The sequence below is a fragment of the Mesorhizobium sp. M8A.F.Ca.ET.207.01.1.1 genome, from assembly GCF_004794715.1.
GTDB lineage: Bacteria > Pseudomonadota > Alphaproteobacteria > Rhizobiales > Rhizobiaceae > Mesorhizobium.
Window position 1 is genome coordinate 279,610 of sequence record NZ_SRUS01000008.1, and the last position, 47,278, is coordinate 326,887.

General features: G+C 62.7%; 47 protein-coding genes (1 of these 47 cut by a window edge). 27 read left to right on the forward strand and 20 right to left on the reverse strand.

Annotated features, from left to right (window positions below; all coding sequences use genetic code 11):
* Positions 1–792, forward strand: partial view of a mechanosensitive ion channel family protein gene (locus EN850_RS24160; protein WP_135928414.1) — the 3' end only. Its footprint begins 1,695 nt before the window's first position; 792 of the gene's 2,487 nt are visible here — the last part of the coding sequence; its start codon lies beyond the left edge, outside the window; the stop codon is at positions 790–792.
* On the opposite strand, the gene EN850_RS36450 is transcribed toward EN850_RS24160, so the two are convergent.
* Positions 789–932, reverse strand: a complete 144-nt coding sequence (locus EN850_RS36450; RefSeq protein WP_189343742.1) for a hypothetical protein — start codon at positions 930–932, stop codon at positions 789–791. The two genes, EN850_RS24160 and EN850_RS36450, sit on opposite strands and share 4 nt — an antisense overlap.
* A 76-nt stretch (positions 933–1,008) precedes the next feature.
* Here EN850_RS36450 and EN850_RS24165 point away from each other — a divergent pair, with 76 nt between their 5' ends.
* From EN850_RS24165 to EN850_RS24225, 13 genes are all read left to right on the forward strand, one after another.
* Entirely contained in the window at positions 1,009–1,272 is a 264-nt protein-coding gene (locus EN850_RS24165) for a hypothetical protein (RefSeq protein WP_127277681.1), read from the forward strand.
* Positions 1,273–1,497: 225 nt separating this feature from the next.
* Positions 1,498–2,931, forward strand: coding sequence for a UbiA family prenyltransferase (locus EN850_RS24170; protein WP_136092415.1), 1,434 nt, complete (start codon positions 1,498–1,500; stop codon positions 2,929–2,931).
* A gap of 2 nt (positions 2,932–2,933) precedes the next feature.
* Positions 2,934–4,283, forward strand: coding sequence for an FAD-binding oxidoreductase (locus EN850_RS24175; protein ID WP_136092416.1), 1,350 nt, complete (start codon positions 2,934–2,936; stop codon positions 4,281–4,283).
* A 124-nt stretch (positions 4,284–4,407) separates the two neighbouring features.
* Entirely contained in the window at positions 4,408–4,842 is a 435-nt protein-coding gene (locus tag EN850_RS24180) for an EamA family transporter (RefSeq protein WP_136092417.1), read from the forward strand.
* Positions 4,839–5,846, forward strand: coding sequence for an NAD(P)-dependent oxidoreductase (locus EN850_RS24185; RefSeq protein ID WP_136092418.1), 1,008 nt, complete (start codon positions 4,839–4,841; stop codon positions 5,844–5,846). The genes EN850_RS24180 and EN850_RS24185 overlap by 4 nt, the downstream gene beginning before the upstream one ends.
* 69 nt (positions 5,847–5,915) lie before the next feature.
* Entirely contained in the window at positions 5,916–7,379 is a 1,464-nt protein-coding gene (locus EN850_RS24190; RefSeq protein ID WP_189343754.1) for an aspartate aminotransferase family protein, read from the forward strand.
* A 21-nt stretch (positions 7,380–7,400) separates the two neighbouring features.
* Entirely contained in the window at positions 7,401–8,633 is a 1,233-nt protein-coding gene (locus EN850_RS24195; RefSeq protein ID WP_136092419.1) for a hypothetical protein, read from the forward strand.
* Positions 8,630–9,388, forward strand: coding sequence for an FkbM family methyltransferase (locus tag EN850_RS24200; RefSeq protein ID WP_136092420.1), 759 nt, complete (start codon positions 8,630–8,632; stop codon positions 9,386–9,388). The genes EN850_RS24195 and EN850_RS24200 overlap by 4 nt, the downstream gene beginning before the upstream one ends.
* A 149-nt stretch (positions 9,389–9,537) precedes the next feature.
* Positions 9,538–12,099: an FAD-dependent oxidoreductase gene (locus tag EN850_RS24205; protein ID WP_136092421.1), complete on the forward strand. Its 2,562-nt coding sequence runs from the start codon at positions 9,538–9,540 to the stop codon at positions 12,097–12,099.
* A gap of 94 nt (positions 12,100–12,193) precedes the next feature.
* Entirely contained in the window at positions 12,194–13,042 is an 849-nt protein-coding gene (locus EN850_RS24210; protein ID WP_189591221.1) for a DUF1194 domain-containing protein, read from the forward strand.
* A 113-nt stretch (positions 13,043–13,155) separates the two neighbouring features.
* A complete protein-coding gene (locus EN850_RS24215; protein WP_127279860.1) occupies positions 13,156–14,106 on the forward strand; it encodes an ABC transporter substrate-binding protein in 951 nt (316 codons plus the stop codon).
* Between the two features lie 68 nt (positions 14,107–14,174).
* Complete coding sequence (locus EN850_RS24220; RefSeq protein ID WP_136092423.1) at positions 14,175–14,948, forward strand: ABC transporter permease; 774 nt, start codon at positions 14,175–14,177, stop codon at positions 14,946–14,948.
* A complete protein-coding gene (locus EN850_RS24225) occupies positions 14,945–15,730 on the forward strand; it encodes an ABC transporter ATP-binding protein (protein WP_136092424.1) in 786 nt (261 codons plus the stop codon). Before EN850_RS24220 ends, EN850_RS24225 begins: the two co-directional genes overlap by 4 nt.
* A 38-nt stretch (positions 15,731–15,768) precedes the next feature.
* Here EN850_RS24225 and EN850_RS24230 read toward each other — a convergent pair whose 3' ends face one another.
* The 3 genes from EN850_RS24230 to EN850_RS24240 all read right to left on the reverse strand — a co-directional run bounded on the left by EN850_RS24230 (position 15,769) and on the right by EN850_RS24240 (position 17,782).
* Positions 15,769–16,707, reverse strand: coding sequence for a GlxA family transcriptional regulator (locus tag EN850_RS24230; protein WP_348630721.1), 939 nt, complete (start codon positions 16,705–16,707; stop codon positions 15,769–15,771).
* Positions 16,708–17,111: 404 nt separating this feature from the next.
* Entirely contained in the window at positions 17,112–17,246 is a 135-nt protein-coding gene (locus EN850_RS37770) for a hypothetical protein (RefSeq protein WP_127281166.1), read from the reverse strand.
* Between the two features lie 350 nt (positions 17,247–17,596).
* Positions 17,597–17,782, reverse strand: coding sequence for a hypothetical protein (locus EN850_RS24240; protein ID WP_127280941.1), 186 nt, complete (start codon positions 17,780–17,782; stop codon positions 17,597–17,599).
* Positions 17,783–18,001: 219 nt separating this feature from the next.
* Here EN850_RS24240 and EN850_RS24245 point away from each other — a divergent pair, with 219 nt between their 5' ends.
* On the forward strand, positions 18,002–18,901 hold the full coding sequence (locus EN850_RS24245) for a LysR substrate-binding domain-containing protein (RefSeq protein ID WP_015317416.1): 900 nt from the start codon (positions 18,002–18,004) through the stop codon (positions 18,899–18,901).
* Here the strand turns inward: EN850_RS24245 and EN850_RS24250 are convergent, their stop codons facing one another.
* The 9 genes from EN850_RS24250 to EN850_RS24290 form a co-directional block, all read right to left on the reverse strand.
* Positions 18,902–19,882 (reverse strand): alpha/beta hydrolase, encoded by a 981-nt coding sequence (locus EN850_RS24250; RefSeq protein ID WP_136092425.1) that lies wholly within the window; start codon positions 19,880–19,882, stop codon positions 18,902–18,904. It lies immediately after the preceding gene.
* A 232-nt stretch (positions 19,883–20,114) separates the two neighbouring features.
* Positions 20,115–20,300: a hypothetical protein gene (locus tag EN850_RS36455; RefSeq protein ID WP_167531375.1), complete on the reverse strand. Its 186-nt coding sequence runs from the start codon at positions 20,298–20,300 to the stop codon at positions 20,115–20,117.
* A gap of 178 nt (positions 20,301–20,478) precedes the next feature.
* Positions 20,479–22,608: an ASKHA domain-containing protein gene (locus EN850_RS24260; protein WP_135866668.1), complete on the reverse strand. Its 2,130-nt coding sequence runs from the start codon at positions 22,606–22,608 to the stop codon at positions 20,479–20,481.
* Entirely contained in the window at positions 22,559–23,533 is a 975-nt protein-coding gene (locus tag EN850_RS24265; protein WP_135866672.1) for a methyltetrahydrofolate cobalamin methyltransferase, read from the reverse strand. The genes EN850_RS24260 and EN850_RS24265 overlap by 50 nt, the downstream gene beginning before the upstream one ends.
* A gap of 80 nt (positions 23,534–23,613) precedes the next feature.
* Complete coding sequence (locus EN850_RS24270) at positions 23,614–24,705, reverse strand: methylenetetrahydrofolate reductase (protein WP_127278052.1); 1,092 nt, start codon at positions 24,703–24,705, stop codon at positions 23,614–23,616.
* A complete protein-coding gene (locus EN850_RS24275; RefSeq protein WP_136092426.1) occupies positions 24,702–25,298 on the reverse strand; it encodes a methylenetetrahydrofolate reductase C-terminal domain-containing protein in 597 nt (198 codons plus the stop codon). The genes EN850_RS24270 and EN850_RS24275 overlap by 4 nt, the downstream gene beginning before the upstream one ends.
* Positions 25,291–25,593 (reverse strand): virulence factor, encoded by a 303-nt coding sequence (locus EN850_RS24280; protein WP_127278054.1) that lies wholly within the window; start codon positions 25,591–25,593, stop codon positions 25,291–25,293. Before EN850_RS24280 ends, EN850_RS24275 begins: the two co-directional genes overlap by 8 nt.
* A gap of 202 nt (positions 25,594–25,795) precedes the next feature.
* Positions 25,796–26,578 (reverse strand): formyl transferase, encoded by a 783-nt coding sequence (locus EN850_RS24285; protein WP_127278055.1) that lies wholly within the window; start codon positions 26,576–26,578, stop codon positions 25,796–25,798.
* 101 nt (positions 26,579–26,679) lie between these two features.
* Positions 26,680–27,255, reverse strand: a complete 576-nt coding sequence (locus EN850_RS24290) for a DUF4893 domain-containing protein (protein ID WP_136092427.1) — start codon at positions 27,253–27,255, stop codon at positions 26,680–26,682.
* A 120-nt stretch (positions 27,256–27,375) separates the two neighbouring features.
* Here EN850_RS24290 and EN850_RS24295 point away from each other — a divergent pair, with 120 nt between their 5' ends.
* Positions 27,376–28,296: an NAD(P)-dependent oxidoreductase gene (locus tag EN850_RS24295; RefSeq protein ID WP_136092428.1), complete on the forward strand. Its 921-nt coding sequence runs from the start codon at positions 27,376–27,378 to the stop codon at positions 28,294–28,296.
* Positions 28,297–28,301: 5 nt separating this feature from the next.
* Here EN850_RS24295 and EN850_RS24300 read toward each other — a convergent pair whose 3' ends face one another.
* Positions 28,302–28,931, reverse strand: coding sequence for a DUF1638 domain-containing protein (locus EN850_RS24300; RefSeq protein WP_136092429.1), 630 nt, complete (start codon positions 28,929–28,931; stop codon positions 28,302–28,304).
* Positions 28,932–28,985: 54 nt separating this feature from the next.
* Between EN850_RS24300 and EN850_RS24305 the strand changes: the two genes are divergently transcribed.
* Positions 28,986–29,123: an entericidin A/B family lipoprotein gene (locus EN850_RS24305; RefSeq protein WP_136092430.1), complete on the forward strand. Its 138-nt coding sequence runs from the start codon at positions 28,986–28,988 to the stop codon at positions 29,121–29,123.
* A gap of 82 nt (positions 29,124–29,205) precedes the next feature.
* Here EN850_RS24305 and EN850_RS24310 read toward each other — a convergent pair whose 3' ends face one another.
* The gene (locus EN850_RS24310; protein ID WP_032930649.1) at positions 29,206–29,904 is read right to left on the reverse strand and encodes a B12-binding domain-containing protein; all 699 of its coding nucleotides are present in this window, start codon (positions 29,902–29,904) and stop codon (positions 29,206–29,208) included.
* 289 nt (positions 29,905–30,193) lie between these two features.
* Here EN850_RS24310 and EN850_RS24315 point away from each other — a divergent pair, with 289 nt between their 5' ends.
* The 8 genes from EN850_RS24315 (at position 30,194) to EN850_RS36460 (ending at position 38,619) form a co-directional block, all read left to right on the forward strand.
* A complete protein-coding gene (locus tag EN850_RS24315; protein ID WP_127278059.1) occupies positions 30,194–31,768 on the forward strand; it encodes a trimethylamine methyltransferase family protein in 1,575 nt (524 codons plus the stop codon).
* A 142-nt stretch (positions 31,769–31,910) separates the two neighbouring features.
* A complete protein-coding gene (locus EN850_RS24320) occupies positions 31,911–32,360 on the forward strand; it encodes a hypothetical protein (RefSeq protein ID WP_136092431.1) in 450 nt (149 codons plus the stop codon).
* Positions 32,357–33,037 carry a 4Fe-4S dicluster domain-containing protein gene (locus EN850_RS24325; protein WP_136092432.1) on the forward strand — a complete coding sequence of 227 codons (681 nt, stop codon included), beginning with the start codon at positions 32,357–32,359 and terminating at the stop codon, positions 33,035–33,037. The genes EN850_RS24320 and EN850_RS24325 overlap by 4 nt, the downstream gene beginning before the upstream one ends.
* A 102-nt stretch (positions 33,038–33,139) precedes the next feature.
* Positions 33,140–33,871, forward strand: a complete 732-nt coding sequence (locus EN850_RS24330; protein WP_135880608.1) for a dienelactone hydrolase family protein — start codon at positions 33,140–33,142, stop codon at positions 33,869–33,871.
* A 101-nt stretch (positions 33,872–33,972) separates the two neighbouring features.
* The gene (locus EN850_RS24335; RefSeq protein WP_135922127.1) at positions 33,973–35,151 is read left to right on the forward strand and encodes an NAD(P)/FAD-dependent oxidoreductase; all 1,179 of its coding nucleotides are present in this window, start codon (positions 33,973–33,975) and stop codon (positions 35,149–35,151) included.
* 123 nt (positions 35,152–35,274) lie between these two features.
* Positions 35,275–35,835: an RNA polymerase sigma factor gene (locus EN850_RS24340; RefSeq protein ID WP_136092433.1), complete on the forward strand. Its 561-nt coding sequence runs from the start codon at positions 35,275–35,277 to the stop codon at positions 35,833–35,835.
* A gap of 2 nt (positions 35,836–35,837) precedes the next feature.
* Entirely contained in the window at positions 35,838–37,997 is a 2,160-nt protein-coding gene (locus tag EN850_RS24345) for a VWA domain-containing protein (protein ID WP_136092434.1), read from the forward strand.
* 352 nt (positions 37,998–38,349) lie between these two features.
* Positions 38,350–38,619 (forward strand): hypothetical protein, encoded by a 270-nt coding sequence (locus EN850_RS36460; protein ID WP_167531374.1) that lies wholly within the window; start codon positions 38,350–38,352, stop codon positions 38,617–38,619.
* Positions 38,620–38,636: 17 nt separating this feature from the next.
* Here the strand turns inward: EN850_RS36460 and bmt are convergent, their stop codons facing one another.
* Both bmt and EN850_RS24360 read right to left on the reverse strand, forming a co-directional pair.
* Positions 38,637–39,659 carry a betaine--homocysteine S-methyltransferase gene (gene bmt, locus EN850_RS24355; protein ID WP_189521746.1) on the reverse strand — a complete coding sequence of 341 codons (1,023 nt, stop codon included), beginning with the start codon at positions 39,657–39,659 and terminating at the stop codon, positions 38,637–38,639.
* Positions 39,660–39,745: 86 nt separating this feature from the next.
* Positions 39,746–40,603: a helix-turn-helix transcriptional regulator gene (locus EN850_RS24360; protein ID WP_127280234.1), complete on the reverse strand. Its 858-nt coding sequence runs from the start codon at positions 40,601–40,603 to the stop codon at positions 39,746–39,748.
* A gap of 230 nt (positions 40,604–40,833) precedes the next feature.
* Between EN850_RS24360 and EN850_RS24365 the strand changes: the two genes are divergently transcribed.
* Positions 40,834–41,853, forward strand: coding sequence for a fatty acid desaturase (locus tag EN850_RS24365; protein ID WP_189343746.1), 1,020 nt, complete (start codon positions 40,834–40,836; stop codon positions 41,851–41,853).
* A gap of 93 nt (positions 41,854–41,946) precedes the next feature.
* On the forward strand, positions 41,947–42,774 hold the full coding sequence (locus tag EN850_RS24370; protein WP_135866730.1) for a PhnD/SsuA/transferrin family substrate-binding protein: 828 nt from the start codon (positions 41,947–41,949) through the stop codon (positions 42,772–42,774).
* Here the strand turns inward: EN850_RS24370 and EN850_RS24375 are convergent.
* The 3 genes from EN850_RS24375 to EN850_RS24385 all read right to left on the reverse strand — a co-directional run.
* Entirely contained in the window at positions 42,739–44,094 is a 1,356-nt protein-coding gene (locus tag EN850_RS24375; RefSeq protein WP_136092435.1) for a Xaa-Pro peptidase family protein, read from the reverse strand. The genes EN850_RS24370 and EN850_RS24375 overlap by 36 nt on opposite strands.
* A gap of 9 nt (positions 44,095–44,103) precedes the next feature.
* Positions 44,104–46,674: an FAD-dependent oxidoreductase gene (locus EN850_RS24380; RefSeq protein WP_136092436.1), complete on the reverse strand. Its 2,571-nt coding sequence runs from the start codon at positions 46,672–46,674 to the stop codon at positions 44,104–44,106.
* Positions 46,671–47,278 (reverse strand): DUF559 domain-containing protein (locus EN850_RS24385; RefSeq protein WP_348642448.1); only part of this gene is annotated, 608 nt, incomplete at its 5' end. The genes EN850_RS24385 and EN850_RS24380, both read right to left, overlap by 4 nt.

The window sequence follows — 47,278 nt, forward strand, 5'->3', positions numbered from 1 at the left end:
GGGGTGCGCAACTCGATCCGGCTGGCGGTCGGCTATGCCGGCGTCGCCTTGGCGGCGCTGGTCGGCATCTCGGCCGCCGGTATCGACCTCTCCAGCCTGGCGCTGGTCGCCGGTGCTCTCTCCCTCGGTATCGGTTTCGGCCTGCAGAATGTGGTGTCTAATTTCGTCTCCGGCCTGATCCTTTTGGCCGAGCGCCCTTTCAAGGTCGGCGACTGGATCGTGGCCGGCGACGTCAGCGGCACGGTCAAGAAGATCAGCGTGCGCGCCACGGAGATCGAGACCTTCCAGCGGCAGTCGGTGATCCTGCCCAATTCCAACCTGATCAACAACGCCGTCGGCAACTGGACGCACCGCAACAAGCTCGGCCGCATCGACATCAAGGTCGGCGTCGCCTATGGCAGCGACGTCAAGCAGGTCCACGCCGTGCTGCTGGATATCGCGCGCAGCCATCCGCTGGTGTTGAAGAATCCCGAGCCTTTCGTGCTGTTTTCCAATTTCGGACCCGCCGCGCTCGAATTCGAGATTCGTGTGTTCCTGGCCGATGTGATGAACGGCAACATCGTGCAGAACGACGTCCGCTTCACCGTGCTGGAGAAGTTCGACGACCAGCACATCGAAATCCCTTCCACGCCGCGCGCGGTCGTCGAGGCCAAGAAGCACCAGGCTTGGCCAACCGATGACGACAAGATCGAGGCCGATTTCGCGGAGCAGGAAGAGGCCAAGGCGCAAGCCGAGGAGGAGTCGAAAAAGCTGCCGAAGCCGCGCAAGTCCAAGAAGCCCGATCCGGACTAGGCCCGGGATCCGGCCTGCCGGGCGGCGCCCGTCGCTGCCTTTCGGCTCATTTCGTGCCGGGCGGCCAGATTAACGGGGTAGGCAAAAGCCAAAGCCAATTGCGGCATGAATGCGGCATTCAGTTGCGGTTCAGCTTTCATCTCATATAAGCTCCCATGCTAAGGCGAAAATGCCTTGTGAAATGCAACAGAGGCGGTGGGAACACCGATACTGCAAATGTGGAAGTCTCTCGTCGCTGCCGTGGCTTTGCTCGCCGTGAGCGGCTCGGCCCATGCCGCCAGCGCGGTCAACAAGGACGCCGAGACCCGCACGCTGGTCGTGACCGAGGGCGGCAGCAAGACCGAGCTTGCCCTGGCCGGCGGTGAAACCGTCGAGTTCTGCCAGAACGGCTGCTTCGTCACCTTGCCGAACGGTGACCTCGAAGCCCTGACCGGTTCGGAAACCATCGAGATTTCCGGCGGCGTCGCCCGCATCAAGTAATCTCCGTGGCATGGTTGGAAAGGCCGGGCATTTGTCCGGCCTTTTATCGTTTCCGGTAGCTGTTGCTTAACAGTGACGCCTGAAATACCGCCGCGGCAGCCGTCTGCAACCGTACGTTTTAACGTTCGCTAGGCGATCCCCCGCTATACCACTGTCCAAGACGCCGAAATACGGCGCTCAACGGGTTCCGGTTTCCGGATCATATGCTGGCAGGGCAGGACGGGCATGGACGCGCGGTCGGACAGGAACGCAATACCGCTTGCGGTCGATCTCGACGGCACGCTGATCGCGACCGACCTGTTGTGGGAAGGACTGTTCATCCTCCTCAAGAAGAACCCGCTCTATCTTTTCCTGGTGCCTTTCTGGGCGGCCGGGGGACCGGCACGGCTGAAGCAGGCGATCGCCCAGCGCGTCGACATCGACCCCGCCATGCTGCCCTATCGGGCGCCGCTGCTCGACCGGCTCCGCACCGAGCACGCCGAAGGCCGCAAGCTCGTGCTGGCCACCGGCACGCCGCGCAAGTTCGCCGATGCCATTGCCGTCCATCTCGGCATCTTCGACCGGGTGCTGGCCACCGACGGCCTCGACAATCTCACTTCGGGCAAGAAGCGCGCCTCGCTCCTCGCAGCCTATGGCGATGCCGGTTTCGACTATGCCGGCAACAGCCGCCATGACCTCCAGGTCTTCGACGCGGCGCGCAGCGCGATCGTGGTGGCGCCGGACCGCCATGCCGCGCGCTGGCAGGCGGCGCATGGCGCCGAAACGATGCCGGCTCCGAAGCCGACATTGCGGACCATCATCAAGATGCTGCGCGTCCACCAATGGCTGAAGAATTCGCTGATCGCCGTGCCGATGATGCTGTCGCACGAATATTTCAACTCCAACATGATCTGGGAATGCCTGCTGGCGTTCGTCTCGTTCAGCGCCGTTGCCTCGGCGATCTATATCCTCAACGACTTCTTCGACCTTGCGCTCGACCGCAAGCACGTCACTAAGCGCAACAGGCCGTTCGCCAGCGGCGCGCTCTCGATCCCGTTCGGCCTTGGCGCGATCGCGGTGCTGCTGGCGATCGGCGTCGGCACCGGCTGCCTTCTGCCGATCGAATTCCTCGGAGTGCTCGGCAGCTATATGGTCGTCTCCACGGCCTATTCGCTGTCGTTCAAGCGGATGCTTCTGGTCGACGTACTGACGCTCGCCGGGCTGTATACGATCCGTGTGCTGGCGGGCGCGGCCGCCACAGGCGTCGACGTCTCGTTCTGGCTGCTCGCCTTCTCGATCTTCTTCTTCCTGTCGCTGGCGCTGGTGAAGCGCTTCGTCGAATTGCGCACCACCGCCATTCCGCCAGGAGAACGCATTGCCGGCCGCGGCTATCGCACCGAAGACCAGGAGATCGTCGCCCAGGCCGGCATGGCTTCGGCCTTCTCCTCGGCGCTGGTGCTGGCGCTCTACATGGACAGCGTCGCGGTGCGCGAACTCTATCCGCATCCCTGGCTGATCTGGCCGCTGGCGCCGATCGTACTCTACCTCACCATGCGTGTCTGGATCCTGGCGCGCCGCGACGAAATGCACGATGACCCGGTCGTCTTCATCATACGCGACTGGCGTAGCCAGATCGTGGTGGCGATCGGCGCCGTGTTGCTGGTCATCGGGGGCTGGTAGGCATGGCCGAACGCTTCCAGAGCTTTGGCCTTGCCACGCCGCCGGCGGCAAGGGCGATGCATGCCGATGACGCCATTGCACTGCTGAAAGGCGGCCAGGCCAGGCAAGCATCGTTGCTTGCCTATGGCAATGGCCGGTCCTATGGCGATTCCTGCCAGAACCAGGCGGGCACGGTCATCGACATGCGGTCCCTGAACCGCATTCGCGGCTTCAACGCCGAGAGCGGCCTGCTCGAAGCGGATGCCGGTGTGCTGCTCGCGGATGTCATTGCACATGCCGCGCCTCACGGTTTCTTTCCGGCGGTGGTCCCCGGCACACAATTCGTCACGCTCGGCGGCGCCATCGCCAACGATGTCCATGGCAAGAACCATCACCGGCGCGGCACGTTCGGTTGCCATGTGGAAAGCTTCACCCTGCTGCGGTCGGACGGGCGTAGCTATCGCTGCTCGGCGACCGAAAATCCGCGTCTGTTTCGGGCGACCATCGGGGGCATGGGCCTCACGGGCCTGATTCTGTCGGCCTCGATCCGGCTGATGCGGGTTCCGTCGCTCGACATCATCGAAAAGACGGCGCGGTTTCGCGATCTCGGCGAATATTTCGACCTTGCCGAGGCTGCGGACCAGGCCAATGAATATGCCGTCGCCTGGATCGACCAACTTGCCCGTGGCCGCGACAGCGGACGGGGCTTGCTGTTTACCGGCAACCACGCCGAGCATGGCTCGCACGCGGCCGCGCGTGCAAACGGGAAATTCTCGGTGCCGTTCCAGCCGCCTTTCAACGTGCTCAGCCGGCCGTTCCTGACCGCGTTCAACGCTGCCTACAGGTGGAAAAAACGCCCGGCTACCGTGCCGCGCCAGGTCGAATACCAGGGCTTTTTCTTCCCGCTCGACGGTTTGCACGACTGGAACAGGCTCTATGGCCCGAAGGGGCTGTTCCAGCATCAAAGCGTGGTCCCGGAAGAGGCGGCGCGCGCGATCGTGCCGGCATTGCTGACGGCTGCCCGCCAGGCCAGGCAGGGGTCCTTCCTCACCGTCCTGAAGCGCTTCGGCGGAGTCCGCTCGCCGGCACTGCTGTCGTTCCCGAGGCCGGGCTACACGCTGACGCTGGACTTCCCCAACAGGGGAGCGGCGACGCTTGCCCTGCTCGGCGAGCTCGACCGCATGACAATCGCGGCCGGGGGGGCGGTCAACCCATACAAGGATGCACGCATGTCGGCTGCGACCTTCAGCGCTTCGTTCCCGGACTGGCCGAGACTGGAAGCGTTGCGCGATCCCGCCTTCATGTCCGATTTCTGGGCGCGCACGGCCGGGAGCATCGACCACAGGCGCCGCGGCGCCGAGGCGGCCGAATAGATAAAATTGGAATGAATCACGGTTTCTGAGCGCTTAACGGCAAGGTTTGCTCAAAATAGTCTCGTGAGTTCACGAAATCTTTTCAGGTTTGTATTACCTGATATTGCGGGGGTGGCGGGTTGAAATGAAATATATCGTCTTCATTCTCTTTACGGTCATGACCAATGCCGCCGCGCAGCTTATGCTGAAGCAAGGCATGATTTCGCTCGGACCGATTTCGTTCGAGGGCACCAATCCGGTGATCAAGCTGTTGCAGATCGTCTTCAGCCCCTGGGTCTTCCTTGGCCTGTGCACCTTCGTCATTTCGATGGTTTCGCACCTCTATGTGCTTTCCAAAGTCGAACTCTCCTTTGCCTATCCGTTTCTCAGCCTGGCTTACGTCGCCGTCGCGATCTTCGCCTATTTCGTGTTCCGCGAGGATCTCAACGGCTGGCGCATCGCCGGCATCGCCTGCATCTGCGTCGGCACGGTGCTGATCGCGCAAAGTGGGCGAGGGCATGAGGAGCAGAGCGCGTCCATCACCTCCGACAAGATACAAGCAAACGAGATCGTTCGATGAGACATGTGATTTTCGGCGGTGACGGCTTCGTCGGCCGCCACCTTGCGCCGAAGCTTGTGGCTGATGGTGAGGAAGTCGTCGTCGTCGACATCGCCAAGAGCGACCTTGCGCATTACCGCAATGTCCGCTTCATCAAGTGCGACGTCACCGACACGGGCTCGGTTGCCGCGGTCGGGCTGAAAGCCGACGACATGGTCTACAATTTGTCGGCCAAGATGCTGTCGCCTATCCAGGTGCGTGCCAAGCGGCACGACTTCTTCTTTCCGGTCAACGTCCACGGCACCGAGCACATCATGCAGGCCATGGACAAGGCTGGCGCGCCGAAGCTTGTCCACTACACGACCGACATGATCTACGGCCACACGGTCACCCAGCCGATGACCGAGGAGCATCCGGTCGCGCCGCTCGGCGAATATGGCTGGTCGAAGCAGAAGACCGAGGAACTGGCCGCCGAATGGCGCAGGCGCGGCATGTCGATCTCGCTGTTTCGTCCGCGCCTGATCATCGGACCCGGCCGGCTCGGCATCCTGGAAAAGCTGTTCAAGCTGATCGACTGGAGTTTTCCGGTGCCGATGATCGGTTCGGGCCGCAACCCTTATCAATTCATCTCGGTGTTCGACTGCGCCGAGGCCGCACGCGCGGCCTGGAAGGCCGGTGTGCCCAACGAGGCCTATAATCTCGGCTCGCTCAACCCGCCGCCGGTGAGAAAATTGCTCGGCGACCTGATCCGGCATGCCGGCTCGAAGTCGATCCTGCTGCCTACGCCCGGCTGGGCGGTCAAGCGCACGCTCGACCTGCTCGATCTCATCAACCTGCCGATCATGAATCCCGAGCAATATCTGATCGCCGACGAGGAATGCGTGCTCGACGTATCCAAGGCCGAGCGCCAGCTCGGCTGGGTGCCGCAATACCGCGACGAGGACATGCTGATCGCCGCCTACAGCGAATACCGCGCCAAGAAGGCAGGTCCCGCTGTCGCCACCAAACATGTGCCCGGCGAATAGCGGCCTGCCAACACAGTTTATTGCGCACGACGCTGGTCGGAGCGCTGACAGGAGATTGAAATGACCGTCATGGCCAAGCCGGAGCAGACGAATACGCGCACCCTGGTCAGCGCGCCGACGCTGTCGCCCGCCACCATCGCCAAGCCCGACCTGATCAGCGTCGAGCAGGCCAAGGCGATGGATGTCGCAGGGATGACCGACCTGTTCAAGGCGCATCTCAACCCGGGCCAGCTGCATTTCATGAAGTTGCTCGGCTTCCACAAGATCAAGATCGAGCGTGCCGAGGGCATGTTCTACATCGACCAGAACGGCCGCAAGATCCTCGATTTCTTCGGCGGCTTCGGTTCGTTGGCCTTCGGCCACAACCATCCGCGCATTCTGGAAGTCCGCAAAAAATTCCAGGAGGAAAAGCGGCAGGAAATCGCCATCGCCTTCATGTCGCAATATGCGGCCGCGTTGGCGCACAACATCGCCAAATGCTCGCCTGGCGATCTCGATATGGTGTTCCTCGGCTCGTCCGGCTCGGAAGCGATGGAAGCGGCGGTGAAGCTCGCCGAGCGCGCCGCCGGTCCGAAGCGGCCGAAGATCGTCTATGCTGAGAATTCCTTCCACGGCAAGACCAAGGGTGTGCTGGGCATCACCGACGGCCAGCTCTATCGCGCCGACTTCAAGATGGCCGACAACACGGTGCGCATTCCCTTCGCCGACGTCGAAGCCGTGGAGCGCCTGTTCCGCTCCGATCCGGAAGTCGGCGTCATCGTGCTGGAAACCATCCAGGGCGGCGGCGGCATCATTCAGGCGCCGACTGAATACTGGCAAAAGCTGCGGGCGCTGTGCGACCAGTATGGCGTGCTGTGGGTCGCCGACGAAGTCCAGTGCGGCTATGGCCGCTCGGGCCGCTTCTATGCCTTCGAGCATTACGGCGTCGTGCCTGACGTGACGGCATTGGCCAAGTCGCTTGGCGCCGGCAAGGCAGCGGTCGGTGCGATGATTGCGCGCCGCGAAATCTACATGAAGGCCTACGGCACGCCGAAGACGGCGATGATCCATGCCATGGCCACCTTCGGTGGCATGGGCGAGGCGTGCGCCACCGCGATCGAGGGCATCAACGTGCTCTACGACGAGGGGCTGATCGACAACGCCGCCGTCACCGGCGATTACCTGCTGCAGCGCCTGCAGGCGCTCAGGGAAAAATACCCCAAGATCATCAAGGACGTGCGCGGCAAGGGTTTCATGATTGGCCTGGAGTTCCACGACTTCTCGCAGACCTTGCCTATGGTACTGCGCCCCATCGTCAGCGTGCTCGACGACAAGCTGAAGGGCTCGCTGTCCGGCTTCGTCGGCGCGCTGTTGTTGCGCGACTATGACGTGCTCGTCGCCTTCACCGAATACAACCGCAACGTCATCCGGCTGGAGCCGCCGCTGATCTGCCAGCGCGAGCATGTCGACCGCTTCGTCGACGCCTTCGACAGCCTTTTGTCGCGCGGCATCGTGGCGATCGTGAAGGATTTCGTCAAAAGCCAAGTCCGTTAACGAGGTTCGCTGAACACTGTCATGCTGACCAAGTCGCCCTCTGCAAAGAATCCACTCGACCGGCTCGTCGAGGCCGGTCTGGCGTGGGGTGAGGGAACTTATGCGCGGCTGGCGGCTCCGATCGGCGCCGCGGCTTTCGCGCTCTATATCCTTCTGACGGCGTTCACGGCCTGGGTGATGCCCGACGCCAACTGGGACATGCTGCCCTATCTCGCCATATCGGAGGAGAGCACCTACCCCGATGCGCAAGTGCTGCATGACTATACCTACGACACCGTCAAATCGGGTGTCTCGGCCGGCGACTACAAGGCGCTGACCGACGATGGCGGCGGCTTCCGCAGCCACATGGCGCAGAACGCCGCCGACTTCCATTCGCTGCTCGGCATGTACCGGATCAAGTTCCTCTATGCCGAAATCCTGTCGACGCTAAGCGGGGTGATGTCACCGGTCGAGGCGATGCGTCTGGTGCAGGTGTTTTCGGCACTGCTGTTCGGCGCGATCACGCTGCTCTGGCTGCGTTCGCAAAACGCATTGGCCCTGGCGCCGGTGGTCGGCGCGGTGCTGATCATGGCCGATTTCGGCGATGCGGCGCGCGCCTCGACGCCGGATCTGCTCACCTCGGCGCTGCTGCTCGGCGGGCTCTACGCCTACGTCAGAGGCCGCGAGGCGGCGACGGCGATCCTGCTCTTTCTCGCCTTCATGGTGCGACCGGACAATATTGTTTTCCTTGCTTTTTTCGCTGTGCTGCTGGTCGTCTTCCGGCAGCAGGCATTGGGCGCGCTGGCCGGCTTTGCCGCGTCCTTCATTGCCTATTTCGCCATTTCGCACTGGGCCCATCATCCCGGCTGGTGGCCGCATCTTTGGTTCTCCAGCATCGAACAGCACTACAATATGGACGGGTTCGAGCCGGCCTTCTCGGTCATCGCCTATCTCAGGGCGTTCGCCACGTCGCTGCTGCGCGCCGTCAACCTGAACAGTTGGATCGGCGTTTCGGTGCTGGCGCTGGCCGGCTGGTATGCGGCGAGCCGTGCCGGCTTCAAGCTCGATCGCCGCGCCGGTATCCTTTTCGCGGCGCTGGTGCTCGGCGCGCTAGCCAAATTCACCGTCTTTCCGATCCACGATACGCGCATTTATTTCCCGCATCTGATCCCGCCATTCCTGCTGCTGGCGCCGCTCTTCATGGAACTGTGGGCGGCGGTCGCCCGTGGCCAGCATCGCACCGCCTTGCACGTCATTCCCGGAGACAAATCATGAGTTCGGTTTCCAGCCTGGCGCGCATTGCCCTGTCGCTTGGCCTTCCCGCCGGCCTGCTCGATCGCGGGCCGTCACTGCGCGGCACCAAATTCCTGGTCAAAGCGGCGCTGAGGGCGCATTTCGGTGTTGGCGGCCGGCCATTCCAGATGGTCAATGTCGGCGCCTGCGATGGCGCGCTGTTCGATGACGTGACGCCCTGGCTGCACCGCATCCCAAGGGCCCGCGCCGTGCTGGTCGAGCCGATCCCGTACAATCAGAAGCGGCTACGCGCCAACTATCCAGATACGGAGCGCTTCATCATCGAGCCTGTGGCGGTGACCAAGACCAAGGGCACCATCACCGTCCACACTTTCGATGCCGCTGCCCTGGAGGCCGGCACGCTGCCGATCGAGTTCATCGGTTGCTCGTCGGTGACCGACACCAATTTGATGTCGGGCAAGAACGCCTGGGGCGAGGCCGATGCCAACTTCAACAAGTTCGCGCCGCATCTGAAAGACATCGAGGTGCCGTCGGAGACCTTGCAGACATTGCTCGACCGTAACGGCGTCAGCCATATCGACGCCTTCCTCGTCGATTGCGAAGGCGCCGACTGGATCGTCTTCGAACAGCTCGACCTCAAGCGCTACCGTCCCGGCATGATCAAGATCGAGGTCGGTGCGCTGCCCGCCCCGGAAATCGGCCAGGTCGTGGTCAAGCTGAAGACCGCCGGCTACCAGGTCGGCTTCCAGGCCGAGGACGTCTGGGCGTTTGCCTGACGGTAGCTGTTTTTCCTGAGCCACGACGGGTCGCGCCGCATCCGTGGCGTGTCGCAAACAGGCGGTAGCGCAGTGCCCGCCGCCTGCATATTGTGCGCCGATCAAACGGGCGCCGACGCCGCCCGCAACAGCACTTGGAGTCGCGGGCAATGGCAGAATTTCCGAAAAAGGCGAAGGTCGTCATCATTGGCCTCGGCGGCATTGTCGGTGCATCGATCGCTCATCATCTGATCGAACGCGGCTGGGACGACATTGTCGGCATCGACAAGTCGGGCATCCCGACCGATATCGGCTCGACCGCGCATGCGTCGGACTTCTGCTACACCACCAGCCACGATTTCCTGTCATGCTGGACGACGCTCTATTCCATCGATTTCTACGAGAAGATGGGCCATTACGCGCGTGTCGGCGGCCTCGAGGTCGCCCGCGTCGGCGACGACAGCCGCATGGACGAGATCAAGCGCAAGATCGCTTCGGCCAAGGCCTTCGGCACGCGCGCCCGGCTGATCGAACCAGCCGAGATCAAGGAAAAATTCCCGCTGATCGAAGAGGATCTGGTGCAGGGCGGCCTGTGGGATCCGGACGCCGGGCTGGTCATCCCGCGCTCCCAGACCGTTGCCGGCAAGCTGGTCGACCAGGCGGAAGCGTCCGGCAAGCTCAAATCCTTCGCCAACACGCCGGCGAAGTCGCTTGTCGTCAAGGACGGCCGCATCAGCGCCGTGGTGACCGACCGCGGCACGATCGAGGCCGACTATGTCATCGTCTGCGCCGGCATCTGGGGACGGCTGATCGCCGAGATGGTCGGCGAGGATCTGCCGGTCATGCCGATCGACCATCCGCTGACCTTCTTCGGGCCCTACACCGAGTTTGCCGGCACCGGCAAGGAGATCGGCTGGCCACTGCTGCGCGACCAGGGCAACTCGGCCTATATGCGCGACACCGGCGACCCCAGGACCGCCGAGGGCGGCCAGATCGAATGGGGCTATTACGAGGAGACCAATCCTCGCCTCTGCCACCCGCGCGATCTGCTTGAGAAGGACCAGGCACGGCTGTCGCCGTCACAGCGCGATCTCGATATGGAGCAGATCCTGGCGCCGCTGGAACGCGCCATGGAACTGACGCCGATCCTGGGCGAACTCGGCTACAACGAAGGCCATTCCTTCAACGGCCTGCTGCAGGTGACCGCCGATGGCGGGCCGTCGATGGGCGAGAGCCAGAAGGTGAGGGGTCTCTGGTACGCCGTCGCCATCTGGGTCAAGGACGGCCCCGGCATGGGCAAGCTGATCGCCGACTGGATGACCGACGGCCGCACCGCGATCGACCATCACGCCATCGATTATGCACGCTTCTACCCGCATCAGACCAAGGAGCAGTTCATCTGGGATCGCTGCACCGAGACGGCGATGAAGGTCTACAATCCGGCGGTGCATCCGCGCGAACCCTTCTCCAAGGGCCGCAACATCAGGCGCTCGCCGTTCTGGGAGCGCGAGAAGGAACTGGGCGGCTATTTCATGGAGCTCGGCGGCTGGGAGCGCGCGCATGGTTACGCCGCCAACGAGCATCTGCTCGAGAAGTATGGCAACCGGGTGCCCGTGCGCGAGAACGAGTGGGACAACCGCCACTTCTGGCGCGTCTCGAACGCAGAGCATTTGGCGATGAGCGAGGATTGCGGCATCGTCAACCTCTCGCATTTCTCGATGTATGACATCGAGGGACCCGACCATGTCGCACTGCTGGAATGGCTGTGCGCGGCCAAGATCGGCGGCGACAACAACATCGGCAAGGGCATCTACACCCACTTCCTCGATGAGGAAGGCATGGTGCGCGCCGACTTCACCGTGATCCGCATGGCCGACCGCTGCCGGCTGATCGACGGCGCCGATGCCGGGCCGCGCGACTTCCAGTACATGCGCCGCACGGCTCAGGACAAAGGGTTCGATGTCACCATCACCGATGTGACCGAGAAGTACGTCACCATCGGCATCTGGGGGCCGAACGCCCGCACCACCTTGCAAAAGGTGGTCGAGAACCCGGATGGGCTTTCACCGGAGAATTTTCCATTCGCGGCCATCAAGCCGGTCCGCATCGGTGGCAAGGATGTCACCGCGTTCCGCATATCCTATGTCGGCGAGCAAGGCTGGGAACTGCATATGCGCTACGAGGATGGCCTCGCCGTCTGGGACGCGCTGCGCTCGACCGGCGTCATGCCGTTCGGTGTCGAGACCTATGCCAACACCCGCCGCATGGAAAAGAGCCTGCGGTTGCAGAATGCCGACCTCTTGACCGAGTACAATCTGCTCGAGGCCGATCTCGCCCGTCCGAAGGTCAAGGAGAACGATTTCTGCGGCAAGGCCAAGCATGTCGAATACCGCGAACGCGCGCATCAGCCGGCCATGCTGTGCACGCTGGTGATGACCGAGAATACGGATTCCAGGGGTGTTGCCCGTTATCCCGTCGGCATCATGCCGGTAATTGACCCGGAGAGCGGAGAAACGCTGGTCGACGAACTCGGCCGTCGCTCCTTCACCACATCGGTCGCCTACGGCCCGACGATCGGCAAGAACATCGCGCTCGCCTATCTGCCCCGGGCCTATGCGCAGGAGGGCCGCAAGCTCATGGTCGAGTATTTCGGCGAGACCTATCCGGTCGAAGTCGCCGGCGTCGGTTACAGGCCGCTTTACGACCCGGAAAATCTGAAGCCGCGGAGCTGATCGCCCAGCGGTAGGGCTCGCATAGATTGGATCAGCCCGGCCACGGCCGGGCTTTTCTCTTTTTCGGTGGACGATTCTCGCTTACCCTTGCGCAATGTCTGGTTTGCCCTGCGCAAGACATCTGCTTTCCGCCTCTGCTGCACTGGCGTTGGTGCTCTGGCTGGCGCCAACGTCCCGCGCGGACGAGCCGGTCGATGTCGAGCTGGTGCTGGCGGTGGACGTTTCGCTGTCGATGTCGGCGGAGGAGCTGGAGATTCAGCGCCATGGTTACGCGGCGGCGCTGACGCATGACAATGTGCTGCAGGCGATCGCCGATGGCGCCTATGGCAAGATCGCCGTCACCTATGTCGAATGGGCCGGCACCAGCTGGCAACGCGTCATCGTGCCGTGGACGGTGATCGCGACCCGGGCCGACGCGGAGCGGGTGGTGGCGCAATTGTCGGCCCAGCCGCCCAACAGCGCGCGGCGCACCTCGATCTCCGGCGCGCTTGGGTTCGGCAGCGACCTTTTCGCCGAAAGCGGCTACCAGGGAACCAAGCGCGTCATCGACATTTCGGGCGACGGGCCAAACAACCAGGGCGCGCCGGTCAATCTCGTCCGCGACGGGGTGGTCAGGCAAGGCATCGTCATCAACGGCCTGCCGCTGATGACCCGAGGCGGCTTTTCCGGCGTCTATGACGTCAATGATCTCGACCGCTACTACAGTGATTGCGTCATTGGCGGCGCCGGCGCCTTCATGATCCCGGTCAACGACTGGACGCAATTTCCCGAAGCCATCCGCCGCAAGCTGGTGCTGGAGCTTGCCGGCCCGGCGTCACCGCAATGGGCGGCGGAGGAGGCGGATCACCCGCCAGTGGTGCTGGCGCAGGACAAGCCCGCCGCCGACTGCCAGATCGGCGAGAAAATGTGGCGCAACCGCAACTGGATGCCCGACAGCCGGTAGGGCAATCCCAAACCGGGTTGTCGGCTGCTTTCCGCGCGAACACGTTCCTGTTGATTGACAAGCCCATCGGCCTCTGTGAACAATTTCCCCCAGAAAAACAAAGGGGAACTGATATGAACAGGATAACCGTATTTGCCGCGACATTGACGCTTGCCGCGGGCTTATCCGCACCGGTGATGGCCGCCACGTCACTGACCATCGGCATCAGCGGCTGGACCGGCTTCGCGCCGCTGACACTCGCCAAGCAGGCAGGGCTGTTCGAGAAACATGGACTCGACGTGACCTTGAAGAAGGTGCCGCAGGCCAGCCGGCCGCTTGCCATCGCCAGCGGCGACCTGCAATGCGCCGCCACCACGGTCGAGACCTGGCTGGTCTGGAACGCCAGCGGGGTGACCACCAAGCAGATTTTCCAGCTCGACAAATCCTATGGTGCCGACGGCATCGTGGTGCGCAACGACATCAAGACCGTCGCCGATCTCAAGGGCAAGAACGTAGCGTCCTCCGCGCCGGGAACGTCGCCCTATTTCATGCTGGCCTGGGTGCTGAACAAGAACGGCATGTCGACCAAGGACGTGACGGTCGTCAATCTCGAGCCTGACGCGGCGGCACAAGCCTTCCTCGCCGGCCAGAATGACGCGGCTGTTACCTATGAGCCTTTCATCTCGGCCGTGCGCGACAAGGCCGACCAGGGCCATATCCTGGCGACCACGCTCGACTATCCGATGGTTCTCGATACGGTCGGCTGCACGCCCGAATTCCTCAAGGCCAATCCCGACGCCGCCAAGGCGCTTGCCGACAGCTATTTCGATGCGCTCGACCTGATCAAGAAAGATCCGCAGAAATCCTACGAGATCATGGGCGCCGACGTGAAACAGTCGGCCAAGGAATTCGAGGATTCGGCGAAGTACCTGAAATGGGCCGACAAGGCCGACAACAAGCAGTTCTTCACCAAGGAATTCCAGGACTTTTCCAAGACCGCCGGCGACCTGCTGCTGCAGATGGGGCTGATCAAGGAGGCGCCCGACGTCGCCACGCTGGCCGACACCAGCGCCGTGGCGAATTGACGGCTCAACCCCTGGATACCGTGCGGTGGCGCAGAGCGCCGCCGCCTTCCTGCTGACAAAGGACGAAGATGCGCCCCTTGCATCCTGTCTCGCCGGGCCTGCGAACAGTGCTCGGCATCTCCTTCTTCGTGCTGTTCGTGGTTTTCTGGGCCTGGATCACGCTTGGTGGCAACGTCAACCGCATCTTCCTCGCCGATCCGCTGTCGATGCTGCGGGATGGCTGGCGGCTGCTGGTCGAGGATCGTTTCTGGCTCGACATACTGATCACCATCTGGCGGGTCTTCGGCGGCTTTGTGCTGGCCTCGGTCGTCGCCGTGCCGCTCGGCATCGCCATGGGCGCCTGGAAGCCGGTGGAAGCCTTTCTGGAGCCGTTCGTCTCCTTCGCCCGCTATCTGCCGGCATCGGCCTTCATTCCGCTGCTCATCCTGTGGGCGGGCATTGGCGAACTGGAAAAACTGCTCGTCATCTTCGTCGGCTCGGTGTTCCAGATCATCCTGATCATTGCTGTCAAGGTCGGATCAACGCGGCGTGACCTGGTCGAGGCGGCCTATACGCTGGGCTCGACCAACAACAGTATTGTCAAGCGGGTGATCATGCCGGCCAATGCGCCCGAAATCGCCGAGACGCTGCGGCTGGTGCTCGGCTGGGCCTGGACCTACGTCATCGTTGCCGAACTGATCGGCTCGTCGTCGGGCATCGGCTATATGATCATCAACAGCCAGTCGCGGCTGGCGACCGGGCAGATCATCTTCGGCATCATCGTCATCGGCCTGATCGGGCTGTTGTCCGACTTCGCTTTCAAGGCGTTCAACCGCTGGCTCTTTCCGTGGAGCCTGACGTGAGCAAGCTTCTCATCGAGGGTGTTTCGCGCACCTTTGCCGGCGTGCGGGGCGGAGAACCTGTCAGGGCGCTGATGCCGGTCGACCTGGCGGTCGCGGCCAATGACTTCATCACCATCCTGGGGCCGTCGGGTTGCGGAAAGTCGACGCTGTTGAGGATCGTCGCCGGTCTGGAGGCGCCAAGCGAAGGCCGCGTTCTGCTCGACGGCAAGGCGGTGACGAGACCGGGACCGGACCGCGGCATGGTCTTCCAGTCCTACACGCTGTTTCCCTGGCTCACGGTCGCCGAAAATATCGCCTTTGGCTTGCGCGAACGCGGCATGGCCGAAGAGGAGCGGGACGGGATCGTCGCCTCCTATGTTGATCTCGTCGGCCTGAAAGGGTTCGAGAACCATTGGCCGAAGCAGCTTTCCGGCGGCATGCAGCAGCGCACGGCGATCGCCCGGGCGCTGGCCAACGATCCGGAAATCCTGTTGCTGGACGAGCCGTTCGGGGCTCTGGACAACCAGACGCGCGGGCTGATGCAGGAATTGCTGCTCGGCATATGGGAACGGCGCAAGAAGACGGTGCTGTTCGTCACCCACGACATCGAGGAGGCGATCTTCATGGCCTCGCGCGTGATCGTGATGACGGCGCGGCCCGGCCGCATCAAGTCGGATGTCGCCATCGACCTGCCGCATCCGCGCCACTACACGCTGAAGACCAGTCCGGAATTCTCGGTGTTGAAGGCACGGCTGACCGAGGACATCCGCGTCGAGGCGATGCGGACCGCCGACGTGCACTAATCGCTCACGGTTCGGTCGTTCCGCGCGTATGGTTTGGGTCAGGCCGCCAGCAATTGCTTGCGGTCGACGCGCTCCTGCTGCGGCGAGCGGGCATAGAGCTCACGGTAGCATTTCGAGAAATGCGAGGCCGAGACGAAGCCGCAGGCGACCGCCACCTCGACCACCGGCATCGACGACTGGATCAAGAGATGCCTTGCGCGGTCGAGGCGGATTTCGAGATAGTAGCGCGCAGGGGAGCGTCCCATCTCGGTTCGGAACAGGCGCTCTATCTGGCGGCGCGACAGGTCGACATGGTCGGCGATCTCGATCAGCGACAGCGGCTCGGACAGATTGGCCTCCATCAGTTCGATGATGGTCAGCACTTTCGAGTTCTGCACGCCAAGCCGGGCGCGCAGCGGCAGGCGCTGGCGGTCGGTCGGGCTGCGCACGCGGTCGGTCAGCACCTGCTCGCAGACGCGGTTGACGAGGTTCTCGTCGAAATCGTCGCCGATCAGCTTCAGCATCATGTCGAGCGCGGCGGTGCCGCCGGCGCAGGTGTAGATGTTCTGGTCGATCTCGAACAGGTCGGCAAAGACATTGGCTTTCGGGAAGGCCTCGGAAAAGCCCGGCAGGTTTTCCCAATGGATGGCGCAGCGCTTGTTCGACAACAGCCCGGCGGAGGCGAGGATATGCGCACCGGTGCACAGGCCACCCACCGCGACGCCGCGATTGTATTCCTCACGCAGCCAGGCAAAGGCCGACTTGTTCTGGTAGCGTTCGACATTGATGCCGCTGCAGACGATGGCCATGTTGGGACGATCCGGCCCCGCCATCTTCTTGCGTTCCTCTTCCAGCGAGGTGTTGACGGCGCATTCGACGCCGTTGGAGGCGCGCACCGGCTTGCCGTCGATGCTGGCAAGGCGCCAGCGATAGGCCTCGTAGCCGAGCATCCGATTGGCGGAGCGCAGCGGGTCCAGCGCGGTCGCAAAAGCGATCATGGTGAAATCGGGAACAAGGAAGAACACAAACGACCGCTTGATCGGATGCTTGACGGCGTTCACGGGGAACCTCATCTGGCCATGACGCGAACAGGATGTCGCGAATAGCATAGCGTCATCAGGAAAAACCATTCCTGTCAATCGGCTAGGTGGCTTTGGCAAGATTAAATTTGCGACATGGGTCGCAAATGGGCAATCGCCGCGCGGTGCTGCTCAAACCAGGCCACCGTCAGGTTGTGAAAAGACGATGGAAGCGCAACAAAATAAACGCCGCCTCGGCGGACCGAAGCGGCGGCAGTCAACTCTGAAGCCGTGGCAGGGGAGCGCGGCTCTGGAGGTATTTTGTGTTTCTATGCAGTCCCGAACGGAAAACCGTTACACGATTTTCCTGGAACTAGTCTTATTCAGGCGACGAAGCCGAGGCGCGCCGCAGCCATGGCGCCGGTCTGGCCAGGCATGGTCTTGGCGAGGCGCTGACGCTCGAGCGCCGTGGTCAGGTTCATTTCGCGGCGGGCGAAGAGGCGGGCAAAAAGCTTCATGATCATCTCCAATCGGTTGCTCAGACGGGTCGCCTTCGCTTGATGGAGTGGGGCAGCTCGTTTGCTGACGGTGATATAGGCTTGTGTGAGCGGAAACTAAATCGCAAAAGCGAAGCGCTTGATATGAAAAGCGACACCAAATGCGACAAATTTGGGCAGAGTGAAGCTGTCATGCCCAATATTTACGAATATTTACAGACGGTTAGCTTCAAAAACGAGCTGCTATGCGGCTTGCTCATATGCGCCATGCAGCGGCGGCATGGCTCCTGAATTCGTTTGAATGCAAATAAAATAGAGAAGGCCTGCCGGGCGGTTTGCGCGGCAGCCCTTCAGCACGGGGTACACACGATCTACTTTGCTCCAGCCCAGGATCCGACGCCATTGCGAATGCCGGTCTTGGCGTCGGAAGCTTCCGGCCAGCCGATATCCTTCTGCAACTCGATCGGCAGGGAACGGATGGCGCGTTCGGTCTGGTAGCGGGCGCGGGCCGCGTTGAATTCGGTCGCGATGCGGCCGAGGGACGACAGGATAGACATTTCGATCTCCTTTGCAGCGGCGCGGGAGGCGCCGGCAACGTGTTACGTCAGGTCTGTTTCAGCTTCATTTCATGCCGAATGCAGGTCTGCGCCGTGGTCGTTTGGTGACCGCTTTTGGCAGCATGCTGCTTCGATGGAGTTGACTATGCTCCTGATCTGATGTTCAATCAAACGAAATGGAATGATGCTTTGTATCAGAAAAATTGAAGGCTGATCGCCATGAACGCCCCACTCAATCATCCGCTGCCGCTGCTCGACCTCGACGTTTTGCGCACTTTCGTGGCGATTGCCGAGACCGGCAGTTTCACCACTGCGGCCAATGCGGTGTTCCGCACGCCGTCGGCCGTCTCCATGCAGATCAAGAAGCTGGAGGATATTCTCGGCCGCTCGGTGTTCGCGCGCGATGCGCGTTCGGTAACGCTGACCACGGACGGCGAGATGCTGCTCGGCTATGCCCGCCGGCTTTTGTCGATCAACCGCGAGGTGGTGTCGAAGTTCATCATCCCCGATATTGTCGGCGTTGTGCGGCTGGGCTCCCCCGATGACTATGGCGAGCGCGTGCTGCCGCATGTGCTGAAACGTTTCGCGCAGTCGCATCCCTCGATCGCCGTCGACGTCACCATCGACCAGAGCAGCAATCTGCGCCGCCGCATGGACGACCGGGCGCTCGACATCACGCTGTTGACGAACTCGTACAAGACCAGCGCGCTCGGCGCCGAGGTGCTTTTGACCGAGCCGATCGTGTGGGCCGGCGCCAAGGGTGGCTGCGCGCATCTGCGCGAACCTTTGCCGGTTTCGCTTTGGGAAGAAGGCTGCGCCTGGCGGGCCGGTGCGCTCGAGGCATTGGGCCGCGAGGGCCGCAATTACCGCGTCGCTTACATGAGCGCCCATACGGCCGGCCAGCGCGCCGCCATCATGGCCGACCTCGCGGTCGCGCCGCTGCCGCGTTCGTTCCTCGGCAATGACATGGTCGAACTCTGCCCGAAGGACGGCATGCCCGATATCGGCACTTACAATCTTGCCATGGTGGTGGCGCCGGACGCCAGCGCGCCGGTCAAGGCCGTCGCCGACCACATCCGCGCGACCTTCGAAGTGTTCCGGGAAACCGGCAAGTTCTGATTATCCGGGATACCCGGACTGGAGGCGCCGCTCCGCAGCCTCCGCGGAGGGCGCCTTGAACCTTGCCGCCGTGCCTTGAACGATCGGCGAAGGGCTCTCGTTGAGGAAAGCAACGATGTGTTGGCGCGCGCGCCGCGCTTCGGGCATGTCAATCAGCGGCCAAACGTGGAACATGCCTTCCTCGTAGACCAGCTCCACCTCGACACCGGCGGCGCGGGCTTTTTGTGCGAAGATCAGATTGTCGGGTGTGAGAAGATCGCGGGAGCCCGTCAGGAGCAATGTCTTCGGCAACACCGACAGATCGCCATAGACCGGGCTGATGCGCCAGTCTGCCGGATCCATGCCGGCACTATAGAGCCGGATTGCCTCCCGCCCACCGGCAATGCCCAACCATGGGTCGTTTCGCTCCGCCTCGAACACTTCGGGGTTTGCGAGCGAGACGTCGAGCCCGGGTGAAATCAGCACATGGCGCGAGGGTAGGGGCAGGCCCTCTTCCGCCGCCATCATGGTCAGTACCACCGCCATGTTGCCACCCGCGGAATCGCCCATGAAGATGATCTCTTCCGCCTCCGTCTCCTCGATCATCTGGCGATAGACATTGCCGACCATGCCGAACATGGCGTGGAAATCGTGTTCCGGTGCGATGGGATAGATCGGCACGGTGATGCCGTAGCCCAGCCGGTCGGCCATGTCGGCGATCAGATACCAGTGATAGGGCGTGATCTCAAAGACATAGGCGCCGCCGTGCAGGTAGAGAATTCGCTTGTGCTCTCCGGCCCGGGGGGCGATTTCGTAGACCGGGAAACCGTCCACGCTGCGCGTCTGGATGTCGTAACGCTGCTGCAGCGCGGCCGGTGGATGGTGATCCTCGGTTTTGCGCGCGGCCGCGATCCAGCGCCGCAGGTTTTCCGGGCTGGAAAAGGCCTGCTTGCGGCTGTGCCTGAGCACGAAGGATACGACGTGGCTTTTCAAACTTGGCATGCGGAGACACGAACTTCGGCGGCAGCCGACTAAGAGATTTCCCCCTCCAAGCGAAGATCGTGCCTTGGCCGAAAATGTCAAGATTTACGCTGTGCCCACACGCTGGTGTGATCCGCGCGCTGTCGTCGGCGCCGCGGCAAAAGCGCCGCGCGCAATCGGTTGCTGGTGGCCACCGGGGATGTGCGAGATCCCCGGCGGATGCCGAGCAATTTGCATTTGTCGGCGAACGTCATCAGCGCGTCGTACCCAGAAGCAGCGAGGCGAGCGTCACCTGCGGATCGTTCGGCGGCGATGCCGGCCAGCCGATGTCCTTCTGGACATGCGCCGGCAAGCTGTTCAGCGCGCGGATCGCCTTGTTCCTGGCATGGGCTTGCCTGATGGTCACACCGAAGCGGCCGAGATTTTCGAACATCGACATTTTCATCTCCCTTGAAGAACGGCGGTGGCCAAGGACTATCCTCGGCCGCCGTTCGATGCGGGGTAAATGCGCCTGCCATGTATCGGATGGATTTCGCGGAAGCAGCGTTTCGGTTTCCGGATCGGTTCGATCCGGAAACATTTGCATACAAATGAAATCGAGGGAGGGGCCGGCGGGCCTATTCGCGGCTGCGCCGTGCCGCGTGGCCCTCGCGCGAGCGCCGGCGCGGCGCGGCGTCGCCGGCGATGCCGTCCTCGCTCACCGTCTTGCGTGGCGGCAGTTTCACCGCCGCCGACAGTTTCGGGAACGGATCGACCTTGTTGGGCAGCGCCATGGCGTAGACGAAATGCTCCTGGAATTTCGGTTCCAGCGCTGTCTCGATCTTCTCGATCTGGCTCACCGTCTCCTCGATCTCGCGGCGGTAGCCGCGATTGAGCAGCGCCATCCGCGCGCCCGCACCGGCGGCGTTACCGACGGCCGAAACCTTGTCGAGGTCGCAGTCGGGGATCAGGCCGAGCACCATGGCGTATTTCGGATCGATGAAGGAGCCGAAGGCGCCGGCGAAATGGATGCGGTCGACATGCTCGGTGTTCTGCTTTTCCATCAACAGCTTGGTACCGGCATAGAGTGCAGCCTTGGCAAGCTGGATGGCGCGCACGTCGGTCTGGGTGATGGTGATCTTGGGTTCGCCTTCCTTCAGCACGTAGGAGAAGGTGCGGCCGTTGGCGACGACGCGCGGCGAGCGCGCGGCAAGCGAACCGTCGACGACACCGTCCTCCGAGATGATGCCGGCGAGATACATTTCCGCGACGATCTCGATGATGCCGGAGCCGCAGATGCCGGTGACGCCGGTCGCCTGCACGCTGTCGAGGAAGCCGGGTTCGTCGGACCACAGTTCCGAGCCGATGACGCGGTATTTCGGCTCCAGCGTGTCGGGATCGATGCGCACGCGCTCGATGGCGCCGGGCGCTGCCCGCTGGCCGCCTGAGATTTCGGCGCCTTCGAAGGCCGGGCCGGTGGGCGAGGAGGCAGCCACGACACGCGCGCGATTGCCGAGTACGATCTCGGCATTGGTGCCGACATCGACGATCAACATCATCTCGTCCTGGCGATGCGGGCCTTCCGACAGCGTCACCGCCGCCGCATCGGCGCCGACATGGCCGGCGATGCAAGGCAGCATATAGAGGCGCGCGCCCTGGTTGAGCTTGAGGCCGATATCGGATGCCTTGATGCGGACCGCGCCGGAGACCGCGAGCGCGAAGGGGGCTCCGCCGAGCTCGGTCGGATCGATGCCGAGGAACAGGTGATGCATGATCGGATTGCCGACGAAGACGGAATCCAGGATGTCGTTGCGCTGGACGTTGCCTTCGGCGCAGACCTTATCGACGAGGCTGGAGATCGCCTCGCGGACAGCAACCGTCATGCCTTCGCGGCCATCCGGGTTCATCATCACATAGGAGACCCGGCTCATCAGATCCTCGCCGAAGCGGATCTGCGGGTTCGACGTACCCGAAGAGGCGGCGACGCGGCCCGACAGCAGCGACACCAGATGCATGGCGATGGTGGTCGAGCCGATGTCGCAGGCCAGGCCATAGGCCTCGTTCTTGAGGCCCGGCCATAGCGCGATGACGCGCGCTATGTCGCTGTCGGCATCCTTGTGGATGGCGGCGGTGGCGGTCCAGTTGCCCTTGCGCAATATGCCCTGCACCTGCGGCAGCAGGTAGAAGTCGAATTCGAGGTTTTTAAAGCCCCAGTCCTTCATCAGCGCGATCTTGAGCCGGTCGAGATCGCCCAGGGGCTTGTGCATGTCGGGCTCTTCGATCTCGACATAACACATGCGGATCGCCGTATCGCGGGCGATCACCCTGGTGTCGGCATCCTTGCGGATGGTCTGAGCGTTGATGACGGTATCCTGCGGCACGTCGATGACGAGATCGCCGAGGATCTGCGCCGAGCAGGAGAGGCGGCGCCGTTCGGGCAGGCCGCGCACGCGCTCGTAGCGCTCTTCCTTGGGGCCTTTGGGCGAGATGTGGTCGTTTGAGGAGGTGATCTTGTGCTTGGCGAAATTGCCTTCCTGCACCTCGATCTGGCAGCGCCCGCAAGTGGCGCGCCCGCCGCACACGCTTTCGACATAGACGCCGAGCTGACGCGCGGCGTCGAGCACGGGCGTGCCGACAGGGAACCGCCCGCGCTTGCCTGACGGCATGAACAGCACGAGCGGATCGGTAATGTTTGCAGGTGAATTCACGATTGCGCGCTTATCCCCGGCCCATCCGGGCTTCACGGCCACCGCGCCGGCGGCCGCCATTGCCGCCGCCTTCGCCCGGTGCATTGACCGCTGTCGGCGCCGCCACCGGGTGACCGCCTTCGGCCGGCTTGTAGTCCTTGTAGGTGCGGATCCAGTTGGTACAGTTCTCGTCGGTGCCGTTGAGCACGTTGGCGCCGCGCACGGCTTCCATTTCCTGTGGGCGAACCGGGTTCATGATCGCCGAGGTCATGCCGGCGCCGATTACCATCGGGATGAATGCGGCGTTGATGCCATGGCGGTGCGGCAGGCCGAAGGAGATGTTGGAGAGGCCGCAGGTGGTGTTGACCTTGAGCTCCTCGCGCAGGCGGCGCAAGAGCGCGAACACCTGGCGGCCGGCATCGCCAAGCGCACCGATCGGCATGACCAGCGGGTCGACAACGACGTCGTGCGCCGGAATGCCGAAATCGGCGCAGCGCTGCACGATCTTCTTGGCGACGGCGAAGCGCACGTCCGGATCCATCGAAATGCCGGTCTCGTCATTGGAGATGGCGACGACGGGCACGTTGTATTTCTTGACCAGCGGCAGGATGGCCTCGAGTTTCTCCTCCTCGCCGGTGACGGAGTTGACCAGCGGGCGGCCCTTGGCGACCTTCAGCGCGGCCTCGATCGCGGCGGTGACGGAACTGTCGATCGACAGCGGCAGATCGACCAGGCCCTGGACGATTTCCAGCGTCTGCACCAAAAGACCAGGTTCGGTTTCGTTCGGGTTGACCGAGGTGACGCCGGCATTGACGTCGAGCATGGTGGCGCCGCAGGCGGCCTGCTCCAGCGCGTCCTTGATGACGGTCTCGAAATTGCCAACCACCATCTCGGCGGCGAGCTTCTTGCGGCCGGTCGGGTTGATGCGTTCGCCAATCACGCAGAAGGGCTGGTCGAAGCCGATGATGATTTCTCGTGTCGCCGAGGCGACGATGGTCCGGGTCATGAAATCTCTCCGTCGTGATATAAAGAGTTCTTTATATCGTTATCTCTTGTCGATCAAGCGAATGGTGCGTTCCGCGCGGGTCAATGCGCGGTCTTCACCATGTCCACCTGGGTTTCTGTAATATCTTCGTGCAGGATGCGGTCCAGCCGGTCGGCGACCATCTGGTCGTCGCGGCGGATTTCACGCTTCCATGGCTGGCGGCCCTTCAGCACGCCCGATTCATCGACGATCTCGGCGACATATTCCTCCTGGCGATAGGCCATCACATGGATGCCCGAGACACCGGGAATTTCCTTCACCTCGTTGATGATGTCGGTGCAGAGCTGCTTGCCTTCCTTCTTCTGGTCCTGGGCGCCTTCCAGCCGCTTGATGACGGCATCCGGAATATGGATGCCCGGCACGTTGGAGCGGATCCATTTTGCCGTCTTGGCCGAGGCCAAGGGGCCGACGCCGCACAGGATGAACACTTTCTCGGTGTGGCCGAGATCGCGCGCTTTCTGCATGAAGGTCTTGAACATCGGCACATCGAAGCAATACTGCGTCTGCACGAACTGCGCACCGGCGGCGATCTTCTTGCCGAGATGGATCGGGCGAAAGTCGAAGGGCGGCGCGAACGGGTTGACGGCAGCGCCCAGGAACAGCTGCGGCGGCGTCGTCAGCTTGCGGCCGGACAGAAACTTGCCGTTGTCACGCATGATGCGGCAGGTCTCCAGCAGCGACATGGAATCGAGATCGAACACCGGCTTGGCGCCCGGCTGGTCGCCGGCCTGGACGCCGTCGCCGGTCAGGCACAGCATGTTGGCGACGCCCATGGCAGCGCCGCCCAGCACGTCGCCCTGGATGGCGATGCGGTTCTTGTCGCGGCAGGCGATCTGCATGATCGGTGCGTAGCCCATGCGGGTCAGCAGCGCGCAAATACCAACCGACGACATGTGGCAGTTGGCGCCGGACGCATCGACAGCGTTGATGGCGTCGACCCAGCCGTCGAAGATCTTCGCCCTGTTGTAGACATCCTCGGGATCGGCGCTGTCGGGTGGGTTGAGCTCGGTGGTCACCGCGAATTCGCCGCGCCGCAGTACGCGCTCCAGCCGGCCGCGCGAGGTGTGGCCGGGCAGGGGATCGAGCGGCAGGTGAATGCCGGCCGGGTTCTCGTCACGCTGACGGCCGGTCATGCGGCGGCTCCGGTCTTTGGCGCGGCAGCGGCTTCGCGGGTTGCCGCCGCCTGCGCGGTGACGCGCAGCCAGGCCGAGGTTTCGCGCAGCGACTGGTCGACCGGCTTCTGCACGGTGAGGATCCTGTCGGCGTTGACCATGTTCTGCGAACCTTCCCAAGCCTTGACCCAGACGCAGGGCATATTGGGCTCGACCTCGCAATTGCCGTTGGCGCGCACGCCGCCGCAAGGGCCGTTGCGCAACTGCTTGGGGCAGTTCATCGGACACGACATACCGGTGGAGGACAGGATGCACTGGCCGCACATGCGGCAGTCGAACATAAAGCCTTTTACGCGCCTCTCGATGAATTTCACCGGGGCCTCGACGCGGCCATAGCCGATGCCCTTCCACAAGGGATGCAGCAGCAGGAACATGTCGGCGAAGCGGGCATAAAACCATTCAAGCAGGCGGGAGTGCCGGACAGACCATAATCTCACCGCGAACGAGCGCTGCACGCGGCGCTGCGGTGAGACGTCGGCCGGCTTGTAGTCGGATTTCGCCGCAGCCTTCTTGACCAACGTGGCTTGGGTAACCGTCGGGTTCTCGTCAGACATTTTCTTTCCCGCCCGCCTTGACCAGAGCGACCAGCCGCTCGCGGTCGTATTTCGCGTCGAGCTCGTGGAAAGCCTTTTCGACCTCGGCTTCGAGATCGTCACCGACCGCAACCGGTTCGGCCTTGCGCCATTCGGCGAGATAGTCGTCGGTGCCACCGGCGCCGGTGCGCATGGCGCACATGTCGATCGCCTCGGTGAAGCGCAATGGCAATTCGCGCTTGGCGTTCTGCCGGCCTTTCCTGACGATGACCTGGGCAGGGATGTCGCGCCAGTAGACGACGATAAGATCGGCCATGAATTCTCGCTCCTCGATATTCCGAGCATTGCCGCAAGCGTCGTAAGGCTGCTTGTTATGGGACGACGCGCGCGCATTCAAAAGCGACGCATTTGGATGTCGTAAAATGAAAGGTGGGTTTATTCGTTTGCGACCCATGTCGCGACGGGGTCAATGCAGCAATATGGCGGCCGAGTTTGCGCTCTTGCCGAGGCTGGATGCGTCACCAGATGCCGGTTCTCAGCCCTGTCCAGACGTAGAACCAGATCGTTGGGTGGTACCACTGTTTCGATGGCAGCCCTGGATCGAACGTTGCGAGTTTTCCGGCCAGCGCATCGCTGACCGCCTCGACGCAGATGTCGCGCGAAAACGCCGCCTGGCGCAGCGCATAGCTAGAGATGGTGTCGCCTTGTTTGGGCTTGCCGCGCACCTGCTTCAACACGCCGCCGGTGTCGACGCCCGCATCGACCAGATGGACGGTCGTGCCGAAATTCTGCGGATCGCCTGACGTCAATGCCCAATAGCCGCCATTCATGCCGCGGTATTTCGGCGTGATGCCGGCATGATAGTTGAGTACCGGGCAAGGCATTTTGGCCAGCATCTCCCTGGAAATCAGCCTGCACCCGTTCAACAGCACGACGCCGGGCTTGATCGTCTCGATCGCCTGCAGGCATTCCGGCCCGTTGGCGGATTCCACATGGACGATGACCTGGCCTTGCCGAGGCTCCGTTTCAAGCTTCTCCTCGGAAATCAACCGGGCGGCGTGTTTGACGTTGAGCCGTTTGCCAAGCCTGCTCAGCACCATGGTGCCGAGCTGGCCCATGGCGGAGATCCAGCCCTGGCGTCGGGCGCGGCCGCGCAGCAATTGTTTTTTAGATTCAGGGATTTCGAGGACGACGGTGACAGGACCGACGCGGTCGGCGAGATCGTTGATCATGGCCCAGACATGCGCGCCGCCGCCGGTGACGACTACAATCGGTCGCGGATTGGATTCCGACGCTGCCATTGATCTTGCCATGCTCCAAGGACCGGCTGACGTGGCCGGACCTTAGGGCAGGCGGGTTAATCCTTGGTGTGCCGGAAGCCTTACCAGGGCATGAAGACCGGTCAGCGTTTGAACTCCATGATGTCGAGCTTCGATTCGTAGTAGGGCGCGGGGAATTCGATGCGCCATTCCTTGGCGCTGTTGCGGAAGGCGTAACCGACCTGGTCGGTTTGCGGACCGCTGCCATAGGGCTTTGCCCGGTCGTCGTTGACGGAGCCGGAGCCAAGATAGATCGAGCGCTTGTCGCCATCGTCGAAGAAGCGGCCCCGGGTGCGCTGCGAACCGCTGATCTTTTCCAGCCGCCAGCCGGAGCCATCATCGGTGACCCTGCATTTGAACCAGCCATAGATCACGAGTGGGCTCAGTCCGCCGACCTTGATCGTGCGGCACCGCCAGTTGCCGGTGAGATCCTTGTCGGAGAAGGCGACGAGCGGCTTGGCCAGCAGCGCGTCGAGTTGCTTGACCTCTGCGGGGTTGCCCGCCTTTGCCTCGGCGAGTGCCGCCTTGCGGGTGTCGCCATATTTGTCGAGCCGCGCCTTGTCGGCGGCGGTGATCAGTTTCTGCACTTGACCGTCGGCAAGGGTGGGCAAGGTGCAGCAGAGCAGGCCGACAACGGCAAGCAAGGGGCGGAGGTTCATCGAAGGATTCCCTGTTTTGTCTGGAACGGCGCCGCTGCCGCCTGGTGCATAACTTACCGGGTCGCTGGCGCCTGTCATCCGTGCTTAACAGCGTCACCGTCGAAATTCATGGTGTGACGAATGCGAATCTTGCTTACGGGGTCATCGGGTTGGCTGGGAAGCGCGTTGGCGCCGCTCCTGCGTGGGCTTGGACATGACGTCACCGGCCTCGATCCCGTTCCGTCGGCCGAAACGCGGATCGTCGGTTCGATTGCCGACCGTGACCTCGTCATGCGCGCCGTTGGGGAAAACCGGATCGAGGCCATCATTCACAGCGGCGCGCTGCACAAGCCCAACATAGAAAGCCATGCCAACAGCGATTTCATCGCGACCAACGTGCAAGGCACGCTAAACCTGCTCGATGCGGCGGTGGCGGCCAATGTGCAACGCTTCGTCTTTACGTCCACAACCTCGCTGATGATCTCGCAGGCGATACGCGACGGCTTCAAGGGCGGTGCGCGCAGGGCGGCGTGGCTGACGGAAGCGATGTCGCCCGAGCCGCGCAACATCTATGGCGTGACCAAGCTCTCGGCCGAACATCTTTGCCGCCTCTACCATCTTCAGCATGGCCTGCCGGTGGTTGTGCTCCGCACGGCGCGCTTCTTTCCCGAAGCCGACGACATGGCGCATGCGATCGAACAGTCGGACGCCAACACCAAGGCAAACGAACTGCTCTTTCGGCGGCTGACGGTGGACGACGCGGCGCGGGCGCATGTCGCGGCCTTGGAGAAGGCGCCGGAGCTCGGCTTCGACATCTTCATCGCCTGTGCGCCAACGCCGTTCCAGCCCGGTGATTGCGCGGACTTGATCGCCGACGCTCCATCGGTCGTGGCGCGTTATTATCCCGAATTTCCCGCCCTTTATGCGCACAAGGGCTGGACGATGTTTTCCTCGATCGACCGGGTCTATGACGCTTCGCGGGCTAGGGACAGGCTGGGCTTTGTCTGCAGGACGCGCTTTGCCGACGTGCTGACGGCGCTGGCGGCGGAAGAAGCTGCCTGAAGCCGTCAGGCGTTCGATGCGATCCGCGCCAGCTCCGGCGTGAGATCGCCGTAACCGGTCGAGCGGCGCTCGTAGACGAGGCCGAGGAGGGCGGCGGCTTTTTCCGCGACCTTGTCGAGCTCAGGATCATCGGTCTGCGCCAGATAAATCAGTCTCTCGTAGTTGCCGAAATAGTCCTTGATCAGCTCCGGGTGCTTATCCAGGCCGAGCGGCTTCATGAAGAAGGCATCGAACTGACGGCACAGGAAGTCGGTCATGTAGAAGGACATCATGTCGTCGTCGGCGACCTTCGCATAGGCGTCCATGCCTTGGTAGAAGGCGAAGCAATGCGGGCCGGCCATGCGCTCGACGCCATGCTTTTCCAGCACACGGTCAAGCAGGCCGCCCGTACCGCAATCGGCATAACCGACGAAGATATGTTCGTAACCGTCCGCCTTGGCCTTCTCGATGGCCTTGTCCATGGCCGGCGCGATGCGGTCTGGATAGAAATGAAATTCCGCCGGCAAACAGGTCAATTCCAGGTGGCTCAGCCCGAGCTGTTGCTTGACGGCCAATACCTCACGCGCAATCATCCCGCAGGCGATGACGAGCAGCCTGTCTGTCTGATTCGGTTTGGTTTTTTTCGTCTTGACCAAGTAGAACCGGCTTTCGCTGCGGGGCTAATCTATCTGTCGAGGGAGACACCGTCCATGAAACTGCTACGCACTGCGCCGATCGCCATCCTTGCCTGCGCGCTTGCACTCACGGCCTGCGCCAACACCATTCGGGGTGTCGGCAAGGATGTCAAATCGACGGCGAGGGCGGTCAAAGACACCGTCGCCAATTGATCGGCAGCCACGTCCCTCATCTGGGAACAAAAAAGCCGCGCTGCAAGGCGCGGCTTCCTTTTCGTCGTCCCGATGCCTTGGATCAGGCCGAAGCGCGCACGTTGTGCTTGCGCTTCATGAAATCCTTGGCGGTCTCGACCGCCACCGCCGCGTCGCGGCAATAGGCGTCGGCGCCGACGGCCTTGCCGAATTCCTCGTTGAGCGGCGCGCCGCCAACCAGCACGACATAGTCGTCGCGGATGCCCTTTTCCTTCATCGTGTCGATGACGACCTTCATGTAGGGCATGGTGGTGGTGAGCAGCGCCGACATGCCGATGATGTCGGGCTGGTGCTGCTCGATCGCATCGAGATACTTCTCGACCGCATTGTTGATGCCGAGGTCGATGACGTCGAAGCCGGCGCCTTCCATCATCATGCCGACGAGGTTCTTGCCGATGTCGTGGATGTCGCCCTTGACGGTGCCGATCACCATCTTGCCCTGCTTGGGCGCGCCGGTGGCGGCGAGCAGCGGACGCAGGATGAACATGCCGGCCTTCATGGCATTGGCCGACAGCAGCACTTCGGGAACGAACAGGATGCCGTCGCGAAAATCCTCGCCGACGATACGCATGCCTTCGACCAGCGCCTCGGTCAGCACCTTGTAAGGAGCCCAGCCGCGCTCGAGCAGGATGCGCGTGCCTTCCTCGATCTCTTCCTTCAGACCGTCATAGAGATCGTCGTGCATCTGCTGCACCAACTCGTCGTCGGAAAGTTCAGAAAGGATGATCTCGTCGTCGGACATTTTAATCCCAGCTCCTCACGGCATCGCGACTGTGTCGCAAGGCACAAAATAATGGCGTTCATACCTAACCCGCAACGGGCGGGTATCCATAGCTGATTTGCGACTTCCCGCAAAAGGAAAGCGACTGGAAAATCTATCGGATTTCTTGTCGATTTTGCGACAGGCGTTGGCGCGGACGGGCCGTTTCGAATAGGGTGCATGGCTACGATCCGGGCAAAGCCGCGCCATGCGGCCGCAACGGTTACGGACCGGCCATAGTCAGGCAGGCCATATTCAGGGAAGAGCGATCATGAGCGAACACGCGGCAGTCGACCAGGAAGCGTCCAACGCGCGGCGTGGGCGCGGCGCCAGCGGTGGAGCGGCGGCCCGCCGGGCCGCGCGTTCCGGCGGCGGTCCCGGCACCCAGCTCACCTACATCAAGCGCAAGATCAACGTCTACGAGGTGCTGAACGAGGAAGGTCTGGCGCTGATCGAGAAGAACACCGACACGGTGCTGGAAGAGATCGGCATCATTTTTCGCGATGACGCGGAAGCGCTGCAATTGTGGAAAGAGGCCGGCGCCGACGTCAAGGGCGAGCGCGTGCATTTTCCCAAAGGGCTCTGCCGTTCGCTCTTGAAGACCGCGCCGTCCATCTACACCCAGCATGCCCGCAATTCGGAGCGCTCGGTGCAGATCGGCGGCAATGCGACCGTGTTCGCGCCGGTCTATGGCCCACCCTTCGTGCGTGATCTGGACGGCGTCAGGCGCTATGCGACGATCGAGGATTTCCAGAATTTCGTCAAGCTCGCCTATATGGCGCCATCGATCCACCATTCGGGCGGCACGGTGTGCGAGCCGGTCGACGTGCCGGTCAACAAGCGCCATCTCGACATGGTCTACGCGCACATCAAATATTCCGACAAGCCGTTCATGGGTTCGGTGACCGCGCCGGAGCGCGCCGAGGACACGGTGGCGATGGCCAAGCTGGTGTTCGGCGACGACTTCGTCGAGAACAACACGGTGCTGACCAGCCTGATCAACGCCAACTCGCCGATGGTGTTCGACGAGACCATGCTTGGCGCCCTGAAAGTCTATTCGCGGCACAACCAGGCCTGCATCGTCACGCCGTTCATCCTCGCCGGCGCGATGAGCCCGGTGACGGTGGCCGGTACGCTGACGCAGGTGCTGGCCGAAGTGCTGGCCGGCGCATCGTTCACGCAGCTGATCCGTCCGGGCGCCCCGGTGCTGTTCGGCACCTTCGCCTCGTCGATATCGATGCAGTCGGGCGCGCCGACTTTCGGCACGCCGGAACCGTCGCTGGTCTCCTATGGAGCAGCGCAACTCGCCCGCCGCCTCGGACTGCCGTTCCGTACCGGCGGCTCGCTCTGCGCGTCCAAGGTTCCGGATGCACAGGCAGCCTATGAGAGCGCCAACACGCTGAACTCGACGATTCTCGCCGGCACCAATTTCGTGCTGCATTCGGCCGGCTGGCTCGAGGGCGGGCTGGCGTCCTGCTACGAAAAATTCATGATGGATATCGACCAGCTCGGCATGCAGCAGAAATTCTGCGAAGGCGTCGACCTGTCGGAAAACGGCCAGGCGATGGATGCCATCCGCCAGGTCGGCCCGGGCAGCCACTATCTCGGCTGCGACCATACCCAGGCCAATTTCCAGACCGCCTTCTACCGCTCGTCGATCGCCGACAACAACTCCTATGAGCAGTGGCTGGCCGAAGGCCAGAAGACCGCCCCGCAGCGTGCCAACGATCTCGCCCGCCGCTGGCTGGAGGCTTACGAGGCGCCGCACCTTGATGAAGGCATCGACGAAGCCCTGAAGGACTTCATCGCCAAGAAGAAAGGGTCGATGCCCGACGCCTTCACCTGAAAGGAGCCCGAGTCAGGCGGGGCTAAAGTCGCCAACATCATCCACAAGGAAGTCTGGCGGAGCGCGTTCTCCGATCCGGACCGGAAGGGATGATTCTTGCCGACGCCGCCGCTATTCTCCGGGCGGGCGGTCGGAGATCGAGATGGGTCGAAAGGCATTGAGGGGGATCGCGGCTGATGTCGCCGCGTCATTCATCAGCCGCAACAACGACGCCGATGGTTATTGGGCCATCGGCAAACTTCACGCGCACGCACGAGAGCACTCTACGGCCAAAATCCCGATTGACTTATCAGGCCAGTTATCAGGTACGCTGTCGGAATTCGCTTCGATAGCCGCCAAATACCGGTCAATGATCGAAACTCAAACTGCCGCAAAGGGTCTTCGGGTTTGTTCTAGCCAAATTGAAATTGAGTTCGATCTCCCGAAAACCAGGCAGTGCTCGGCGGACGAAACCGGATACACGTGCGCTGTGATGATCGTTGACGACCGAGGGCAAGCTTGGATTCGCAAGGTCTACGGCTGTTCTCACCCGCACGATCCAAAACGAGAGCGACGCAGTTCGCGAGCTAAAAGCGAAGCTGAAGCCCGATGATCCGTAGCTATGATCATCTCAGCGGGGCCCTGGTCCGATATGGACTAATTGTCCGCGGCGGCTTCAATTTCGTCGATGGCGAAGACGTTCCCCTAGGCTCATCAGGCGTCCCAGCCAGGTCGGTGCTGCTGGTCGGGCAGGCGGGCGCGGCGCCGTGGCCGCACTTCCTGCGGTGGCGTGAGAAGCAGCCACCGTCCGCCATCAATCCGCTCGACACATGGTCGCGCGCGGTCATCGGCGCCGTTGCCGACGATTTCGGCGCGCGCGCTGTGTCGCCTTCGGACCGCCCGTATCTGCCGTTCCAGCGATGGGCGATGCGGGCCGAGGGGCTGAAACCGTCGCCGCTGGGGATCCTGATGCATCCGAAATATGGGCTCTGGCACGCCTATCGCGGCGCATTGCTGTTCGATCGGGAGATCGCGACCCCCGAAGCTGACGCAGCGATTCACCTTTGCGACGCATGCATCGAAAAACCCTGCCTGAAATCCTGTCCAGTCGGCGCCTATTCGGTGGACGGCTTCGCGCACCAGGCGTGCCTGGCGCATGTGCGCGGCACGGATGGTGCGCCTTGCCGCGCCGAAGGCTGCCTCGACCGCAACGCCTGTCCCTACGGCGCTGAGCATCGCTATCCGGCCCATGTCCAGGCTTTCCACATGGCGGCGTTCGCCGGGCTGTAGGGTTCCTCCGAACGCACGGAAACTTGACCGAGATCGGCAGGTTGCGGCTTGCCCTGGCGGGCGGCGCGGATATCTATCGCCTGGCAACCGGCGGAGCGCGCAATGACGAAGCAGGACATCGAGATCAAGACCCTGGACGGCACGGCGAAGGCACGGCTGTTTCGTCCAGCCGCGCCCGCCAGGGCCGGCATCATCATCTACATGGATATTTTCGGTCCGCGTCCGGTGCTCGACCAGATGGCCGAGCGCCTCGCGGGGCATGGCTATGCCGTGCTGGTGCCCGATCTCTTCTACCGCTATGCGCCGTATGGCCCGTTCGATCCCAAAACCGCCTTTGCCGAGGCAAAGACCAAGGCCCTGCTGTTGATGCTGAGCGGCGGCACGACGCAGGGCATGACCATCCGCGACGGCAGCGCCTTCCTCGATGCTCTGGCCGCCGAGAGGATCGCCGGACCTGTTGGTGTCGTCGGCTATTGCATGGGCGGCGCGCGGGCGCTCAACGCCGCCGCGACCTATCCCGACAGGATCCGGGCCGCCGCCAGTTTCCATGGCGGCAACCTCGCCAGCGATGCCGCCGACAGTCCGCACCGCAAGGCGGCTTCCATCAAGGCGCGCATCTATGTCGGCATGGCGGGCGTCGACCGGAGCTTTCCGCCGGAACAGTCGACGAGGCTGGAAGAGGCGCTGCGGAATGCTGAAGTCGACCACACGATCGAGAATTATGTCGGCATGGCGCATGGCTGGTGTGTGCCCGACCATAGTGTCTTCAATGCAGCCGGTGCCGAGCGGCATTGGAAGCGATTGACGGATTTGTTCGCCGAAACGCTGGTCTGAGCCTTCGCCACCCTGTTGGCCGCGCGCCACATTGGAGGTATCAGGCGGATGACCGGCTCGCCCGCTAAAGCGGCGCGGGTCATGCGGGATCGATCAGCCTGATGCAATCCTATGATGTCGTGATCATTGGCGCCGGCGCCGCCGGATTGATGTGCGCCGTGGAGGCCGCCAAGCGCGGCCGTTCGGTGCTCATCCTCGATCATGCGGCGGCACCTGGCGAAAAGATCCGCATCTCCGGCGGCGGTCGGTGCAATTTCACCAACATCCATGCGAGCCCGAAGAATTTCATCTCGAGGAATCCGCATTTCTGCATCTCGGCGCTCAGCCGCTATACGCAGCGCGACTTCATTGCGCTCGTCGAACGCTACGGCATTGCCTATCACGAGAAGACACTGGGGCAGCTTTTTTGTGACGGCTCGGCGCGCCAGATCATCGACATGCTGGTCTCGGAAATGCAGGGCAGGGGCGCCGAGCTGGTATTGTCGACTTCAGTTGAAACTATCGACAAGACCGAGGAAGGGTTTGAACTCAGGCTCTCCGCCGGCTCGGTCTCTTGCCGGTCCCTGGTCGTGGCCTGTGGCGGCAAGTCGATCCCCAAGATGGGCGCGACGGGCTTCGGCTACGAGCTTGCCGATCGGTTTGGCCTTGCCGTCGTAGAAACACGGCCTGCCCTGGTGCCGCTGACCTTCGATGCAAAAACGCTCGATCGGCTTTCGCCCCTGGCCGGGAACGCCGTCGACGCCGAGATTGCCTGCGGCAGGGCGCGGTTTTCCGAGGCGATGCTGTTCACGCATCGCGGCGTAAGCGGGCCATCCATCCTGCAAATCTCCTCCTACTGGCGCGAGGGTGATGAAATCCGCATCGCCATGCTGCCGGGCACGGATGTGGCTGAGCTCGTCCGCGTCGCCAAGCGCGGCAATGGCCGGCAAGCGGTGCAGACGGTGCTGGCAAATCACTTGCCGAAACGGCTTGCCCAGGCGATAGCCGAGCGAACCGGACTCGACGGCAATCTTGCCGATCTTTCCGAGGCCCAGATCAAAACCATCGAGGCCGCGGTCAACGACTGGCGCATCAAGCCAGCCGGGTCGGAGGGCTACCGTACGGCGGAAGTGACGCTCGGCGGGGTGGACACCAACGGGCTCGACCAGAAGACCATGCGGGCGAAATCGATACCTGGTCTGTTCTTCATCGGCGAGGTCGTCGACGTCACCGGCTGGCTCGGCGGCTATAATTTCCAGTGGGCATGGTCGTCGGGCTGGGCGGCGGGCCAGGCGTGTTGATATTCAGGTGAGGCCGGCCTGACCTGAATCTCAACCTGCCCCTAGCTGCAAAAGGCCCTGTTCGAAAAAAATCTTTCCATCACCCCAAGGATTAGCCATTAGCCTTCGTCCAACAGGCAAATGATGGCGATGATGCTGGATGAGAGCGAAGCCTCCGACGCCGAACTGATCGGGTGGGCGAAGGGCGGAGACAGGGGGGCCTTCGGCAAATTGCTGGAGCGTCACTACGACTTCGTCTATCGCGCCGCCTATCGCTGGTGCGGCAGGAAGGCCGATGCGGAAGACATCGCCCAGGAAGTCTGCGTCCGGCTCGGCAAGGCGATTCGCGACTATCGCGGCGGCGGCGCGTTCACGACATGGCTCTATGCCATGACGATGAACGCCGCGCGCGACATGATGCGCAAGACCGCGCGCGAGACGGTCAAGACCGAGGCCTATGGCGTCCATGCGCTGATTTCGGGCGAGGTCCCGGCGGAGAGCGAAGACTCTGCCGAGGCGCTGTGGGCGGCGGTGCGGCAATTGCCGGACAAGCAGCGCGATGCCGTGATGCTTGTTTATGGCGAAGGCTTGAGCCATGCGGCTGCCGCCGAGGCGATGGCGATCTCGGAGACGACGGTTTCCTGGCACATCCATGAAGCGAAGAAACGGCTGAAGACGTTGATGCGTTCAGCCGGGGAAGTGTGACCATGGTCGACGACAACGAACTCAGAAAGCTGCGCGACGCAGCAATACCCGCACCCGGCGAGAGCGCGAAGGCGCGTGCCTTCGAGGCCGCCCTGCGCGCCTACGATCAGGAAAATATTTCCGCCGTCACCCAAGGATCGGTCGGCGGCCTTCGTCTCACAGAGCGAGCACAAAAGCTCTGGAGCAAGATCATGCAAAAGAAACTCATTGCCACGCCGGCCCTTGCCGGGCTCGTCGCCCTGCCGATCGCCGGATACGCCACCTTCCATATGCTGAGGGAACAGCCGTCGCCGTTCGGCGGCGACGAGAAGATCACCGAGACGCTGGCCGACAAGCCGGCAACGCTGAAGCCGGCCACCGCCGAGCCGAAGCAGGCCCCGACGGAACTGGCGAAAGACAAGAAGGCCGACGCGGATGTGGAAAGCCGCGATGCCAGCGACGCGCTTGCGCCACCAACCTCGCCGCCGCAGCCGCAGACGACTGCCGCAGGCGGCGTGGCGCAGCAGGACGGACGCACGCGTGACGTGACGCCGAATGAGGCCCCGGCAACGGTCAACGAACCCGAGTCGGCCACTTTGCGGGCTTACAAGCCAGCGCCGGCCCCGACAGGCGAGTTCGCGGTCGACGGCACGACAAGCGCGCCGTCGCGGGTTGCCCGCATGCCGGCTGCCGAATCCAAGCTGATGGCGCCGCAGCCGACCGCACCGGCGGATCAGATCGCGCCGCAAGAGGAAAACCGCAACCGCATCGAGGACTTCAAGACCAATCCGGTGCATGCGGCCCTGCAAGACCCGGTCTCGACCTTCTCGATCGATGTCGACACCGCCTCCTATTCCTTCGTGCGCCGTTCGCTGAAGGAAGGGTCGGTTCCGCAGGCCGACACGGTCCGGGTCGAGGAGATGATCAATTACTTCCCCTATGACTGGAAGGGGCCGGACTCGGCATCGACGCCGTTCAACTCGACCGTCAGCGTCATGCCGACGCCGTGGAACGAGCACACCAAGCTGATGCATGTCGCCATCAAAGGGTTCGACATCAAGCCGACCGAGCAGCCGAAGGCCAATCTGGTCTTCCTGATCGATGTCTCGGGCTCGATGGACGAGCCGGACAAGCTGCCGCTGCTCAAATCGGCATTCCGCCTGCTGGTCAGCAAGCTGAAGGCCGACGACACGATCTCGATCGTCACCTATGCGGGTGACGCCGGCACCGTGCTGATGCCGACAAAGATTGCCGAGAAGGACAAGATTCTCAATGCCATCGACAAGCTGCAGCCCGGCGGCTCGACGGCAGGTGAGGCCGGCATCAAGGAAGCCTACAAGCTTGCCCAGCAGTCCTTCATCAAGGACGGCGTCAACCGGGTGATGCTTGCCACGGACGGCGACTTCAATGTCGGCCAGACCGATGACGACGACCTGAAGCGCCTGATCGAGAGCGAGCGCAAGACCGGCGTGTTCCTGTCGGTGTTCGGCTTCGGCCGCGGCAATCTGAACGATGAGATGATGCAGAACATTGCTCAGAACGGCAACGGCACCGCCGCCTATATCGACACGCTGGCCGAGGCCGAGAAGGTGCTGGTCGAGGACGCGTCCTCGACGCTGTTCACCATCGCCAAGGACGTGAAGATCCAGGTCGAGTTCAATCCGGACAAGGTCTCCGAATATCGCCTGATCGGCTACGAGACGCGGGCGCTCAACCGCGAGGATTTCAACAATGACCGCGTCGACGCCGGCGATATCGGGTCGGGCCATTCGGTCACCGCGATCTATGAGATCACGCCCAAAGGCAGTGGCGGCGAGCAGATCGATCCGCTGCGCTATGGTCAGGCCACGGTCAACAATGGCGGCGTTGCCAATGCGGACGAATATGCCTTCGTCAAGATCCGCTACAAGCTGCCGAACGAGGACGTCTCGAAGCTGATCACCACGCCGGTGACCGCGGCCAACGAGGTGGCGTCCTTCGACCAGGCGAGCACCGACCAGCGCTTTTCCGTCGCGGTGGCGGCCTTCGGCCAGAAGCTGCGCGACGAGGATGCGACCGCGAAGTTCGGTTACGACAAGATCATGGAGATTGCCACTGCCGCCCGAGGAGCCGACCCGTTTGGGTACAGGTCCGAGTTCCTTTCGCTTGTGCGCCTTGCCTCGGCGCTGGGCGGTAACCGGTAGTGGCGATGAAGGCCGGTTTCTTTCAGATGATGGGATCGTTCTGATAGCCGGCCCACGGGCGGGTGAGGCAGGCCGGCGAGGGATACTTTCCCTTGCCGGCCTTTTTTTCGGATCTGTTGATATTCAGGTGATGGCGGCCTGCAAACAGTGGCTTCCTGCGCTTCCGGTGCTCACGTACTTAAGTACGCTCCGCTCCGGTTCTCGAAAGTCACTGTTTTCGGCTCGGCCTGACCTGAATCTCAACAGATCCTAGGGCAGCGCGCCGGATCGTTAAATTGCGCTGCATTTCCGGTACCGGATAGCAATTTCCTCTCGCTACACCGGTCATGTCTAAGGCTTGAGGGAGCCGGAATTGCAGATCAGAACCATCGCCAACTCGACTCCGCCGGCACGGGATGCTTCGGCGGTTTCATCAGCCCCGTCAGCCGAATCCAGACGCATCAGCGATGATGTCGCGCAGGCGCGTCACACCGCCATGTCGGCGCTGACCAATGACCGCTTCCGCGCCATGCTGGAGCAGATTACCGATCCGGGCGCGTCGGGTGTGCTGGCGACAATGCGCGGCGACAATGTCGTCGATTTCAGGTCGGCGCAGTCGAGTTACGCCGACAACAGCGAATAGCCGCAAAAGAAATCGCGTCAGGCCCGGCCGCGGCGCCGCTCGCGGCGGGCTTCGCTGGTCTCGGCGGTGTTTGCCGTCGCCACCTTGTTGCGCATCGGACCGATGCGCTCGACGATCTTTTCGACCGTCGGACGATCCGCCCTGGTGTGGGCGTCGAGCGCCTTGCGCATCGCGGCAAGATGCTGAAACGAGGTGCCGCAGCAGCCGCCGATGATTTTGGCTCCACCATCCACGGCCAGCCGGACATAGTCGGCCATCAATTCGGGCGTGCCGGAATAGTGGATTTCGGTGCCACGGAATTCGGGGATGCCGCAATTGCCCTTGACGATGACGGTCGCCTCCGGCTTCGCCTGCGTCATATCGAGCAGCGAAGCCAGGATGTCGGAGGCGCCGACGCCGCAATTGGCGCCAACGCCGAGCGGCGCCTGCGACAGGCCGTCGGCGACGCCGTGGATATCTTTCGGCAGCAGGCCCATCATGGTGCGGCCGGCGGTGTCGAACGAGCCAGTATAGGTGTAGGGAAGGCCGACGCGGATGGCGGCCTCGGCGGCGGCGCGGATCTCGTCGGGCGCCGACATGGTCTCGATCCAGGCGACTTCGGCGCCACCTTCCTTGAGACCCTCGATCTGTTCGGCAAAGGCGTCGACCGCCTCGTCATAGGTCATGGCGCCAAGCGGCACCAGCAATTCGCCGGTCGGGCCGACCGAACCAGCAACGATCACCTTGCGGCCGGCCTTGTCGGCGACAGCGCGGGCGATCTCGGCGGCGCGTTTGTTCAGCGCATGGACGCGGTCCTGCGCATGATGCAGCTTCAGCCGGTGGCGGGTACCGCCGAAGGAGTTGGTCAGGATGATGTCGGCGCCTGCGTCGACGAAATTCTGGTGCAGGCTGGTGATGGTGTCGGGCGCCGTTTCGTTCAGCAGTTCCGGCGCCTCGCCGGCCTCCAGACCCATGGCGAACAGATTGGTGCCCGTGGCGCCATCGGCCAGCAGCACGCCCTTTTCAGCCAGCAGGGCTTCGATCGGATTGCTCGTCGTCATCGGATTGGCTTTCATGTCTTGAAATTCGAATAAGGATATAAAGAAGTCTTTATGTCTAGTCAATGAAATTGCGATGCAGAACGCGCTCAGGCTGAGCCTGATGCGAACGACATGCCGGCCAGGTTGCGGGCGAAGGCGGCCGCTTCGTGCGGGTTGATGTCGGCGGCACGGATCAGATTGTCGAAATGCTGTGTCAGCGCCTGGACCGGCTGCGTGGCGTTCAGCACCACATACATGTCTCCCACATAGATGGCGGCGCGATAAGGACCGAAGATGGTGAGCGGGATGGAATAGCGCATGCGGCCGTCATAGAGGAACAGGCGGAAGGTCGGATAGAGGTCGTCGAGCAGCGTCGCCATATGGGCAAGTTGCTGCTGGCGGTCGGCTGCCGGGAAACGGTCCCACACCCCGAGGCCGCGGGCGAAGATCTCCAGCGTGTGGCGCGGCATGCAGACTTCCATGTCGGTTTCCGGACGCCGGTTGTATTCGATGCGGTATTGCGTCTCGCTGGCCTGCGCCAGGCGGCTCCTGTTGGTGATGTTGGCCTCGTAGTCGACGAGCGCGCGGGTGCGCAGGAGATCGGGAATGCCGGCCGGCACATAACGGATCTTGGTGCCAGCGGCTTCGGCGAACCATTTGGCGAGCAGCGTGCGGTCGAAGCCATCGGGCGCTTCCTCGATCTCAAGGCTCTCGCGGATTTCGCCGGTCACGCCTTCGTCCTGGCTCAAGCCCAGCAACCAGTCCAGCGACACCTTGAATTCGGCGGCTATGTTGAGCAGCGTTTCGGCTCGCGGCAGGCGTGTCGACGCGCCCGACATCAGCTGCGACAGCGCCGACCGATCGATGCCGACCGCTGACGCGAACGCCGACTGATTGAGATCCGAGCGTGTCAGGAGGAGCTTCAGACGCTCCCGAAAGATCGTCGACAGATCGCGCTTGTCCATGGCCTTGCTCCCGTCTTCCGGAGGAAAAATTTGCGCCGAAGCCCCTGCAGCAGGGCTCCCAGGCGTAAATGAATCCCTAAGATTGTTTACAATGTACAACATATGCAGTCAAAAATGCGCAATCGCAACATTTTGTGCACTTTGTCGCGTTGAGTGGAATCACTTCTCCTGACACAATGCTGTCAGGAACCATTTGGGGTTCCGGCGACTGAGGGACAGTGGTCGATAGCATGGCAAGCATACCAGGCAAGAGCATCCGTCGAAGCAGCAAACCGGCCATCGAATGGCCGACCGTGGTCCTCACTTTCTTCTGCTACGGCACATGGTTCGCCGCCGGCCTCTTCCTCTGGCCATCCTATCCCATCCTGGCCCTTATCGTCATGGCCGTTACATTGGCTCTGCAGTCCTCGATCATGCATGAGGTGCTTCATGGTCACCCGACCCGCAACGCTTTGGTCAATGAGGCCTTCGTCTTCCTGCCGATCGGTCTTGCGTGGCCGTTCCGCCGCTTCAAGACCATTCACCTGCGCCACCATGCGGACGAGCGCCTGACCGATCCGCTGGACGATCCCGAGAGCTATTACCAGGCGCTCTGGATGCACGAAGAAATGCCGCCGCTGATGAAATTCGTGCTGAAGGTCAACAACACCATGGCTGGTCGTCTGGTGCTCGGCCCGTGGCTGTCCTGCATCGGCTTCTTCATCGACGATGCCAAGCATGTGATTGCCGGCGACAAGGCGATCCGCAAGGCCTGGCTGCTGCATGCGATCGGCCTTGCCGTGGTGCTGCCGGTCGTGCAGTTCGGGTTCGGCATGCCGGTTTGGCTGTATGTGCTGGTGCCGGTGTGGCTCGGCCAGTCGCTGATCTCGATCCGCACCTATGCCGAGCATCAGTGGTCGGAGCATCCGGAAGGCCGCACGGTGATCGTCGAGCGCTCGCCGCTGTCGTTCCTGTTCCTCAACAATAATCTGCACTTCGTCCATCACAAGAGCCCGACGATCGCCTGGTACCGGCTGCCGAAGCTGTTTCGTGACCGGCGCGAGGAATGGCTGCGGATGAACAATGGCTATGCCTACCCGAACTATTTCGCGCTGCTCAAATCCTATGCCTTCAAGGCCAAGGAGCCGATCGTGCATCCGGTGCTGCGGCGTGCGCCCGAGCCAGGCAGGGCGTTCAAGCCGCGCGTCAGGGCGCGCAACATCAATGGACTTGGCACGGTGCCGGTCCCGGCCGAGCCACCCAAGGAATAGGATCCGCCGATAGGGTGGATGCCGTGTCGGCCAATTCTGATTGGGCGCCGCGTTTTTGCGAACTTTTTTCGAGGCATGTGGTTTGATATCGGCATGAGCGAATTGATTGCGGCGTTGCCGATGTACGACTGGCCCGAAGTGCGCGACGAGGTCGACGCGCAATGGGCGTCGTTGCGCGATGCTTTCCGGCCTAGGGGTATCGATGCGCCGCAATCCATCGTGCGGCGCAACGCTGACCTGCCCGCCGTGCCAGGCGGTATCCACGACGCCCAGGGGGGGCTGATCGCTCCGGATCCGGCGACCCTGCCGCCGGACGAGCTCGATTTCCACAAGCTCTGGCTGCATCCGGCGCTGCTGTTCGCGCAGACCTGTTGGGGGCCGATGGAACTCGGTTTGTCCCGGCATGTGCAGGTGGTCGGCCAGCCAAGCTATGACGCCTATGAGGGCGGACAGGGCGAGCTCTATTCGAGCGCGCTGGTGATGCGCTCGGGCGAGGGGCCGGAGGTTCGGTCACCCGCCGACGGCAAGGCCTTGCTGCCGCTCGATCTCATCCGAGGCAAGCGCTTCACCTTCAACAGCCTCGATTCCATGTCGGGCATCATCGCGCTGACGCGCGACCTGGAAGCGGTCGGCGAAAACCTGGACATCTTTTCATCGCGTGGCGAAAGCGGCGGCCATCGCGACTCGATCGTGGCGGTCGCCGAAGGCATGGCGGATGTCGCCGCGCTCGATTGCGAAAGCTGGGCGCTGGCACAACGCTTCGAGCCGGCGGCGCGCAAGGTCGTGATCGTCGGCTGGACAGCACGGCGCAAAGGTCTGCCGTTCATCACCGCGAAAACGACGCCGGAAAAGACCGTGCGCGCGATGCGCGAGGCGCTTGGCGGCCTAGCCGAGCAGCCGCTGATCCAACGGGTAGGTTGAAAGTTTTTCGTTGCCGGTCTCGGTGATCAGGATCTGCTCCTCGATCTTGACGCCTTCGCCGCCGCCGAGCCGGCCGATATAGCTCTCCACGCACAGCACCATGCTTGGTTCCAGCACACCGTCGGGCGTATCGGATGTCCAGTCGCTGGCATGCGGCAAGGTCGGGTATTCGTCGGCAAGTCCGACGCCGTGGTAGAGAACGCCGTAGCGGGTCGGGAAGCAGTCTCCTGGCGGCACTGCTGAGCGTTCGACAAGGTCGCGGAAGGAGATGCCGGGCTGCATCAGTGCCGTGTTGTGTTCGATCTGATCGGCGGCGATGCGGAACAGGTCGCGCTGTTTGTTGGTCGGCTTTATATCGCCGCAGAGCCAGGTGCGTGAGAGATCGGCGCAGAAGCCGTAGGGGCCGATCAGGTCGGTGTCGAAGGCGACAAGATCGCCTGATACAATGATCCGCGACGAGCATTCCTGGAACCACGGATTGGTGCGCGGTCCCGATGTCAGCAGCCGCGTTTCGATCCATTCGCCGCCGCGCGCGATGTTGCCGCGATGCAGTTCGGCCCACAATTCGTTCTCGGAGATGCCGGGCTTCAACGCCTGTTCCATCTCGCCCATTGCCGCCTCGCAGGCGACAATGGCGCGGCGCATGGCAAGGATTTCGTCCGGTGATTTGATCAGCCGGGCATTTTCCATCACGGCTTCGCCATTGCCGAGGGAGATACCAAGGCGGTGGAGCTCTTCGACGCCTTCCGGATTGATGTGGTCGACGGCGATGCGGTTGTTGCCGCCGCCGTGCTCCCTGACCAGATCGGCGATGGCGGCGGCCCAGCGGCGGACTTTCTGCTCGGTCAGTTCGCCGCCATAGAGATACATCCATGAAATGGCGGGGCGGACTTCATCGACGACACCGGAGTGGTCGGAAAGATGCTCGCAGGAAAAGTAGTCGAACAGAACCACCGGCCCGTCGGTGGCGACGAAGCAATGCCGCGTCGGATTGTGCGCCACCCAGAGCTGCATGTTGGTGCTGTCGGTCGCATAGCGGATATTGACCGGGTCGTAGAGCAGGGCGCCGGCATAGCCGCGGCGCTTCAGCTCGGCGCGAATGCGGTCGAGCCGATATTGCCGCATGGCGGGCAGGTCGGGAGCGGCAATGTCTGCCGCGGCCCATTCCGCTTCAGCCACCGCGCCATAACCCAGCACATGCTGGTTGAGCCCAGCGGCCTTCTGTCGTGAGGCGTCGCGCAGCGCCTCGATCGAGCCTGATACAAAAGGCATGATCTTGCGGTGGCGGCCGAAGCTTCCCTTTGGCGCCGCGCTGTCCATGGCGAAACCTCAGCTCCGCATCTTCTCGCCACTCGGGTCGAAGGGCGCCTCGACATTGATGCGGGCCGGACGCCGGTGACCGAGGATTTCGATCTCGAACAGGCCGGCGCTTTCATCCTCGGCGAGTGCCGCCGGCACATAGCCTTGCGCCATCGATTTCTGCACGTAATGCGCATAGCCGCCCGACGTCACCCAGCCGACCACGCGCCAGTCGCCGTCGACGATGCCGCGCACGGCGGACGCGCCTTCGGCGGCCTTTGAACCGCGTATTTCCTTGCCTGAAGTGTCGAAGCGCGGCGCGCCGTAGCCATGCGGCTTTTCGACGGTGCCGTAATCCTTGCTGACCTTGGCCCAGATCGGCTCGTCGCCCATCACGTCGGCATCGGCCGCGTCGACGATGAAGGAGACGCGGCGCAGTTTTGGACCTTCCGCCTGTTCCTTGGCGGCGGCGTCGCGGCCGATGAAGTCGTTCTTCTCCAGCTTGATGAAACGGTCCATCGAACCTTCGAACGGGCCGTAGATCGGCCGCAGCTCGCGGAACCAGGTCGGGAAGTTCTTTTCCAGGCGCATGGACAGCAAGGCGCGCATGCCGAAATCGACCAGGCCGAATTCCTCGCCCGCTTCCTTGATCGCCTTATAGACCAGGCGCTCGTAGGCCGGCGCCATCCAGATTTCATAGCCGAGGTCGCCGGTGTAGGTGATGCGGTTGACCAGGCACGGTGCGCCGCCGACCGCCATTTCGCGGAAATCCATGAAGCGGAACGCCTTGGTCGAAATGTCGACATCGACCAGCTTCTGCAGGAGGTCACGCGACTTCGGCCCGGCAATCGACAGGCCGACCAGCGTCTGGTCGAAGCGATGGATGCGCACCGAACCATCCTTCGGCAGATGCTTTTCGAACCAGCGCATGTGGTACTTCTGCGCGGCCGACGACCCCCAGATCATGAAGCGGTCTTCACCGGCCTTGGCGATGGTGAAGTCGCCGATCAGCTTGCCGAATTCGTTGATCATCGGCGTCAGCACGATGCGGCCGGTCTTCGGCATGCGGTTGGTCATCAGCCGGTTGAGGAACTCTTCCGCACCCGGCCCCGACACTTCGTATTTGGCGAAGTTGGCGATTTCGGTGACGCCGACCGTTTCACGGGTGGCGCGCACTTCCTCGCCGATCGGCCCAAAATCGTTGGAGCGGTGGAAGGAGACGATGTCCTTCGGCTCCTTGCCCTTAGGCGCGAACCAGAGCGGGGTTTCGAGGCCCCACGAGTCGCCCATGACGGCGTTGTTGGTGAGCATGGTGTCGTAAAGCGGCGTCGTCTGGGCCGGGCGGGCGGCCGGCAGTTCCTCGTTGGGGAAGCGGATCGAGAAGCGGCGCGAATAGTTTTCGCGAACCTTGGCATTGGTGTAGCGCAGGCCGGCCCACTCGCCGAAGCGGGCGACATCCATGCCCCAGACGTCGAAGCCCGGATCGCCATGGACCATCCAATTGGAGAGAGCGAGGCCGACGCCGCCGCCCTGGCTGAAGCCGGCCATAACGGCGCAGGCGCACCAGAAATTGGTCAGGCCCTGCACCGGGCCGACCAGCGGGTTTCCGTCGAGCGCGAAGGTGAAGGGGCCGTTGATGATCTGCTTGATGCCGGCCTTTTCGATACCGGGGAAATGCTTGAAGCCGATTTCGAGCGACGGCGCGATGCGGTCGAGATCGGGCGGCAGCAGTTCATGGCCGAAATCCCACGGTGTGTTGACCGGCGACCACGGCTTGCAGGCCTTCTCGTAAGTGCCGAGCAGGATGCCGTTGCGTTCCTGGCGGGTGTAGATCTCGCCCTTGAAGTCAAGCACTCCGATCATTTCGCGGCCGGTCGACTTGTTGAATTCCTCGACCTCCGGCATCGGCTCGGTCAGGAGATACATGTGCTCCATGGCCAGCACCGGCAGCTCGACGCCGACCATGCGGCCGATCTCGCGCGCCCACAGGCCACCGCAGTTGACGACATGCTCAGCGTGAACCGTGCCCTGTTCGGTGACGACGTTCCAGGTGCCGTCCGGCTGCTGCGTCAGGTCGACGACGCGGTTGCGCAGCACGATCTCGGCGCCGAGTTTCTTGGCCGCCTTGGAGTAGGCGATGGTGGTGCCGGAGGGGTCGAGATGGCCTTCGACCGGATCCCACATCGCGCCGACGAAATTGGTCTCGTCCATCAGCGGGAACATCGCCTTGGCCTCGGACGGCGTGATCAGCTCGGTGTCCATGCCGAGATAGCGGCCCTTGGCGTGGGCCAGCCGCAGGAAATCCATGCGCTCGGGCGTATCAGCCATCATCACGCCGCCGGTCAGGTGCAGCGAGCAGGATTGGCCCGAAATCTCCTCGATCTCCTTGTAGAGCTGGACGGTGTAGGCCTGGAGCTTGGCGACGTTCGGATCGCCGTTCAGCGTATGAAAGCCGCCCGCCGCGTGCCAGGACGAGCCCGAGGTCAGCTCGGACCGCTCGATCAGCATGATGTCGGTCCAGCCGGCCTTGGCCAGGTGATAGAGCACCGAGCAGCCGACGACACCACCGCCGATGACAACCGCTTTTACATGAGATTTCATGAAGATAGGTCCGTTTTTGAAGAGATTGAATCGAATGAGTGGGGCGTGAAAACAAGGCGGAGGTCGGATGCAGCCGTGTTTTCGGCGAGCCTTCCATCAAGCGCGGCAAGGATGGTTTCACAGACGGAAGTACGTTGTTTCAGGACATCATGGTTCCAGACACGCAGGATCGAATAGCCTTGGGGGCGCATGAAATCGTCGCGGCGACGGTCATAGGGGCTGTCGGCGTGTCGGTGGCCGTCGACCTCAACGACAAGCCATTTTTCGCGGCAGGCGAAGTCTGCAAAGAAGGGGCCGATGGAAAACTGACGGGTAAAGCGATGGCCGCCAAGCTTGCGCGCCTTCAGCTCAAGCCAAAGCAATGCTTCCGCCTGATTGCCGGCTTGCCGGAGTTTTCGTGCTCGCGGGGTCGTGCCTGCTTTTCGGCGGCTGCGCGTTGCGTGACCGGCTTCCCCCACTCCGTCGCCGCTTCGCGGCGCCACCTTGTATCTACACGAGAGAGATTTCGTGGGATTGAAGCGATTGAGCCAAGGTCCGGGCGGCCGCCCGGACCTTGGCTTGGCGAAGTCGCCCGTACCACCTGAGGTTACAGCCGCGGGAGAGC

Coding starts and splice junctions, on each gene's coding strand:
- EN850_RS36450 (WP_189343742.1), bottom strand. CDS start 932: ATGAAAGCTGAACCGCAACTGAATGCCGCATTCATGCCGCAATTGGCT.
- EN850_RS24165 (WP_127277681.1), top strand. CDS start 1,009: ATGTGGAAGTCTCTCGTCGCTGCCGTGGCTTTGCTCGCCGTGAGCGGC.
- EN850_RS24170 (WP_136092415.1), top strand. CDS start 1,498: ATGGACGCGCGGTCGGACAGGAACGCAATACCGCTTGCGGTCGATCTC.
- EN850_RS24175 (WP_136092416.1), top strand. CDS start 2,934: ATGGCCGAACGCTTCCAGAGCTTTGGCCTTGCCACGCCGCCGGCGGCA.
- EN850_RS24180 (WP_136092417.1), top strand. CDS start 4,408: ATGAAATATATCGTCTTCATTCTCTTTACGGTCATGACCAATGCCGCC.
- EN850_RS24185 (WP_136092418.1), top strand. CDS start 4,839: ATGAGACATGTGATTTTCGGCGGTGACGGCTTCGTCGGCCGCCACCTT.
- EN850_RS24190 (WP_189343754.1), top strand. CDS start 5,916: ATGGCCAAGCCGGAGCAGACGAATACGCGCACCCTGGTCAGCGCGCCG.
- EN850_RS24195 (WP_136092419.1), top strand. CDS start 7,401: ATGCTGACCAAGTCGCCCTCTGCAAAGAATCCACTCGACCGGCTCGTC.
- EN850_RS24200 (WP_136092420.1), top strand. CDS start 8,630: ATGAGTTCGGTTTCCAGCCTGGCGCGCATTGCCCTGTCGCTTGGCCTT.
- EN850_RS24205 (WP_136092421.1), top strand. CDS start 9,538: ATGGCAGAATTTCCGAAAAAGGCGAAGGTCGTCATCATTGGCCTCGGC.
- EN850_RS24210 (WP_189591221.1), top strand. CDS start 12,194: ATGTCTGGTTTGCCCTGCGCAAGACATCTGCTTTCCGCCTCTGCTGCA.
- EN850_RS24215 (WP_127279860.1), top strand. CDS start 13,156: ATGAACAGGATAACCGTATTTGCCGCGACATTGACGCTTGCCGCGGGC.
- EN850_RS24220 (WP_136092423.1), top strand. CDS start 14,175: ATGCGCCCCTTGCATCCTGTCTCGCCGGGCCTGCGAACAGTGCTCGGC.
- EN850_RS24230 (WP_348630721.1), bottom strand. CDS start 16,707: ATGATCGCTTTTGCGACCGCGCTGGACCCGCTGCGCTCCGCCAATCGG.
- EN850_RS37770 (WP_127281166.1), bottom strand. CDS start 17,246: ATGAAGCTTTTTGCCCGCCTCTTCGCCCGCCGCGAAATGAACCTGACC.
- EN850_RS24240 (WP_127280941.1), bottom strand. CDS start 17,782: ATGTCTATCCTGTCGTCCCTCGGCCGCATCGCGACCGAATTCAACGCG.
- EN850_RS24245 (WP_015317416.1), top strand. CDS start 18,002: ATGAACGCCCCACTCAATCATCCGCTGCCGCTGCTCGACCTCGACGTT.
- EN850_RS24250 (WP_136092425.1), bottom strand. CDS start 19,882: ATGCCAAGTTTGAAAAGCCACGTCGTATCCTTCGTGCTCAGGCACAGC.
- EN850_RS36455 (WP_167531375.1), bottom strand. CDS start 20,300: ATGTCGATGTTCGAAAATCTCGGCCGCTTCGGTGTGACCATCAGGCAA.
- EN850_RS24260 (WP_135866668.1), bottom strand. CDS start 22,608: ATGGCGGCCGCCGGCGCGGTGGCCGTGAAGCCCGGATGGGCCGGGGAT.
- EN850_RS24265 (WP_135866672.1), bottom strand. CDS start 23,533: ATGACCCGGACCATCGTCGCCTCGGCGACACGAGAAATCATCATCGGC.
- EN850_RS24270 (WP_127278052.1), bottom strand. CDS start 24,705: ATGACCGGCCGTCAGCGTGACGAGAACCCGGCCGGCATTCACCTGCCG.
- EN850_RS24275 (WP_136092426.1), bottom strand. CDS start 25,298: ATGTCTGACGAGAACCCGACGGTTACCCAAGCCACGTTGGTCAAGAAG.
- EN850_RS24280 (WP_127278054.1), bottom strand. CDS start 25,593: ATGGCCGATCTTATCGTCGTCTACTGGCGCGACATCCCTGCCCAGGTC.
- EN850_RS24285 (WP_127278055.1), bottom strand. CDS start 26,578: ATGGCAGCGTCGGAATCCAATCCGCGACCGATTGTAGTCGTCACCGGC.
- EN850_RS24290 (WP_136092427.1), bottom strand. CDS start 27,255: ATGAACCTCCGCCCCTTGCTTGCCGTTGTCGGCCTGCTCTGCTGCACC.
- EN850_RS24295 (WP_136092428.1), top strand. CDS start 27,376: ATGCGAATCTTGCTTACGGGGTCATCGGGTTGGCTGGGAAGCGCGTTG.
- EN850_RS24305 (WP_136092430.1), top strand. CDS start 28,986: ATGAAACTGCTACGCACTGCGCCGATCGCCATCCTTGCCTGCGCGCTT.
- EN850_RS24310 (WP_032930649.1), bottom strand. CDS start 29,904: ATGTCCGACGACGAGATCATCCTTTCTGAACTTTCCGACGACGAGTTG.
- EN850_RS24315 (WP_127278059.1), top strand. CDS start 30,194: ATGAGCGAACACGCGGCAGTCGACCAGGAAGCGTCCAACGCGCGGCGT.
- EN850_RS24320 (WP_136092431.1), top strand. CDS start 31,911: ATGGGTCGAAAGGCATTGAGGGGGATCGCGGCTGATGTCGCCGCGTCA.
- EN850_RS24325 (WP_136092432.1), top strand. CDS start 32,357: ATGATCCGTAGCTATGATCATCTCAGCGGGGCCCTGGTCCGATATGGA.
- EN850_RS24330 (WP_135880608.1), top strand. CDS start 33,140: ATGACGAAGCAGGACATCGAGATCAAGACCCTGGACGGCACGGCGAAG.
- EN850_RS24335 (WP_135922127.1), top strand. CDS start 33,973: ATGCAATCCTATGATGTCGTGATCATTGGCGCCGGCGCCGCCGGATTG.
- EN850_RS24340 (WP_136092433.1), top strand. CDS start 35,275: ATGGCGATGATGCTGGATGAGAGCGAAGCCTCCGACGCCGAACTGATC.
- EN850_RS24345 (WP_136092434.1), top strand. CDS start 35,838: ATGGTCGACGACAACGAACTCAGAAAGCTGCGCGACGCAGCAATACCC.
- bmt (WP_189521746.1), bottom strand. CDS start 39,659: ATGACGACGAGCAATCCGATCGAAGCCCTGCTGGCTGAAAAGGGCGTG.
- EN850_RS24360 (WP_127280234.1), bottom strand. CDS start 40,603: ATGGACAAGCGCGATCTGTCGACGATCTTTCGGGAGCGTCTGAAGCTC.
- EN850_RS24365 (WP_189343746.1), top strand. CDS start 40,834: ATGGCAAGCATACCAGGCAAGAGCATCCGTCGAAGCAGCAAACCGGCC.
- EN850_RS24370 (WP_135866730.1), top strand. CDS start 41,947: ATGAGCGAATTGATTGCGGCGTTGCCGATGTACGACTGGCCCGAAGTG.
- EN850_RS24375 (WP_136092435.1), bottom strand. CDS start 44,094: ATGGACAGCGCGGCGCCAAAGGGAAGCTTCGGCCGCCACCGCAAGATC.
- EN850_RS24380 (WP_136092436.1), bottom strand. CDS start 46,674: ATGAAATCTCATGTAAAAGCGGTTGTCATCGGCGGTGGTGTCGTCGGC.